Below are 57671 nucleotides of genomic sequence, written 5' to 3'. Positions count from 1 at the left end.
TTGCCTACGCGCGATCGCACGGCGCATCGAAGGTGTACGTGGTGGCGTGGTCGATGGGCGCTGGGATCGCCCTAGAGCTTCTGCGGCATCAGCCGAAAGCCATCGACCGACTCGCGCTCGTGGCCCCCGCGACGAACTGGAGGGGCATCGTCCAGCAGGGCGTCAAGCGGGCAGGGCTGCCGACCTTCTTGGCGAGAGTCGTGATTTGGGTTCTCGAATCTCCCGCCGCCAGCAAGATCGTCGGAATGCCGAGCCCGCTCAAATTCGACCAACTCAACTGGACCCACAATTTCACGTTGAGTGTCCCGACCCTCGTCATACACTCCCCGGGCGACGAGGAGATCCCATTCGAACTGACGCAGGAGTTCGCTCGGACGAACCCGAGCGCCCGCGTCGTTGAGACGGCAAGAGCGCAGCACGGGTGGGAGGCCAACGCGGACCCTGAACACTTTGGACCCGCACTGACGGCGTGGCTCGGCTCGCCCAGTCAGAGTTCGCCGCAGTAACGAGAACACCCGCACAGCCCTATTGGCTCGACTCAAATGTGGCCACCAGTAAGGTGCCCGCGTTCCCGGACTCCAGTCGGGTGACGGCCCTCGAGGACTTCTCTCACGTCGGATGCTGTACCAGCTGTCACGTGAGGGGGAGGCCGCGGAACACTCTCTGGCACAGTACGACGCTGCACTCGGCACACGCGGTGCGCTCCAGTCCGTGGCGCTGGAGGATATCGCCGTACTCCTGGCCAGCCTGCGGCACACCGTGCGCGCCCATGATGTCGGCGGCGCCATAGACGCGGCTCCGACTCATCAGGCGATGCGGAGCCTGCGAGATCGGTTCACCGAGCCGGCGGAGAATGCCGTCGCGTTTATGGGGTCGATCCAGCGCACGTCGAGGCGTTCCTGGCGTACAAGGAGCAGCTCATCGAATACCTCGAGCGGTTCATCAGCGATCTCGTGACGCGGGGCCCTCATCGCGGGGCGCCAGCCGCAGCAGCGTGGCGATCGGCGTGCCGGCGGCATCCCGCAATGGGTCGTCTGCAACGACGTAGTTCGCGCGCCACGCCGATCGATCGGCAACCATGACACGGATGCCTCAGCGGCTGCCCGGGTGAACGGGTTTGGCGCGTTGCAAACGAGATTCGGAGCCCACGGCGACGGCTTTTTCGCCGGGTTGGCCTACTTGAGACTGCCCTTGCCTCAACGAATACTTGACGTGCTCTGGTTTTGGAGACAGACTTCGAATCACACCGTTGATTCGCCAGGGACCCCCTGCACTCCCGTTGCCATCCGGGTTGCCGCGAGCGACTTATCAAGGCGCGACCTGGCCCCTTATTCCATAAGATAGTTTTAGCCGTTAATCATCGCCGCTGCCAAACAATCGCCCTCGCCAGGTTGGCAAGGAGAACTCTGAAGATGCAGGGAAACCGCGAACAGAAGGTTCCAGGCCCGGCCGTTCGGCGCTGTCGGTCCGCGCACCGCGCACTCGAACTGGAAGCGAAGCGCTTCATCGCCCAGCGACTCGTGGACCCGCGTCTTGACCAATTGCAGGTGGCCGCTCATCTCCACATTTCGGTGCGAACCCTGAACCGGGTTTTCGAGGCTTCGGGCGAGTCAACGCAGGCGTGGATCCGTCGTTGCCGCCTGGACGCCGCACGTCTGGACCTCGCCGACCCGGCGTGTGCCGACGACTCGATTGCCGCTATCGGAGCGAGATGGGGTCTGGTGGATCCGGCGTACTTCACGAGGCTCTTCCGTGAGGCGTTCGGTTTGACGCCGACCGCATTCCGCCAGGGGGTTGCGAACCTTCAGGCCGTGGCGAATCTCCAGGGCGCGGGTGCACCGCGGAGGCCAGCCGGAACCGTGAGTGGAAGCTCGCTTGCCCTGGAGAAGTGAGTCGTGCATTTCATAGACGGGCTTCCGAGCCGGCGCATAGGTTCCTCCGGTAGGGCTCCGCGTGGAGCTGGCGCGGCCGACGCAATCAAGAGCTCGACGCGGCTGATCCGCCACCGGAGAAGGATTGAGCGAAAGGACGCCACCCCAGATCAACGACGATCACCGGCTGCAGCACGCAGTCGACCACTGAGCAGCTCTACCCGTCACTTTCCGCCGACGTCATCCCGAGTGCGGACGTCGAGCCCAACATGCGAAGGAACTGACATGCGCAAATCACACCCCAGAGTGAGAGTCGCCGGTGTCGCCATGGCGATCTCGTGCGCCTTGCTCCTCACCGGAGTCGCGATGGGATCCCCGGCCACCGCCGCCCCACCCGACTCGCCCGAGGAACGGGCAGCGGCACTTCTCGCGCAGATGACGCTCGAGGAGAAGGTCGACATGCTGGAAGGAGAGCAGAACAACTTCTACGGCTTCTACAATGCGCCGATCGAGCGTCTTGGGATACCCGCTTTGACGATGGCGGACGGGCCCGCCGGGGTCCGCATCGCGGATCCACGGGCGAACGAAAAGCGCTCAACGGCACTGCCTGCGCCCATCGCGCTCGCGGCAACGTTCGACACGGCGGCAGCGACTCAATTCGGCGACGTCATCGGAGACGAGGCGTTCAAGACCGGTCATAACGTCAGCCTTGGCACGGCGGTCGACATCGCGCGGGTTGGTGTGGCAGGCAGGGCGTTCGAGACGTATGGCGAGGATCCCCTGCTTTCGGGCATCATCGCGGGATCGCAGATCAACGCTATCCAGCAGTATCCGGTCGCGGCGGACATCAAGCACTTCGCCGCGTACAACCAGGAAGACGACCGACTCACCGGCGGCAACGCCGTTGTCGGAGAGCGCGCGCTGCAGGAGATCTACGTGCGGCCATTCGATATCGGCATCGACCTGAGCAATCCCGCGTCGGCGATGTGCGCCTTCAACAAGGTGAACTTCATCTACGCGTGCGAGAACTCGGAATTGTTGACGCAGATCATGCGGGAACAGCTCGACTTCCAGGGCTGGGTGATGAGCGACTATGGCGCGACCCACAGCAGCGTGGAAGCCATGCGGGCGGGCCTCGATCAGGAGCAGCCGAGCTTCGGGTTCTTCAACCAGCTCGTCGGCGCAGTGCAAAGCGGTCAGGTCGCGGAGTCGGAGATCGATGTCCGCGTGCTGCGCGTTCTGACACCGATGTTCCGTCTGGGTCTCTTCGACAACCCGGCTGTCATCCAGGAGTTCGATGAGGCCGGCCATGCCCAGGTCTCGCAGAAGATCGCAGAAGAGGGAATGGTGCTGCTGAAGAACGACGGTATTCTGCCGCTGTCAGCAGACGAGATCGACAGTGTCGCGGTTATCGGGGCGGACGCCGACAACGCCACTGCCGGTGGCGGCAGCTCGCTTGTGCTGCCCACGTCGACTATCAGTCCTCTGCAGGGGATTCGCGATCTGCTTCCAGACGCGACCGTGGAACACGTCAGGGGTTCTGACTTCGTCACCTCGTCCTCGCAGCTGCCGGGAGCCGACGTGATTCCCTCGGATTACCTCACGAATGCGGCTGGAGACCCGGGCGTGGACGTGCAGGTGTTCGATGCGAACGGCGCGCTGCTCGATGCGGAGACGCAGCAGAACATCTCGATCAACGGTGGCTTCTTCTACTTCGAGGGCTTCAACTCGCAGAACCCGTCGATTCCCACCTTCCCCGGGGGCGGAATCGCGAGCGCAACCTTCAGTTCAACGCTGACACCCACCGTCACCGGCACGTACCAGCTGGAGTTGGGAGCATGGGGCGTGGCAACGGTCCAGATCGACGGAACCCCCGTCCTCTCGGTCGAGGAAACTCCCCTCTACTCCACGAACACCGTGGCGTTCGATCTGGTCGCCGGCCAGAGCTACGACGTGCAGGTGGAGTACACCGCATCCAGCGGAGCTCGCTCCGAACTGGGACCGCAGCTTCGACTCGGATGGGTCAAGCCTGAAGGCGCGATCGATCCGCAGGCACAGGCAGCAGCCGAACTGGCTGCCGCGTCTGACCTCGCGGTCGTCGTCGTCCGGGATTACGGTTCCGAGGGAGGCGACAAAGCCGACCTCGGTCTGCCCAACGGGCAGGAAGCGCTCATCGAAGCCGTCAGCGCCGTCAACCCGAACACGGTAGTGGTGCTCACGACCGGTGGCCCAACCACGACGGCCGAATGGGAAGATGGCGTACCCGCTGTTCTGGAGGCCTGGTACGGCGGCCAGAACCAGGGTGCTGCGATCGCGAGCATCCTGTTCGGCGACGTCTCGCCTTCTGGCAAGCTGCCCGTCACGTTCCCTGTGTCGGACGATGCGACACCGATCAACACGCCGGAGCAGTACCCCGGCATCGGAAAGGACTCGTACTACACCGAGGGTGTCTTCGTCGGCTACCGCGGATACGAGCAGTTCGGAATCACCCCGAAGTACCCGTTCGGCCACGGCCTGTCGTACACCACGTTCGACTATTCCGGACTGGCGGTTAAGTCCACCGGCAAAGCCAAGGTGACGGCGACCTTCACGGTCACCAACAGTGGCGACCGTGCCGGGGCGGAGACTCCGCAGGTCTACGTCGGGAAGCTGCCCACCACGGTCGTGGAGACCGCTCCGAAGCAGCTGGCTGGATTCACGAAGGTGTCTTTGGAACCCGGCGAGTCGAAGACCGTCACGGTGGAGCTTGCGCGACAGTCGTTCTCGTATTGGGACTCCTACACCGACCAGTGGGTCACGCCGCGCGGCGATGTCGACGTGCTGGTTGGCGCGTCTTCAGGTGATATCCGGCTCGAGGGCAAGGCCGCTGTCAAGTCCTCCGACAAGGAGAACCAGTCCGGGATCTCGAACAAGCTGGTCTACACCATCGTGAACGAGAACTCCGGCGCCTGCCTCGACGCGAAGGACCACGGGACCACACCCGGCACCGAAGTCCAGCAGTGGGCGTGCCCGGCACCGCAGCCGAACGCGGTCTGGCACCTCGGCTCGCTCAAGGGCGACTGGTTCCGTATCACGGGCGCCGAATCCGGTCTCGCGCTGCAGGTGGCAGGTGCGTCGACGGCCGAGGGAGCTCCGGTGGAGCTTTCCACACCGAAGCCGCGCGCCGACAACCAGCTGTTCAAGCCGGTGCGCGTCGGTGACGGCCAGTACCAGTTCGTCGCCAAGCACAGCGGGCTATGCCTCGCCGTTCAGGGTGGCTCCAGGGACAACGGAGCCCTCGTCGTCCAGCAAGCCTGCGACACTGAAAGCGCCGCCCAGTCGTTCGCGCTGAACGATCAAGGGAGCGCATCCATGGCAGCGCTGGACCTCGTGAAGAGGCTGCTCCTGCGACCCTGATCCGGATCCGAGAGGTGGGACCCGGCTCGGCGATCCGCCGAGCCGGGTCCCGCCTCTCTGCCTGTTCGCCTTACTGACGAAAGAGGACCTCGATGGCCAGACGCCTCCAGCCGCGTCGGCGTTCACGCAGAGCCACTGCCATTGCGGCGGGAGTGGTCGGACTCCTCGCGGTCATCGCGATTCTGCTCGGTGCTCTCGTCATCCCCTCCCGCGAGGTCGGAGGGCTCCCTTCCGCGGGTCCTGGGAAGCCCCGGATACAAGCGGTGCAGACAAGGGCGGACACGCCTCTTCCCATGCAACAGATCGAGGCGCGACTCATCCCCGACCCACGTGACGATCTCGATATCGTCGTCGATCCGGCCTCTGCCGAGCAGGAGATCGTGGGATTCGGAGCGGCGTTGACGCACTCGTCCGCGGAGCTGATCTTCAATCTGCCGGATGACACTCGACGGCAACTCCTCGCAGAACTGTTCTCCCCGGATGGTGATGTCCGGCTCTCGATCATTCGAGTGCCCATCGGTGCATCCGACTTCACCCCGGTCGAGCCGTTCACGCTCGCCGACGTCGGGCCCGGAGAGACAGACCCTCAACTCGAGCGGTTCGATCTCTCGCCGGATCTGCGCGCGCTCATTCCGGTACTGAAGGAGATCGTCGCGCTCGCACCGGATGTGACGTTGGTAGCGAGCCCCTGGAGCCCACCCGCCTGGTTGAAGACCAGCGGGAGTCTAGAGGGCGGGCGCCTGCGCGACGCGGATGATGCGTACCGGATCTATGCTGACTACTTGGTTCGCTTCGTTCAAGAGTACCGAGCGGAGGGAATCGACATCGACTACCTCACTGTCCAGAACGAGCCGCAACTGCGGTATCCTGACGGCTACCCCGGCACCGACGTGCCGTTCTGGCAGGCAGCGGCCCTCATAGAGCGTCTTGGGCCGGCCCTCCGCGAGGCTGGGTTGGCCACCGAAATCCTCGGGTTCGACCACAACTGGGAATTGAGCGCCGGCGATGCGGCAACCACACCAGCGGGAGAGGATCCTGCCTATCAGTACCCCGCGGACTTGCTTCGCACGGACGCGGCCGACTGGATCTCGGGTACGGCCTTTCATTGCTACTCGGGGAACGCGGCGGCCATGGACAGGCTTTGGCAGCAGTTCCCTCAGAAGAGCGTCTGGGTGTCTGAATGTTCCGGGTCGCACGGTGAGGGTGATTCTCGCGCCCAGATCTTCGCGGACACACTTTCGTGGCAGTCTGAGCATCTGCTGCTCGACTCCTTGCGCAACCGTGCGTCCGCGATCCTGACCTGGAACCTCGCATTGGACGAGTCAGGAGGGCCCCATTGGGGTGGATGCACGACATGCACCGGTGTCGTGACGGTGGGTGCGGAGAACACGGTGGAGAGGAATGCGGAGTACGCAGTCCTGGGGCACGCCGCGCGTTTCGTTCCGGCGGGCTCCGTCCGGGTCGGTTCCAGCGAAGCACCGGGCTTGCAGAACGTGGCCTTCCAAACCCCCGCAGGGGGGATGGTCATGGTGATCTGGAACCCAGGAGCCGACACACGCGACGTCAGAATCGGCGACGGCCAAGATGCCGTGCTCACCGAGTTGGCTCCTCGATCGCTCACCACCGTTGCGTGGGGTGACTGACGAGCCCGGTCATCCGCACGTTTGTTGTCCGCCCGGCTCGGCTCCGATCCGGTGGTTGGCGGCGCGTCGCGCGTGCGCTGTCGATCGAACGGGTCCTGAGCCTTGAGATTCAGCGCTCGCACGGCCGGCGTGCCGTCGACTCGCGTTCTTACTTTGATGAACGGCAGAGCAGTTGCCAGAGATCGGTAAGGCGTTGGGTCATATCGATCGACGGGTCATGGAGCCACTCGACCTGCAGGCCGTCGGTTGCGGCAACGATGAGGTCCGCCGCACCGGCGATGTCGAGATCCGGACCCATCAGACCCTGCTCCTGGGCGAGCACGATTGCCTGCGCGACCACTCCGCGGACCCACCGATATCGCTTGACGAAGAAGTCGTGCGCGGGATGGCCCGCGATGCTTGCCTCAGCGGCGAATTCGGCGTACAGCTGTACGAGCCCCGGCACCTGAGCGTTGTGGCGAATGACGGCGAGGAAGCCGTCGAAGCCTGCGTCCGGACCGTTGTACAGGGCGTGGTCGCGTTGGTCGCGGGTGCGGAGCACTTCCTGAAACAACTCCTCGCGTGAGGAGAAGTAATGCATGAGACCTGGCTGCGTCAGACCGACGCGCTTGGCGATCTCGCGGTTAGTTGCCTTGCGGCATCCGTTCTTCGCGACGACGTCGAGGGCAACTGCGAGGATTTCTTCGCGCTTGGCGGCGCCCTTGGCGTATGCGCGGCGAGCAGGCATAGCGCTCAGCATATTCGGGGAACGATATGCCGGCCTCGCGGCCTCTTGGCGGCGTTCCCCTACGCACAAGGGATAGCCGTCTCCTATGTGGGGAGACCGTAACGCGCAGTCACGGCGCGGCCTTCAGTAGGATGCGCTCCCCGGGCGCGGGATGACGGTGAGCACGCGCTGGATGTGCTCGCGGAACTCGAGCAGGTAGCTGCGGAGGAAATCCTCCGTCTTCGAGTCCGAAACAGTCCCGTCCTCGGCGAAGACGTCGGTCGAGAACCGTACGTATGCCTCCGGCGCAGTCATCTGTCGCGCGTTGCAGAAACTGAGAACTCCACGCAGACTCTGCTGAGCGACCGCAGTGCCGATCTGCCCGATGGATGCCCCGATCACGGCGGCGGGAATGTGGTCGAACGAGTTCTCCCCCCAGGGACGCGATGCCCAGTCGATCGCATTCTTCAGGCCGCCCGGGATCGACCGATTGTATTCGGGCGTGACGAAGAGGACGGCGTCCTTGCTCGCGATCGCGTGCTTGAGCGCCCTCGCCTCAGGTGGGAAGTCCGCGTCGTGGTCCTCTCGGATCGGGATTTCAGTGAAGGCAAGATCCTCTGGCGCCAGACGGATCAGCGCTCTCGCCAAGGTCCGATTGATCGATGTAGATGACAGGCTGCCCACGAAGTAGCCGACGTTATAGACCATGGATGCTCCTCACATTGGTCGCCTCTCGGCGATTGCCGTCCACGATGAGCGTGTGTTCGTCACGCCTGCTCATCCGTCATGGAAAAACCTTTGCAGATAAGGTATTCACCCGCAAGAGCTCGGCGCACGGATACAAGGGGGCAGCTGGTGCTTCGGTTGAGAGGATCGTGTTGAGGCGGCGCCCGATCTCTGCTGGTTCGGCGCCGTTGTTCACTGCGTGCGCGAGCACGCAGGAGCGCCGTCCAGCTTCGCGCTCCTCCGGATCGGGGGAGTTGAGCGTGTACGACGGGATGGGATTGCGGCGCCGCTCTCGGCACCGAGGCCGTGGTCCCGCCCACCTCGGTTCCGACCCGAGCTGCGATCGGGCGACTCAGTTGTCCTCTCCACAGGTCTGGTGCCAACCATTGACTAACTCTTTGACTTAGAATAAATTGGAGCATAACGAAGCGGAGGCACACGACGCTCGTTGGCCACTTATCCGATCGAGGAGGATCGTGAAGCTCAAGCACAAGCACAACCGCCGACACACTGCTGCTCTGGGGATCGTTGCACTCGCTGCCAGCCTGTTATCCATCCCCATGCCCGCCACAGCTGCGCCTTTGGGCGCAGCTGATTTCGTCAAGGCGGACGGCACCGTGTTGAGGACCGACGCCGGTGAGGTGCTCAACCTGCGAGGAACGAACGTCGGCGGGTGGCTCACCCAGGAAGACTGGATGTCACCCCTCGGCGAGTTCGCGGCCGATCGGACCGGCTGGTCGGCGAGCGCGACGGGCGGATCCCCCGAGCGGGTTCTTGACGGGTCGCAGACGACGCGGTGGACAGCCGGTGGTGCGCAGCGCGGTGGTGAGAGAATCACGGTCGACCTCGGGGCTGCGACGCTGTTCAACCGTCTGTCGATCGACAACACTGCCGCCCCGGGAGAGTACGCGCGACTGGTCGACATCGAGACGTCGACCGACGGGTCGACGTGGAAGAGCGTTGCGACCCAGGCCGGCGTAGACGGTGTCACGATCGCCCGGTTCACCCCCCAGGTGGCGCGATTCGTTCGTCTCACCCAAAAGGCCTCGGCACCAGTGGGCTGGTCCATCGGCGAGTTGAACCTGTTCAGTGACCCTGTCCTCTTCAATGGGCGTCATTCGGCGTCGGCCACGTCCAGCGCGCCCGGGACGTCGCCCAGCAAAGCCATCGACGGTGATGTCTCCAGCGTGTGGCAGTCCGGAGCGGCGCAGGCCCCCGGACAGGCGGTCACGATCGATCTCGGAAGAAACGTCGACATGGACAAAGTGCTGTTCGACGCCGGCAGGGCCACTTCGAACGACTACCCGAGGATCTGGGACGTCTTCACCTCCTGGGACAACGCCACCTGGACGAAGGTCGCGAGCGGGTACGGAGCAGGGAGGACTGTCCTGGCCGACTTCAACGGCGCAAAGAACGGACGCTATCTCAGGATCGTCTCGAACGGCAACGCGTCCAACTGGTGGTCCGTGGCCGAAGTCGCCATCTACAGCGGCACTTCACTCGACCGCGGCGCATGGACAGCAACGGCATCCATCGGTTCGCCCGCTGGTGAGGTGCTCGACGGCAATGTCGCCACACGGTGGACGACATCGACGCACCAAGCTCCGGGGCAATCCGTGACGATCGACATGGGCGCGCTCGCGACGATGAACAACGTGACGATCGACACGGCGAAGAACGCATCCGATGAACAGGACTGGGCGCGAGGCTACGCCCTGGACCTGTCGCGCGACGGCAGCACATGGACGACCGTCGCGACTGGGGTGGGAACGCGCAAGGCGACGACGATCGGATTCCCCGCTCAGGCTGCCCGCTACCTGCGGCTCACCCAGACAGGCTCATCGCCTGACCGGTGGTGGACGATCGGTGAGCTTACCGCTGGCCTTCACAACGACGACTTTTCACTGAGCACCACGCTGAACGCGCGCTTCGACGCGGCAACCACCCAGTCGATCATCGCGACACACCAAGACACATGGTTCACCGAAAGCGATCTCGACGAGATCGCGGCGATGGGCATGAACCTCATCCGGCTGCCGATCGGATGGTCGCATTTCCTGAATCTCGACGGCTCCTGGAAGTCAGATCCCTGGTCGAAGATCGACTGGGCGGTGAAGGAGGCTGCCGCGCGCGGAATCTACGTGCTGCTGGACCTGCACACCGTGCCGGGCGGGGGGTGTCCGTGGGGAAGCTGCGGCCGCATCGGGCCTAACCCGAATGGCTTCTGGGGGAGCGAGACCTACCACGATTGGGTGGAGTCGATCTGGACGGTCATGGCGGATCGCTATCGTGGCAATCCTGCGGTCGCGGGATACGACCTCATCAACGAACCTCTCATCGACTACGACGAGGACGCGGAGGACGTCGCTCAGAAGAGCGAGTATTACGACCGGCTCTACGACGCCGTGCGTGCCGTCGATCCGGATCACACCATCTTCCTCGGGGCGTTCTTCGGACCGAACTCGCTCGCCGCGCCCTCTGTCCACGGATGGACCAACGTCGTCTACGAGTACCACCCGTACGACATGCCGAACCAGAAGGACTGGAGCGCGCAGAACCAGCTTGTGACGAACGAGCTCAGCGGGCTTCCGGCTCGCCTCTCGGGTCACGGCGTCCCCATCTTGTACGGCGAGTACTCGCTCTACTACAACGACGACGTCTGGTCTCGATTCATGGCGGGACTAAACTCCCTCGACGTCTCGTGGACGAACTGGACCTACAAGGTGCGTGGAGCAGCGGGGGACGGATTCGCGTACTGGGGCTTCTACTACGACAACCCCTCGCCGGTGCCCGTCGTGAACTCGGATGACGCCGCCACTTTCCGCTCGAAGCTCGCCGCGTTCGGCACCGAGAATTTCACGAAGAACGAGCGCTTCGTCGCCACCGTCGCGAAGTACACCGGCGGGCTCGCGGCATTCGCTCCGGCCGAGATCGCCCACTCGGGGTGGACCGCGTCCGCTTCCTCGAGCTCCCCGTGGTCGACGCCGGCGAGCGGCATCGATGGGGCCAACGGATCGTCGTGGCAGAGCGGCAAGGCCATGAGCGGAGACGAGTGGTATCAGATCGACATGGGTGCATCGCATACCGTCTCGATGGTGACCGTACAGACGGCGCCGGATTCCGCATGGGACTATCCGCGCGGATTCACGCTGGAGACATCGATCGACGGCAGAAATTGGACCGCCGCTGCCACGGGTATCGCCTACGGCTGGAAACGCCCCATCTCCATCGAGCCCACCACGGCTCGCTACATCCGCATCTCGCAGACCGGCATCGCACCCCAGTGGTGGACGCTCGACCAGATCGCCGTCTTCTCCTCCTACTAACAAACCCCACCCGAAAGGAAATCACATGCACAAGTCCCGTTGGATCGCGGGGGGCCTCGCCGCAGCAGTCGCGGCATCCCTCACCGCCTGCGCCTCGTCTTCGCCGGAAGGCGCGTCTGACGACAACGCCCTCACCGTATGGGTGATGGGTGACAGCTCGGCGAACTTCGATGAGCTCGTCGCCCCCTTCGAGAAGAAATCCGGCATCGATGTCGAAACGGTCGCCATTCCGTGGGATGCGATCGATCAGAAGTTCACGACGGCTGTCGCGTCGGGCGATGGTCCCGATCTTCTGCAGATCGGGCTGTCGAAGCTGCGCACTTTCGCAGACAGCGGGGCGCTCCTTCCGCTGGACAAGGAGACGGTCGCCGACTATCCCAACCTGGATTCCTCCAACTTCATACCGGGGGTAGCGGGTGAGGCGACAGCCATCGGCGGCGACGTCGTGTCGCTGCCGTGGGTAGCGGACACGCGGGTGCTCTTCACGCGCACCGACATCCTGGCCGAGGCGGGCATCGACGCTCCGCCCGCGACGTGGGATGAGCTTCGCGCGGACGCGCTGACCCTGACCGCGCGCGGTGAGGGGCAGTACGGCTACTACATTCCCCAGTGGGACAGCGCCCTTCCGGTCGTGATGACTTGGGATCAGGGCGGCGACGTCGTCAACAGCGACGGCGAGATCGACTTCGACACCCCCGAGTTCGAGGCTGCTGTCGATCTCTACACCGGCCTGTACGCCGACGGAAGCGTACCGACCAACAGCGACTTCGACCAGACACAGGGCTTCGTGTCGGGCGTAGCGCCGATGCTCGTCAGCGGTCCGTACCTGGCGGCGGCCATTTCGGATGCCGCTCCCGAGCTGGATGGCAAGTGGACGGTCACGACGGTCCCCGATGCCGCTGCGGGCACCTCACTTCTGGCCGGTTCGAACCTCGGCGTGTGGGCCGACACCGACAACGAGGACGGTGCGCTGCAGCTGCTCGACTTCCTGTCCGACCCCGAAACGCAGATCGCCTGGTACGAGCTCGACGGCCAGCTGCCCACGGTCACCGCGGCGCTGGAGGACGAGACCCTCATGGCCGACCCGCTGGTGGCGACGTACTCGGAGCAGCTCGCGGATGCCCGCCTGCTCCCCCTGGTCCCGAACTGGGACGGCGAGACCGGGAAGGCGCTTCTGGACGCCCTGAACGCGATCGTGCTCAACGGTGCGGACCGCGACGCGACGCTGCAGACGCTGTTCGACACCACTACGGGTACACCCGCCAACTGAAAGGCCCGGGGGCGCGGAACCGGTCATGCCTTTCCGCGTCCCCGAACCACTCATCATGAAGACACGACTCGCGCCTTACGCTTTCGTCACCCCGGCGATGCTGCTCCTGATCGCCTTCGGCGTCCTGCCGATCGCAGTAGCGCTGCTGGTGAGCTTCACCGACATGAACCTCGCCGGCCTCGGCAACTGGTCGCGCATCGAGTTCATCGGCCTCGACAATTACGAGCGACTGCTGTCGGACGGACGGTTCTGGCAGGCGATGGTCAACACCGGGATCTTCGTGATCCTCGGGGTCCCCACGGTCGTGATCCTGTCCCTGACCATCGCTCTCGCGCTCAACCGCTCCCAGTCTCGGCTGTTCCGGGCGCTTCGCTCCTTCTACTTCGTCCCCGCCATCACGGCCATCGTTGCGGTCGCGCTGGTGTGGGGCTACATGTTCAACACGCAGTTCGGGCTGTTCAACTACCTTCTCTCCCTCGTCGGAGTCCCGCCGGTGCCGTGGCTGTCAGACCCGATCATCGTGAAGTTGTCGGTGGTCTGGGTCGCAATCTGGCGAGGGCTGGGATTGAACATCATCATCTTCCTCGCGGCCCTGCAGGGCGTGCCCAAGGAGTACCTCGAGGCGGCCGCGCTCGACGGCGCGTCAGAGCTGCGCCGCACCGTGTCCATCGTCATCCCATTGCTCCGGTTCGCGGTCTTCTTCGTCGCGATCACCACGACGATCGCGTGGCTGCAGTTCTTCGATGAGCCGTTCGTGCTCACCAAGGGAGGGCCGCTCGGAGCATCCACCTCCATCTCGCTGTTCCTCTATCAGACCGGCTTCTCGTCAAGCCAGTTCGGCTACGCCAGCGCCGGGTCGGTGGTGCTCTTCGCCGTCATCGCCCTGATCACGATCATCCAACTGCGAACTCGGAGGACTGATGTCGACTACTGACCTCATCGAGAACACCTCGTCCCCACTGGAGGTCACGGTGCCGAAACCGCCGACGGACGCGGTGCCACGAAGGCCGGCACCGGTGCGACCGGGTGCGGTGGTGATCGGCATCCTCCTGGTGATCGGTGCCATTGCGACCGCCTTTCCCTTCGTGTGGATGGTGCTGGCGTCGGTGAAGCCGCGGAGCGAGGCAGTTGCCTACCCCCCGCACCTCATCCCGCAAGAGCCCACCTTCGAGTTCTACGCGCAGCTGTTCACCGAGCTGGACTTCGGCCGCTACCTCGTAAACACGCTGGCCATCGTGGTGATCTGCATGGTGGGGCTGCTGCTGATGGCAGCGGCGGGCTACGGGTTCGCGAAATTCTCCTTCCCTGGGCGGGATGCGCTGTTCTTCCTCGTGCTGGTGACGATGATGATCCCCGGGCAAGTCACGATGATCCCCAGCTTCCTGATCCTCAACGGCATGGGGTTGACCAACACGCTGATCGGCATCGCGCTGCCGATGCTGGTCTCCGGATTCAGCCTGTTCCTGTTTCGGCAGTTCATGACCACCATCCCCACGGAGGTCATCGAAGCGGCCCGGGTCGACGGTGCTGGAGAGCTGCGGATCTTCTTGCGAATCATCCTGCCGATGTCAGGACCCATCCTGTCGGTCCAGGTGGTGCTGACCTTCATCGCCGGCTGGAACGCCTTCCTCTGGCCGCTGATCATGGCCAATGATGAGCGGCTCTACACGTTGTCCGTCGGGCTGTCGCTGCTTAATCAGCAGATCGCGACGAATCCGTCGCTGCAGATGGCAGCCTCCACGCTCATGGTGGTGCCCATCCTCATCGTCTTCGTCATCTTCCAGCGATACATCGTGCAGGGGTTCGCCCTGTCAGGCCTCAAGTAAGGATCCGAATGACCCACCTCTTCCGTCCCGGATTCGTTCGTGCCGAGGGCACGGCGCTCGTCGACGACGCGGGCCCACTTCTGCTCCGTGGCGTCGGACTAGGGAACTGGCTGCTTCCCGAGGGTTACATGTGGGGCTTCGGCGACGACCTCGCCTCACCGCGCCAGATCGAGGCGCATGTCCTTCGCCTGGTCGGCGAGTCCCGCGCCGCCGAGTTCTGGCGCCAATTTCGAGAGACCTTCATCGCCGAGGATGACTTCGCGATGATCGCGCGTGCCGGATTCGACCACGTGCGGCTGCCTATCAACTCCCGCGGCCTCCTGGGCGCCGACGGAGACCTGCGGGAAGACGGCTTCGCACTCATCGAAAGGGCCGTGCAATGGAGCGAAGCGCACGGCCTGCGCATCCTGCTCGATCTGCACGGAGCGCCAGGTGGTCAGACCGGAACCAACATCGATGACTCGCCGCGCGGCATCCCCGAGCTGTTCATGGATGCCTCATACCGCGCGCAGACGATAGAACTCTGGGTCGAACTGGCGCGACGCTACCGCGACCGCGAGGCCGTTCTGGGCTACGACCTTCTCAACGAGCCGCTTCCCAACGAGTGGCAGCACCGCTACAACGACGAACTCGTCGCGCTCTACCGCGACCTCACCCGCGCCGTGCGCGCCGCGGACGACGCCCACTTGATCATGTACGAAGGAAGCCACTGGGCGACGAATTGGACGCCACTCCGCGACCGGTTCGACGACAATCAGGCACTGCAGTTCCACCGCTATTGGTGTCCGCCCGATGAATCCAGCATCGCCGACTTCCTCCAGGTCCGCGACGAACTGGAAACTCCCGTCTACATGGGGGAGGGCGGCGAGAACACCCCCGCATGGATCTACGCGGCCACCCGCCTGTACGAGCGGCACGGGATCGGCTGGAACTTCTGGCCATGGAAGAAGCTCGCAACCCGCACCTCGCCCCTCTCCGCAGAGCGCCCCGATGGCTGGGAATCGATCGCGGACATCGGAGCCGACCCGAAACCGAGCGACGCCTGGGCCATTCTCGAGAACTACCTGCAGGCGATTCGTGCCGACCAGTGCGTCCCACAACCGCAAGTCATAGACGCTCTGTTCGCCCGGCCCACCCTCGAGCTGCCTGGCTGGGCCGGCATGCGCGGACAGTCATCCCCGCTGGACCGCACACGGGTGCCGACGGGCATGTGGCACCATACGGCCGGCGAGCCCTACGATGACGGTGAGCGGGTGACCGTCCGCCTGGACCAGGGCGAGTGGCTCGCCTTCCCGCTCGCGGAGGAGCCCACGTCGTGGAGGCTGGACGCTGACGCTCCGGACGCCGTCGACGTGACGTGGGACGGCCGACACCTCGTCCTGCACGCGACGACCGGGGTGGAGGTGCGCGCACTCGCCGTCGAACGAACCGATAGCGTCGGGACATGACCCCTCGCGAGCTCCGGACACCCGGCCCCGAGTCAGCCACAGTGACATCCCTGCGGCAACGCAATCGTGCGACCGCACTCACATTTATCCTCCGAAGTCGGGAAACCACGCGCGCCGACGTGGCCCGGCAGTGCGGCCTGTCGACCGCGTCCGCCGCGAACATCGTCGCCGACCTGATCGAGGAAGGCCTCGTCGCCGAAATCGGGACCGTAGCCTCTCGCGGCGGGCGTCCGATCGCGATCATCGCGCCACGCGCAGACGGCGCCTACAGCCTCGGCGCGGACGTCGGGGAGCGCGGTGTCGCGGTCGAGCTGTTCGACCTCGGTCTCAACATGGTCGACCGCGAGTTCCGGGGCGGTCGCGTGGAGGAGACCGTGGACGGTATCGAAACCGACATCGTCGAGGCGGTTTCGGCTTTGCGTGAACGGAACGCCGAACGCTGGGGACGGGTGCTCGGGATCGGGCTGGGGCTCCCCGGGGTGGTGGAGACCGAAGGAGACGGCAGCCAGGTGCTGTTCGCCCAGAGCCTCGGCTGGGAGCCGTACCAGATCCCCCCCGTCCTGCCCGATGGGCTCACCGTCTTCGCCGACAACGGCGCGAAGAGCCTCGCGCGCGCGGAACTGTGGTTCGGCAGCGCCCGAGGAGTGGACCGTGCGGCCGTCGCACTGCTCGGCCGCGGCGTCGGCCTCGGAGTCATCGCGGACGGCACCGTCGCCAGGGGCGCGTTCAGCAGCGCCACCGAGTGGGGTCACACGAAGATCCGTTTCGGCGGCCAGCCGTGCCGCTGCGGCAACAGGGGTTGCGTGGAGGCGTACATCGGCGCCGATGCGATCCTCGGCGCATGGCGACGAGCCGGCGGAGTCTTCGAGGGAAGTGGCTGGCAGGCGCTCGGCGCCTTCCTGGAAGACGCCGCTGCCGGCGGAACCGCTCATTCCGTGCTCGACGACACCATCGAGGCGCTAGGCGCCGCGCTGGGAAACATCGTCAATCTCACGAGCCCACAGAGAATTGTCGTCGGCGGATGGGTGGGGATGCGGCTGATGGAGCATCACACGCCGCAGATCCTCGATGCGATTCGTCGCAACAGTCTCGCCCGCGCCGCCGAGCAGTTCGATCTCGTCAGCGCGAGCTTCGGCGGTGACACGATCGCACTCGGTTCAGCCGTCATGCCCATCGAGTCCTGTCTCATCGACGACCGGACCGGCCGAATCTGAGTTGCCTTTCGAGCGAGCAAGTGACCTGCGCCCTGCGCCGTCCGATGAGCCAACGCTCCCGACCGGTCCACCTCTCCGATGTGAATCTCGACAGCGGCGCGCGTGAGCTGCCCGTCGTTGCGCGGAATCAGGCCTGCGCGTGGGCCGCGTCTACCTCACACTCCGGGACGACTTCTACCGTCGATGCGAGTGGACGCAACGGAGGGTCACGTGACCCCTTGGAACCGGGGGATGACGGAATCCTCCGCCTGGACGGCCTGGTCGGCTTCGGTGACGATAGCCTGCATCGCCGCAGCCGCCGACTCTGCCTTGCCTTCGGCGATGGCGAAAGCCACCTCTTGATGCATTCGCAGGGCGGTCGAGTCCGCGACACGCGGCATAAGGTTGTGTTGGGTGCGGCCGCACAGCACTTCAGCGACGACCTCGGCAAGCGCGGCGAGAAACGGGTTGCCGGATGCGTCCAGCACAGCCTGGTGGAAGGCGATGTCATGCTTCAGGTAAGGCGCTTCGTCGGCGTGCCTTGAATGCTCGGCCATGCCAGTCACCGCGCTCATGACGGCCGCACGTTGCTCGCTGGTTGCGACGGTCGCGGCCAGCCGGGCTGCTGTCGGCTCGATGGCAGAGCGCAACTCGCTGAGAGAGTGCAACACCTCGATGCGGTCGGGGCCCGCTAGACGCCAGCGGATCAATCGCGTCTCGTATGGATTCCACCGCTCGGGTGGCAGGATCTCTACGCCCGCACGGCGGCGCACCTCCACAAGGCCCATCGACTCGAGCACTCGCACGACTTCGCGGAGGGCGGAGCGTGAGGCGCCGAAGTTCGCGGCGATATCGGCTGTGAGGATGCGCGTGCCCGGCGCGAGGCGGCCGGCCACGATGTCCGCCCCGAGGTTCTCGAGGAATCGCTCGTGCATGGCTGACGAGCCGCTCATCGAGTCCATCTTTCGATTATGAACGACCGGCTCAAGCGACGAAAGATGTAGGCCGTATTTACGCGTTGGTTGCAATAAGTAGGACATATCCCTATCATCGTTGATGAAGCCGTCAGATCGAAGGAGCTCGGGCCCATGCACCACTTCCTCAGCACAGTGCCGTCGATGATTCATGCCGCCGACCCGGTACCCATCATGACTACTGCCCCCGCGTGGCAACTCATCACCGCTGCTGTCATCGGGATCGCCGTGATCGTCACGCTCATCACGTGGCTGAAGCTGCATCCGTTCATCTCGCTCATGATCGGCGCGCTTGTCACCGGACTGGTCGCCGGCATGAGTGCCGTGCAGACCATCACGAGCTTCTCTAACGGCTTCGGGTCCACAATGGGCGGAGTCGGGGTGCTGATCGCGCTCGGCGCGATCTTCGGCAAGATGCTCGCCGACTCGGGGGGCGCCGACCGCATCGTCGACACTCTTATCGCCCGGGCGTCCAATCGCGCATTGCCGTGGGTCATGGGCGCAGCAGGTGCCCTCATCGGCCTCCCGATGTTCTTCGAGGTCGGGCTCGTCCTGCTCGTGCCGGTGATCATCCTCGTCGCCCGCCGCTCTGGGCTGCCGCTCATGCGCATCGCAATTCCGACGCTGGCCGGGCTGTCGGCGATGCACGGACTTGTTCCCCCCCACCCCGGCCCGCTCGCCGCCATTGATCTCGTTGGAGCCGACCTCGGGCAGACCCTGCTCTTCGGCGTCATCATCGCCATCCCGACCGTGATCATCGCGGGTCCGCTCTTCTCGAATCTGGCGGCCCGATGGGTCAAGGTGCCCGTTCCTGCCTTGTACGTCACACCGGAGGACCGCGGCGAGGACATCGAACACAAGCCACGCCCGTCGTTCGGGGCCGCATTGTTCTGCATCCTGCTGCCCGTCGTTCTGATGCTGCTCTCCTCGCTGGCGAACGTCGTCGCGCCGGGGTCGGTGGACACCTGGAAGCTCGTGGTCGACTTCCTCGGAAAGCCGGCGGTGGCCCTGCTCATCGCCGTACTGGTCGGCATGATCGTGCTCGGACGTGGTGCTCGTATGAACCGCGTCCAGCTCGCCGCTTCTGTCGGCTCGTCGCTGCCTCCGATCGCCGGCATCCTGCTGATCGTCGGCGCCGGCGGGGGCTTCAAGCAGGTACTCGTCGACGCCACGATCGGGCAGGTGATCGCCGACGCGATCTCAGGTTTCGGCGGCTCACTGACGATCGTTCTCGCCCTCGCGTGGCTCGTCTCCGTACTCATCCGGGTCGCCACAGGCTCCGCCACCGTCGCGACGATCACCGCGGCCGGAATCCTGCAGCCACTCGTCGCCGACCTGGGGCTGTCCACGGGCGCCACCTCGTTGCTGGTTCTCGCGATCGGTGCTGGATCCGTGTTCCTCTCACACGTCAACGACGCGGGCTTCTGGCTGATCAAGGAGTACTTCGGCTTGAGCATCGGCCAGACGCTCAAGTCGTGGACGGTGATGGAGTGCATCATCTCGATCGTCGGCTTGGCGGGCGTCCTCCTCATCAGCCCGTTCGTGGGATAGCCGCCACGACCGCGCACGCGACCCACAGTCGCTCAAAGTTCTATCGACTCACACGGACGTCAGTTGGAGGAATCATGCAGCCCACCCCACACAGCGCCGCCGAGACATTCGCCGCGTTCGGCGGCACGCCCATCCTCGTTGTCATGGGCGTCTCAGGCAGCGGAAAATCGACGGTTGCCGCGCTGCTTGCAGAGCAGCTCGGCTGGGATAGGCAGGAGGGTGACGAGCTGCATCCGGCAGCGAATGTCGCCAAAATGGCGAGTGGACAGCCACTCACCGACGACGACCGCTGGCCGTGGCTCGACCGGATTGCCGCCTGGATCGACGCGCATCAAGTCGCTGGGCGCCCCGGTGTCGTCACCTGCTCTGCGCTCAAGCGCGAATATCGGACTCGACTCGCTCGACGCGGCGTGATGTTCGTGCACCTCGCCGGAGGGCGTGACACCATCGCCCACCGCCTCGCGGAGCGCAAAGGCCACTACATGCCACCGTCGCTACTCGGGTCGCAGTTCCAGACTCTCGAACCACTCGACTCCGATGAGGCCGGAATAGTGGTCGACGCCCGACAGTCGCCTGGGGCCGAGGTCGCCGAGATTCTCGAGCGGTTCGAACTCACGAGGTCGACTCAGTGACACCGATCCCTGTTCGCGGGCTCGCAAATGAGCTGCGCCGTAACGAGCGATGCGCCGGGCGGGCAGGCGCGATATCGAATATCTGAACGATTCAGCGACACATTAGAGGAGAACGCGAAATGTCCGATACTTCACACCCGGCCGTCCAGACGAAGGTCTCCACCGACCAGCAGCAGGCCCCCGACGAGGCGGCCACCGCCCACGAGGGCGCGCCTCCCATCGAGACTGTCGAGCGTCCGGCGCCGACCCCGACCGGACCCGAGGGCGTCGCGCAGGCGACTGCCAACATCGGCGTCGTGGGCCTCGCGGTGATGGGCTCGAACCTGGCCCGCAACCTCGCCTCGCGCGAGGGCAACACCGTCGCGGTCTACAACCGCAGCCGCTCCAAGACCGACGAGCTGGTCACCGAGCACCCCGAGGCCGAGTTCGTCCCGTCGTTCTCGTACGAGGAGTTCGCAGCCTCGCTCACGAAGCCCCGCACCGCGGTCATCATGGTCAAGGCCGGTCGCCCGACGGATGCTGTCATCGACTCGCTCCTGGAGGTCTTCGAGCCGGGCGACATCATCGTCGACGGCGGCAACGCCCTGTTCACCGACACGATCCGCCGCGAGAAGGCCGTCCGCGAGACGGGCGTCAACTTCGTCGGCATGGGCGTCTCGGGCGGCGAGGAGGGCGCGCTCAACGGCCCGTCGCTCATGCCGGGCGGTCCCGACGAGTCGTGGGTGACCCTCGGTCCGATCCTCAAGGGGATCGCCGCGGTCGCCGAGGGCGAGCCGTGCGTCACGCACGTCGGCCACGACGGCGCGGGCCACTTCGTCAAGATGGTGCACAACGGCATCGAGTACGCCGACATGCAGCTCATCGCCGAGGCCTACGACCTCATCCGCCGCGGCACGGGCAAGACCCCCGCCGAGATCGCGGAGGTCTTCGCCGAGTGGAACACCGGCGAGCTGGAGTCCTACCTCATCGAGATCACCGCCGAGGTGCTCCGCCAGAACGACGCCGAGACCGGCAAGCCGCTCGTCGACGTCATCCTCGACCAGGCCGGCGCCAAGGGCACCGGCGCATGGACCGTGCAGACGGCCCTCGACCTGGGCGTCCCCGTCTCGGGCATCGCCGAGGCCACCTTCGCGCGCTCGCTGTCGAGCCACCCCGAGCAGCGCTCCATCTCGACGAGCCTGCCGGGGCCCGCCGAGGCCCTGAGCGTCCAGGACGCCGACGCGTTCATCGAGGACGTGCGCCTCGCCCTGTTCGCCTCGAAGATCGTGGCGTACTCGCAGGGCTTCGACGAGATCCGCGCGGGCGCCGCCCAGTACGACTGGCAGATCGACCTGGGCGCCGTCTCGAAGATCTGGCGCGCCGGCTGCATCATCCGAGCCCAGTTCCTCAACCGCATCGCCGACGCGTACAACGCCCAGCCCGACCTCGCGGTCCTGCTCACGGCGCCGTACTTCGTCGAGGCCCTCGAGCGCGCGCAGGGCGCGTGGCGCCGGATCGTCCAGGCGGCCGCGGGCGCCGGCATCCCCGCCCCCGCCTTCTCGTCGTCGCTGGCGTACTACGACGGGCTGCGCGCCGAGCGCCTGCCCGCCGCCCTCATCCAGGGCCAGCGCGACTTCTTCGGGGCGCACACCTACAAGCGCATCGACAAGGAAGGCACCTTCCACACGCTGTGGTCGGGCGACCGCACCGAGATCGAAGCCGAAGACACGCACTGAGCACGACGTCCCAGCTCCGCTCGCGGTGCCCCACGGACCGGTCGCCGAACGTGCCCCGCCGATCGGGATCCACGAGCTCGGTCTCGCAGAAGACCCGACCGTCGTCCACACCCGCATCACCACCGACGCGCGCCTCAGGCGGATTGAGTCCGGCTGTAGCCCGCCAACCCACTCCTCGGCTTCGCTGAGGGGTCCAGCGCTCGGTACGCGCTGGGCGTATAGCCCGTTTCTGATCGGAATTGCCGGTTGAAGTTGGCCAGATTGCGGTAGCCCACAGCTGCGCTGATGTCGGCGATGGACGAGTCGGATTGGTCGAGGAGCCGACAGGCGTTGGCGATTCGGAGACGGCGGACCAGGTCGGAGAATGTCATCCCGCTCGCCTTCTTGAAGTATTTGGAGAAGGACGGCTCAGACATGTACGCGAGTCGGGCTGCTTCTGACAGACGGATGTGTCCGCTCAGGTTCTCGACGACGTAGGCGAGTCCCGCGTCTACGGCAGCTTTGCCCTCTCGCCCGACATTGGGTGAATACAGTTCGTGCGCGACGTAGTGTCGCTCGTGCTCGGGTGCGTTCACCAGAATGTCCAGCAGGCCGAAGAAGTGGGCCATGCGTCGGGCGCCACTGAACTCACCGACCTTCTCGATCTCGATGGCGGCAGTCGTGGCGGTGCTTCCCGAGAAGACGATTCCGCGCCGTGACTGCTCCAACAGCCTAAGCGAGGGCGCTAATTCTGGGATGGCGTCGATGCTGCTCTGCAGCCAATCCGGCGTGAACTGGATGACGGCATCTCGCTTCTCAATGACTTCACCCTCTGTCAGATCGCTCATCCAGTCGTGGGGAACTTCGGCTCCGACGATCGCGACATGACCCGGTTCGAAGGCCCCGACCTCATCGCCGATGATGAAGTTGCCGCTGCTGCGGCGGATGAGGTGGATCTCCACTTCGGGGTGATAGTTCCATCGCGCGATGTCGCACGGATAGTCGTGTTCGATCCAGCGGAACGACTCCCCATCGGGGTGCGGAATGAGCTCTCTCGCTGCGGGACTGGCCATGATCGCCCTGGCGAAGGTGTCCGGTGATGCCATCAGTCCTCCAGCGGCCTTGCTGATCAGTCGGGTGACGAGAACTGGAATGAAAGTACCACTTCCTGATCGCTAGGGGTGGGACGACAGGAGCGGGCGTCGCCCATAGTCGGAGAAGACAGTCGGCCCGTGCGGCAGCCATACGCATCGCAAAGCCAGCTGGCCCCCGACACAGCAGACAAACAAAGGAGTTCCTATGCGTACCAGACGACGCGTTCTCGCCGTCAGTTCGGCGCTGACAGTCACCGCTATCGCCTTGGCCGGATGCGCCGGCGCTGGCGGTAGCAGTCAGCAAGAGGGCGATGTCACCCTCACTCTCGCCACCGTGAGCAATCCGCAGATGAAAGACATGGAGGAGCTCAAGGGAACCTTCGAGAAGGAAAACCCTGGAATCAAGGTCAACTTCGTCCAGATGGAGGAAGGCGACCTCCGGGCCGCGGTCACTGCGGACGTCGCATCCAAGGCGGGCCAGTATGACATCGTCACGGTCGGCGCCTACGAAGTACCCCAATGGGGAGCGCTGGGGTGGCTCAAGGATCTGACACCTGCCCTCGAAGCAGACGCGGACTACGACGTCGACGATCTTCTGGAGCCCGTCCGCAAAGCCATCTCTGTCGACGGAAAGCAGTACGCGGTCCCGTTCTACGGCGAATCGTCGATCCTGATGTACAACAAGGCGATGTTCGAGGCGGCCGGTCTGACGATGCCGAACAACCCGACGTGGCAGCAGGTCGCCGAGTTCGCCAAGACGCTCAACACTCCAGATGTGGCCGGGATCTGCCTCCGTGGCAAGCCCGGGTGGGGCGACCTGTTCGCGCCCTTGACCACCGTGGTGCAGACCTTCGGCGGCAACTGGTACGACATGGACTGGAATGCCCAGGTCGACTCTCCGGAATTCACTGAAGCGGTCAACTTCTACGTTGATCTGCTGGCGGAAGCGGGTGAATCCGACCCGGTCTCGTACAGCTTCACGGAGTGCTTGAACCTGCTCAGCGGGGGCAAGGCGGCGATGTGGTACGACGCATCCGTCGCGGCATCCATTCTCGAGGACCCCGAGACATCGGAGGTCGCCGGTCAGATGGGGTACGCGCACGCACCGACCTACAAGACCGACGAGTCGGGCTGGCTGTGGTCGTGGAACCTCGCCGTCCCGGAGACGACGAAGAACGCCGATGCGGCGACCACGTTCGTCAAGTGGGCGACAAGCAAGGAGTACCAGCAGCTGGTCGGAGAGACTCTCGGCTGGACACGGGTACCCCCGGGGGCGCGCAACTCGACCTATGAGATCCCGGAGTACAAGGAGGCTGCGGCCGCCTTCGCCCCGATCACTCTCGAGGTGATGAACGCGGTGAACCCGGAGCAGCCGGGCGTAGACCCGCAGCCGTGGGTCGGAATCCAGTACGTGACCATCCCCGAGTTCCAGGACGTGGGCAACCAGGTTGCGCAACTCGTGGCGGACGCCATCGCCGGCCGCACGACCGTCGAAGCGGCACTCGCCGAGGGGCAGCAGATCGCCCAGGTCGCTGGAGACAAGCAGAAGTAACACCAGCTTCGCCCTCGTGGATCGGGGGAGCGGCGCGCGGCCCGAACGCTGCCCCCCCCGACCCACGCCCGACGCAAGGAAGCGAACATGACAACCACCACCACCATTACCACGCCGGACACCTCCGATTCCGGAGTCCTGCCCCCGGCGATCGCCCCGACGAGCAAGCGCAAAGCGCGCGTGGCGCGCGGGCTGGTCTTCCCCGCGCTGTTCATCTCGATCGCCCTGACGCAGATCCCGTTCCTCGTCACCATCGTCGTGTCGTTCCTCAACTGGAACCAGCTTCGGCCAGGCGACATCTCGTTCGCCGGGTTGAGCAACTACATTGCGGTGTTCACCACTGGGGACTTCCTCGAAGCCCTGATAGCCACCGTGATCATCACCGGGACGTCGGTCGTCCTCGCCCTGCTGCTCGGACTCGCCTTCGCACTGCTTCTGGACAGGAAGTTTCTGGGGCAGGGAGTCGTGCGAACACTGATGATCACGCCGTTCCTGGTCATGCCCGCTGCGGCCGCATTGATCTGGAAGTACTCGATGCTCGACGTGAACGTCGGCATGGTGAACGTCGGCCTGAACGCGATCGGTCTTCCGTCCGTCGCGTTCAACACCGACCTGCCCGTCGTGACGATCATCATGCTGATGACCTGGCAGTTCACCCCGTTCTTCATGCTCATCCTCCTCGCAGGACTGCAGAGCCAGAGCAAGGAGGTCCTCGAGGCCGCGTCCGTGGATGGGGCCGGCCCGATCCGCACCTTCCGCCATATGACCCTGCCGCACCTGCGGCAGTACATCGAGATCGCGATTCTGCTGGGCGGCATCATGATGCTGCAGATGTTCGACCCGATCGCGATCATGACCAAAGGCACCGGTGGCACGAAAACCCTGCCGTATCTCCTCTACGAGCGGGCCTTCATCGGCCTCGATATCGGTCAGGCGGCGGCGTTCGGCGTCATCACCGTCGTCATCACCATCGGCGCGGCCAGTCTCGCGCTCCGCAGCCTGTTCAAGGTGTTCGTCGAAGGAGAGGTGCGCTGATGCGTTCATTCCGTGCAGGCCTGCTGACAACGGCAACCTGGATCATCGCCCTGCTGTTCTTCTTCCCCATCGCATGGATGGTGTTCACCAGCTTCAAGACGGAATCCGATGCGGCGTCCATCCCGCCGACCCTGTTCACGAACCTGAGCCTGGACAGCTACGCGGCTGTCCTGGAACGCGGCGGGAGCGCGTATCTCATCAACTCCTTCACCTCCAGCATCTCGTCGACACTCATCGTGCTGCTGCTCGCCATCCCCTGCGCGTACGGGCTCAGCATCCGTCCGATCAAGAAGGTGAAGGACGTGCTGTTCTTCTTCATCTCCACGAGGTTCCTCCCCGTGGCCGCATCGATCATCCCGGTCTACTTCATCCTGCTGTGGCTCGGGCTGCTCGATAACATCTCGGCGCTCAGCTGGCTGTACGTCGCGATCAACCTGCCGATCGCGATCTGGATGATGCGGTCCTTCTTCAACGAGGTGCCGCTGGAGATCATCGAAGCCGCCCAGATCGATGGCGCGAATCTTCGGACTGAACTGGTGCGGGTCGTCCTGCCGATCGTTCTCCCGGGAGTCGCGGCGGTCGCGCTGATCTGCTTCATCTTCTCCTGGAACGAGTACTTCCTCGCCACGATCCTGACCACGGACACAGCGCGAACGGTACCGCCGTTCCTCGCCAGCTTCGTCGATGGGCGTGGTCAGTTCCTCGCCGTACTCTCGGCCGCGGCCACCCTCGCCGTGCTGCCCGTGGTCGCAGCCGGCTGGCTGGCGCAGAAGCAGCTCGTTCGCGGTCTCGCCATGGGTGCCGTGAAGTGACCGAATCGGACCACGCCGACCCCGGTGAGCGCGCGCCGGTGCCGCAACTGACGAACGCGACGATCGATCGTGCGGGTGCCGCCGTCCGGCGGCCCCTGTATGACCGGTCGGGGCTGTCGGTCGGAATCGTGCACATCGGGGTTGGCGGGTTCCATCGGGCGCACATGGCGATGTGCCTGGACTCGCTGATGTCGCAAGGGCTCGCGCAGGACTGGGCGATCTGCGGAGTCGGCCTCCTCGCAGGCGATCGGCGGATGAAGGCCATCTTCGACGCTCAGGACTGCCTCTACACGCTCACGGTCAAGCACTCCGATGGCCGGGAGGAGTCCTCGATCATCGGAAGCATCGTCGAGTATCTCTTCGCGCCCGACGAGACCGAGGCGGTCATCGAGCGGATGGCCGACCCGAGCACGCGGATCGTCTCACTGACGATCACCGAGGGAGGCTACAACTTCGACCGCGTCACCGGCCAGTTCGACGCCACGAACCCCGCGGTCGCCGCCGACCTCGCCGAAGGCGCCTCGCCCACGACCGTGTTCGGGTACGTCACCGAGGCGCTCCGCCGCCGGCGTGATCGCGGCATCCCGGCTTTTACGGTGCTGTCCTGCGACAACATCCAGGGCAACGGGCACGTGGCATCCCGCATGTTCACGGCGTTCGCCGAGCTCAAGGACCCCCCGCTCGGCGCGTGGGTGCGAGAGAACGTGGCATTCCCGAACTCGATGGTCGACCGCATCACCCCCGTCACTTCCGAGGCCGATGTCGTCGCGGCGGAGCAGCGGTCGGGACTCCGGGATGAGTGGCCGGTGGTCTGCGAGCCGTTCTTCCAGTGGGTGATCGAGGACGACTTCCCTCTCGGACGGCCTCCGTTCGAGGCTGCCGATGCGCAGCTGGTGGCGGATGTCGAGCCCTACGAGCTCATGAAGCTCCGCCTTCTCAATGCCAGCCATCAGGGTCTGTGCTACTTCGGGTACCTCAGCGGCTACCGGCTGGTCCACGACGCGTTGGCCGATCCGCTGATAGAGTCCTTCCTTCTCGCCTACATGGATCGCGAAGCGACACCGACCCTCAGGCCCGTTCCCGGGGTGGATCTCGATCGCTACAAGCGCACCCTGATCGAACGATTCTCGAACCCGCACGTGCGGGACACCATCGCGCGGCTGTGCGCCGAGTCATCTGATCGCATCCCGAAGTGGCTGGTCCCGGTCATCCGCGAGCAGCTCGAAACCGGCGGTGAGGTGACTTTGTCCGCCGCGATCGTGGCGAGCTGGGCGAGATACGCCGAAGCGGTCGACGAGCAGGGCCAGCCGATCGAGGTGGTCGACTCCCTGCGGGACGACCTCGTCGCGATCGCCCAGACCCAGTACGAGCATCCGCTGGCGTTCATCCAGAACCGCGCTCTGTTCGGCGACCTCGGTGACGACAGACGGTTCACTGATGCGTACGCGGCCACATTGGCGGGTCTCCACACAGTCGGTGCACAAGCGACTCTGCGGGTGCTGGTAGGCGCTCCACTTGCTGCATCGCACCCGAACGAAGGCCATTCAAACGAAGGTGAAGAGCAATGACCCTCATGGAAGCGGCAGTCCTGACCGCGCCACACTCGATCTCTATCGCGCCAATGAAAGTACCGACTTTGGAGCGCGACCAGGTCCTCGTGCGGGTCGCCGCCGTGGGCGTGTGCGGTAGCGACGTGCACTATTACGAACACGGCCGGATCGGCCCATACGTCGTTGAGCGACCGCTTGTGCTCGGCCATGAGCTGTCCGGGCGCATCGAAGCCGTCGGGGTCGACGTCGACCCGAATCGCGTTGGCCGGCGAGTCGCAATCGAGCCGCAGCGCTCGTGTCGCGTGTGTGCGCAGTGCAAGGCGGGCCGCTACAACTTGTGCCCTGAGATGGAGTTCTTCGCCACTCCGCCGATCGACGGTGCATTCTCCGAGTTCGTCGCCATCCAGAGCGACTTCGCGTTCGACATCCCCGACAATGTCTCCGATGAGGCGGGCGCGCTGATGGAGCCGCTGTCGGTGGCAATCTGGGCCTGTCAGCGCGCGGAGATCGGCCCCGGAGCACGCGTCCTGGTCACGGGGGCGGGCCCGATCGGTGTCATCGTCGCGCAGACCGCTCGCGCATTCGGGGCCTCTGAAGTGATCGTCACCGACATCGACAACGGGCGCCTTGATTTCGCCCTGTCTTCGGGCGCCACTCGCGTGATCGACCCTCGTGAGGAGTCCGTCGAGGGGCTGGAGGTCGACGCGTTCATCGATGCCACCGGAGCCGCCACGGCGGTGCGCTCAGGTATCCGAGCCGTGCGCCCAGCGGGACGCGTGATTCTCGTGGGCCTCGGCAACGACGACCTGGAGCTCCCTGTCTCGTTCCTTCAGAACCGTGAGATCTGGCTGAGCGGTGTATTCCGCTACGCAAACACCTGGCCCCTGGCGATCGACTTGGTCAGCAGCGGACGCGTCGACCTCGACCGACTGGTAACCGCGCGATTCGGACTCGCCGAGGCCGAGCGCGCCCTGACGATAGGTCGCGAACCGGGTCAGCTCAAAGCCGTCGTGTACCCGGGGAAGTGAGCGGTGAGCCAGCATGAAGAATCGACCGCCGCTCACGTAGACGCGCTGGTCGTGGGGGAGGCGCTGGTCGACGAGATCGTGACCAACGCACAGATGGTCTCGCATCCCGGTGGCAGTCCGTACAACGTGGCGGTCGGGCTGGCTCGGCTTGGCCGGCAGACACTCCTCCACACCACCATCGGCGACGATGACCGGGGTGCACTCCTGCGCGAGCGCGCCAGCGCCAGCGGCGTGGCTCTCTCGGTCGAGTCCTTGACGGCCGAGCCTACGTCGTTCGCCCGCGCGACGATCGATGGCACAGGAGCAGCTCTGTACGACTTCACCGTCACATGGCGGCCCACACCGTTCCATTCTGTTGCGAGCCCACGCATCGTGCACGTGGGATCGATCGGCGCGGCGATGGCCCCCGGACGCGACCTCGTCGCGGGCGTGGTCTCAGCACTCGCGCCGACTTCGATCATCTCTCTGGATCCGAATGTCCGCCCGCAGCTCACGGCGGACCGAGATGAGACTCGCTGGCGCCTGGAAGAACTCGTCACCCTGTCCGATGTGGTCAAGGTCAGCGACGAGGATCTGCAATGGCTGCACCCCGGGCGAGAGACCTCGCAGATCGCAGCCGATTGGCTCGCGCGCGGCCCAGATCTCGTGGTTGTCACGCGCGGACGCCTGGGGGCGATCGGTTACAGCCAGTGGGGTGTCCACCACAGCGCTCCCACAATCACCCGAGTCGCCGACACGATCGGTGCAGGGGACTCCTTCACGGCCGGTCTTCTATCGGCACTGTTGAGCGCCGGGGTGACTGCTCCTGGGGAGCGACTCGCACGCCTCGACGGTGCCCAGATCTCTCGTTCGATTGACTTCGCCACCATGTGCGCTGCGATCACCGTCAGCCGCAGCGGCGCCCAGCCCCCGTGGGAGCACGAGGTGGCCTGAGAATCTCACCGAAAGGAGACATCGCCCATGCTCGACGCAATTGCGCTGGTCATCACGACCGCTTTGATCCTCGGGAACACCTTTGCCCTGGCCGAGGTCCTAGACAACCAAACTTTGTCGGCGCCCGATCGCAGACGCTGGGTGGTCGGAATCGTCCTTTTACCAGGCATTTCTGCGGCCCTCTGGTTGTCCCGGCGGTCGCGGTACAGCAGTCGACAGGGCACTGCTCCGCTGCTGCACTCTTCTCCAGCGGCTCTCAGTCCCCAGGACCTAGAGAAGTTCCATGAGGAGATCGATCGCTTCCGGTCTAGGGGCGGTTGATCGCGCGGCGGAACTGCTTGGCGTCGGCGTCTGTGCTTTCCCGCCACACGATCTCACCGATCGGGCTGGAATAGGTAGGCGCGATCTCATCGTGGATCGTGGCGAGGAGCTGCGTCATTGCCCGGCGGCCAAGCTCTTCGTAATCGACCTTGACCGACGTCAGGGGCGGGGTCGTCCACTCACCGACCCCATTGTTGTCCCATCCCGCGATGCACACATCCTCCGGGACGCGCCAACCGCGCTCGAGGGCGGCGTGCATCGCGGCTGCGGCAAGGTCGTCGTTCGCGGCGATGATCGCGGTGATCTGGGGCTTGTCAGGGAGCTCAAGAACCGCCTGATGTGCCGTCCGCCCCAGCCAATCTCCACCGATCACACCCGCCGACTCGAGGCCGAGCCGCGCAATCGTCGCCGAGTAGACCTCCGCTCGGCTACGGGCGGTGGTGTGTGCGGGATCGCCTGCCACGTGGACGAATCGCCGGTGTCCGCGGTCGGCGAGCCGTTCGATGATCTCTGCGACCGGCGACGCGTCGGCGAGGTCGCCGATACCGCGCATCTCGTCGTCGTACTCGGCCCCGACGACCACGGGCACCCGAGAAGCGATCTGCTCCTGCCGGTCCGAAGCCAGGTATGTGAGGGCCAGGAGTCCTTCGAACAGCCCAGCCTCGGCGAGCTCGAGCATGCGAGTGGATCGTTCCGCGGTGGAGCCATCGAGGATCATGGCATCAATCTGGTAACCGGCCCGTCGGGCTTCCTCGGTGGCTCCAGCGAGCATGTGCACGGAGCTGGCTGCGGTACCGAACGGGAGCAGGATCGCAAGCCGGCCGGTCCGCGTCGTCCGCATCGCGCGAGCCGCGAGGTTCGGGCGATAGTCCAGGGTCTCGATCGCCGCCTTGATGCGGGCCCGCGTGGGTTCGCGGGTCCGCTCTCCGTCGAATCGCAGGTAGCGCGAGACGGTCATGTGCGAAACGCCTGCGGTGTCCGCGATGTCGTAGATCGTCGGACGGCGAGCCGTGTCAGTCATGTCCGTGGCCCTCCTCGCACCCGACGCGCAGTCCTCATGAGGGGCCCGCAGGGTTTTGAAACTGCTACTTGACCAAACTCTTATCGATAACTACTCTAGGGGCAACGCAGAAACGTTATCGATACGACTTTACGATTCTGTGAGATGGCAGGCCCGAGGCGAATCGAGCCAGATACCCGACCAGTCGGCAACAACGTTGTCGCCTCGCGTCATCGAAGGAGATGAGTGTCCTGAGTACCGTTACACGTCGAATGCGCACCATGAGTGCGGCGACGGGCGAAATGGTGGCCGAGACGGCGCCGACGATGAACACGCAGCGGTCATGACCGTCCTCGTCAATTCGCCTGCTGCCGCGATGGAGGCCGAGCCGCGGCTTCCGAGGAGACGGCGCAAGCGCCCAGTATCTGCTGGCGTGCGGCCACCGGCATGGTTCGTCCTGCCCGCGATCCTGCTATACGCGCTTGTGGTCCTGTGGCCGAACGCGCAAGGCATCTTCTACTCGTTCACGGACTGGAACGGCCGCCGGCTGGACTGGGCGTTCGAGGGTTTCGCCAACTACGCAGAGGTCTTGTCCGACCCGAAATCACTTCTGGCGATCACTAACACGTTCGTGCTCACGATCATCGTGTCGCTGGGCCAGAACATCGTGGGCCTCCTGCTGGCACTCGGCCTCAACACCAAAGTGAAGAGCCGGTACGTCCTGCGGCTGGTGTTCTTCTTGCCTGTTGTCCTGACGCCGATCGTCGCTGGGTATCTGTGGAAGTACCTGATGACGCCGACCGGGACCATCAACAACCTGCTTGACGCCATCGGGTTGGGCGCACTGCAGCAGAACTGGCTCGGGAATCCGAACATCGTCCTCTACTCCATCTGTGCGGTGATCATCTGGCAGGGCGCCGGCTACTCGATGGTGATCTATCTCGCGGGCCTTCAGGCTGTACCGTCCGAGGCGCTGGAAGCAGCGGCTATCGACGGCGCAGGTCCAATCAGGCGCACGTGGTCGATCACGCTGCCCCTCATCAACGGGGCGATCGTGGTGAACCTTCTGATCTCCGTCATCGGCAACTTGAAGCAGTTCGACACGGTGTTCTCGATGACCGGCGGCGGCCCCTCCGGCGCCAGCGAAACGATGGCCACGATCATTTACAAGACCGCCTTCGTCTACCTGCAATTCCCGCATGCACTGGCGCAGGGCGTCATGCTGACCGTCCTGGTCGGCGTCATCGCCTTCGCTCAGTTCCGGCTGACCCAGCGGAAGGCACTCGCATGAACCGTTACACCTGGCGCACCCTCAGCCTGGAAAGCGTACTGATCGCCTTTGCCGTCATCTTCATGGTGCCGATGCTGGTCCTCATCGCGGTGGCGCTGCGCGACCCCAATGGTGTCCCCGGCTTCCTCGGCTTCACGTGGCCGCTCAACTTCGGGAACCTCGTCACGGCGTGGAACGAATCGCGAATGGGCGCGAGCATCATCAACAGCATCTGGATCACGGCCACTTGCGTTGTCTTGATCATCGGTATCGCTTCGACTGCCGCCTATACGATCACCCGGCGTACTCAGCGCTGGTCGAGGTGGGTGTTCACCCTCTTCCTCTTGGGTTTCCTCTTCCCCGGACAGCTCGCGCTGCTTCCGCTGTATCTGACCTTCTCGAAGCTGGGGTTGGTCGGAAACCCGATCGCCGTGATCATCATCGATGTCGCTGGGTTCCTTCCCTTCGCGATCTTCCTTTACGCGCAGTTCCTCCGGGATCTGCCGCGCGACTACGAGGAAGCTGCACTCATCGACGGCGCGAGACCGTTCAGAGCGTTCTGGTCGATCGTCCTTCCGCTTCTCCGGCCGGTGAACGGGACCGTGGGCATCCTCAGTGCGTTGGCGATCTGGAACGACTTTCTCCACCCCCTCCTCTACCTCTCCGGAGGAAGCAGCCGGACGGCGCCCCTGTCTGTCTACGCCTTCGTCGGTGAGTACAGCGCGAACTGGCCGCTCGTGTTCTCGGCCCTGCTCACCTCCATCTTCCCCATCCTCATCGCGTACTTCCTGATGCAGCGCTTCATCATGCAGGGCTTCGCAACAGGGCTCAAAGGCTGAGCGATCGCTCGGCACCCGCACCACCAATCACTCAGAAAGGCAAGACAATATGTCACTGAAGACACAGCGAGGTCTCTTCGCGGGAGTTGCGGCCACCGCACTCCTGGGGATGACCCTGACCGCTTGCTCGACATCCGACACGCCACCCGACGCATCTGACGGGGGCGACGGCGTCGTCGTGACGATCGCCGCCAGCTCCACTACCGCGATGGATGCTGTCATCGAGGAGTTCAACAAGACGGATGCCGGATTCACTGTCGAGCGTGTGGACACCCCGACCGACTCCGGTGCGTACCGGGAGCTCATCGGTACACAGCTGGTCGGCGGAACTGCTGCCGATGTCCTCCAGATCCCGCCGGGCGGCGGCAACAACATCAGCGCACGCGTCGCCGGTGCCGATGGCTATTACCTCGATCTGAAAGACGAGGCGTGGGCGTCCGACGTCCCCCAGGCAGCAAGCGAGCAGCTGTCGACCGAGGACGGACTCCTGGTGGCGGTTCCCATGGTGTTCGCCTCGATCGGCGGCATCTACAACCAGACGGCCATCGACGAAGCGGGTCTCGAGGTCCCGGAGACGTGGACGGACGTGCTGGCCTTCTGCGCCGACGCAAAAGCCGCCGGCAAGATCGCCTATGGCCTCGGGCTCTCCGACGCCTGGACCACGCAGCTCATCCCGTACGCGCTGACCTCCACCCTCGTCTACGGCGCCGACCCCGACTTCGTCGCCGACCAGGCGGCAGGAAAGGCCACCTTCTCCGACTCCGAATGGAGTGAGGCGATGGACATGTACACCGAGATGCAGACCGCCGGCTGCTTCAACGAGGCCCCCGTCGGCACGCCCTACGCGGAAGTGCAGGATGCGGTCCGCGCCGGAACCACACTCGGCACGGTGAGTGTCTCGTCCGAGGCCACGGCGATCAAGACCGGTGCCGCGGAGGACGTCGAGATCACCTACGCGCCGCTCCCCGCCACCGATGAGACCGATGACACGAACCTGGCGACCTCGGTGGGCCCGGCATACGGCGTGAACGCGGCGTCGAAGCACATCGACCAAGCCAAGGAGTTCATCGCCTACCTCGCCACCCCGGAAGCGCAGCTGCTCTTCGCGGACACCTTCGGCGACACCGCCGCGATGGCCGGGGACCTCACGCAGGACAGCCAGGTCGTCGAGGTAGCCTCCGGCTTCGTTGCAGACGGCAAGATCACCACCTTCCCGGACCGCCTCTGGCCGAACCCGACAGTGCAGCCCGCCCTGTTCGACGGCGTGCAGGCGATGTTCAACGGTCAGGCGACCGGGGCCGACGTCCTCACCAACATGGACAACGCCTTCAACGCAGGCTGACCCGTCGTGGCCCCGCCGAGGATCGGCGGGGCCACGACCCCACACCAGAGAGGACGCCGGTGCATCCCGCAAACCAGGCAGCAGAAGCTACTGCTGAGAAGCTCCCCGCCGACACCGACTGGCGTCGCTACGTCCTCGGCCCCGCCGACCCGGAAGTGCACCCAGTTGCGGCGCGCAGCACCGCGGGGGACGTCGCAGGAGTCGAGGACTTCCTGGCAGGGACCGGCTCGCTGACGCTGAGCTTCCCCGCCGGCGGGAGCGCGCCATCCATCGTCCTCGACTACGGCAAAGAAGTCGCGGGCGTGCCGTGGCTGGACGTCGCCGCCTCCATGGGGGATCCCGTGGTCCGGCTGTCCTACAGCGAGAGCGCCGCCTGGACCGGACCCGACGGAGACGACCACGGCAGCCACAACGACAGCGCCAGCCGGACGCGCGTCGAACGGTTGACCGCTCGCGGCTCCGGTCGGCTCAGCTCCGAACTCATTCAGGGAGGTCAGCGCTACCAGCGTGTTGCATTGGACACTCCCGGCACCGTCACGATCGCCGCCGCCGGCATGCGATTCGTCGCCTACCGGGCGACGCCGACGGAGTACGCGGGCTGGTTCCTCTCCAGCTCCGAACAGCTCAACCGGGTCTGGTATGAAAGCGCCTACACCGTTCAGATCAATCAGCTTCCCGCTGACACCGTTCCCCGGGCGTGGCAGATCGAGGATGGCGCGCTGAACGCGAAAGGCGGCACCCTCGCCGTCCTCAAGACCGGCGCGCACTGGACGGACATCACCGTCACCTTCGAGACGGCGATCGTCGAACGCGCCGTCGGGTGGGTCGTCCGCGCACAGGACCGCGGCGCCCGGGGTTATCTCTGTACGATCCGGGCGGGGGAAGGCCCTGACAATGCCACCCTCGAGCTGTCCTACTTCGACGACGGCTACGAGGACCGTCCTCAGGACACGGTTCGCCGGTACACCGTTCTCGCGGCACAGGAGCTTGCGGCGCCGGCGATCCCGGGAGTCTGGCATTGCATCCGGACCGACCTCGTGGGCGGAGTCCTGACTGTCACGCTCGATGGCGAGGCGGTCGGAAGCTTCGAAACCACCGAACTCCCCGCGCGGGATGGTGCGCTCGCGACCGGCACCGTCGGGTTCCACCACATGTGGGGAACCAGCCGGATCCACGTCGAGCACGCGCGTTTCCGGAACCTCCGCATCACCGACTCCGATGGCTCCGTCCTCTACGCCGACGCCCTCGCCGACCCCGCAGCGCTCGAGGCTTTCGTGGGCGACGGGGTCGACTCACCGGACCCACTGCCGGTGATCCTCGACGGCGGAAAACGCGACCGGACGGTGTGGAGCGGGGACCTGCTGGTGCAGATCCCGAACGTGTTCTACACCACCAACGCCGAGGACTATGTCCGTGGGTCGATCGAGCTCCTGAACGCCTATCAGGAGCCCACCGGCCAATCCGCCGCCCGCGTCCCCCCGCTGATGCCCGTCACGATCGCCCCGCAGCACGGGCAGACATACTCCGCGGCGTATTCCATGCACCAGGTCATCAACGTGGGCCTTCACCACCTTCACACCGGCGATGCCGACTTCGTCCGTGCGCAGTGGCCCGCCATCGAGCGGCAACTCGAGTTCGACCGGTCCCTCATCGACGACCGAGGGCTCGTCATCACGGACGAGAGCAACGGCCTGGACTGGGACTGGTACGACGGCCCCAAGACGGGGGCCGTCAGCGCGTACAACATCACCTGCTTCCAGACGCTGCTGCACGCCGCGGCCCTCGCGTCGGCGATAGGTGACACCGACGCTGCTGAACGCCTCCGAACTCGCGCGGCCACGCTTCGCGATGCCGTCAACATGCACCTCTATGATTTCGAGCGCCACCTGTACGTGCTGTCCGAGCACCACCGTGACGCGTTCGCGCAGGATGCCAACGCCCTCGCTGTCGTCTCCGGCATCACCCCCGATGGCCACGCGGTCGACGTCTTGGAGGCTCTGGAAACCGTCCTGCCGCGCACTCCGTTCGGATTCTCCCCGTTCAGCGACAGCGCCGGATTCCGAACCGACATCAGCCCCTACGTGTCGGGCGCCCACCTCACCGCATTGTTCGAGGCAGGCCTCACCGACAGGGCGCTTGCGCTGGTGGACGCGCTCTGGGGGCACATGTCCACCGCCGAGGTCCACGCCGTCGGCACGGCATGGGAACTCGTCGCCACGGATGGTTCGCCCGGGTTCGGGGCGACGACGAGCCTCGCTCACGGATGGGCCAGCGGTGCGGGCGTGGCACTGTCCTCTTACGTCCTCGGCGTGCGACCGACGGCGCCGGGGTTCCGGGAATGGGTGGTCGCCCCGCAGCCGGGCCCCTTGACCTGGGCGCGGGGACAGGTCCCGACGCCGTTCGGACCCATCGTCACGTCCTGGATGCGGGACGACGACCGGCTGGAATTGAACGCCGAGATTCCGCAGGGCACCAGCGGGACGATCACCGTGCCGCTCCCGCCGGAGGGCCGAGCCACACTCTCACGGTCCACCGCCGCGGGAGCGTCCACCGTGTCCGAACCGAAGTCCCGCGGGGGCGACCGGGCGACCTTCCGCATCGTCACCGGCGGTCACTACACCGTCGTCGTGAGCTGACCGAGCGCGGCACGCCGCCGACTCGGAGCAGCCGGCCATAACCCGGCCTGCGACGTGCACCCAACCGTCCCGCACCATCCGTCCCACAGTTTCACCACTGCAACAACCGACAGGAAGAGAAGCAAAGATGACAGCTCACCTCGCGACTCATCGCCGAAGCATCGCCGCTGCGGCGATGGCGATGCTCATCGCCCTCGCATTGCTCGTCCAAGGGACGGTGACAGCGCAACCGGCCGCTGCAGCGACGGTCACGACGACGATCAATCACTCCGACACGACCACCGTTCAGGGGACGGTCAACAAGACCTTCTACACCGGCGAGTGGGGATTCACCTCCCGCAGCCACTACGCCACGACCGGAGCCTCCTTCGAGGTCGCGTTCACCGGCAGCAAGTTCGAGCTGTGGGGCCTGACCAATACGGGTCATGGAAAAGGCCGCGTGTTCGTCGATGGATCCGAGATCGCGCTCGTCGATTACCGCGGTCCCCGAATCACGACGGCAAAACTGATGTACACGAAGGACGCCCTCACTGAGGGAAGCCACACTCTTCGCGTCGTGGTGGACGGCGGCTACATCGACCACAGCAAGGTGGTCGTGACAGCCGACGACGGCATCTCGATCCCCGTCGATGACCTGCGCAACGCCTACCGCGCCGCGCAGATTCAACAGGAGGTCGACTACACTGCCGCGTCCTGGCCGGCGTTCGCCGCTGCACGATCGGCGGCCGGCGCCCTGGGCGATGGGGGCACCACGCAGGAACGCGCCGCCGCTATCAGCGCCCTCCGCGCTGCGACCGACGCACTCGTCGAGATCGGGGGACTTCACAGTCTCCTGGAGGACTATCAGCAGCGCGTTCCCGCCGACTTCACGCCCGCGTCCTGGGAGCCGTTCGCCGCGCAGATCACCGCCGCGCAGTCGGTGCTCGCTGACCCCGGCGCCAGCCGGACGGCGGTCGTCGCCGCCAAAAATGGCCTGCAGGCCGCCGCCGCAGGCCTCGTAACCGTCTCCGAGGGCACCTTCCAGCCCATCACCAACAACACGTTCTGGCGCGACACCGACGGGAACCCGATCTACTCGCAGGGAGGGGGCATCTTCCAATACGGCGACACCTACTACTGGTACGGCGTCCGCTACAAGGAGGCAGCCGCGTACCACGCAAGCCCGAGCCGGATCTACAGCACCTCCACCTTCGAGTCGATCCCGGTCTACTCGTCGAAGGACCTGGTGAACTGGAAGTTCGAGAACAACGTCGCCACGCAGGACACCCTGATCACCGTGCCCGAGTCGAAGGGCCACTACTTCGCTCAGATGCAGACGCTCGCGGACGCGATCTGGGTCGGGCGGCTCGGAGTCTCGTACAACGAGAACACCGGCAACTACGTGCTCATGGTGCAGAGCGGTCAGGGCTTCGACCCGTCCGGTGCCCAGCGCGGCATGGTGCTCTTCCTCCAAGGAGACTCGCCCACCGACGACTTCGAGTACGGGAACATCCAGCCGCAGATCGTGGGATCCCCGACAAAGTCGACGGGAGACCAGACGGTCTTCACCGATGACGACGGCACCGACTACTTGATCTTCTCGAACAGCGGTGGCCGCGCCAACGCCTACGTGTCGAAGATCGCCGAGGCCGACTCGCTGACCATCGATCCCGCCGTCGCCGTCGGTTACGTGCCGGCCGGTCGCGAGGGCAACGCGATGTTCAAGCTCGACGGCAAGTACTACATGCTCACCAGCGACCTGCACGGCTGGAACGCGTCGGCCAACCATGTGATCGAATCGCTCAGCAGCGACATCCAGGGCCGCTACAGCCCTGAATACACGCTGCCCGGCAGCGAAAAGGACTACAGCCTGGTCAGCCAGACCGGATTCTTCGTGACCGTCCACGGCACGAAGCAGGACACCGTGCTGTACGCCGGAGATCGGTGGGCGGACTTCGCCTGGAACGGACTCGGCTACAACCAGTGGGTGCCGCTGACGAAGTCCGAAGACGGGATCGCATTCAACTCCCTGACGAACTGGGAGTTCAACGCGGTCACCGGTGAATGGCGTGCGGGAGCAGGCAACAACTACATCCTGAACCCCGACTTCGCAGCCGACCGGGTCCCGGTCACGCAGCTGACGGGTTGGACGACGACCGTCGACACCGACTACTCGCCCGCGTCGTTCGTCAGCAACTCGAGCCCTGGCGCAGACTCTTCGCGCTTCGCGTTGCGGCTGGGCAACGCCGATCGATTCTCGGGTTCCGTTGATCAGCAGGACGCTCTCCCCTCCGGCCTCTACAAGTTCACCGCACAGGTGAACACCGCCGGAGGCTTGGAGCACGCTCGGATCGTCGTGCGGGGCGCCGCGGACGAGAGCTACACGGTCGATATCAACAGCGCCACCACGGGCTGGCAGTCGGTCTCCCTCGGTGAGCTCAGGCTCACCGGCGGAACCGTCACGGTGTCGATCGAGGCGCGCAGCGCGGGTGGAAACCAGTCGGTGCGGGTCGATGCGCTCAGCCTCGTCAAGCAGCCGACGGATGCCGCGGCGCTCCGTGCCGTCTACGACGCGAACAGCGGCCGCGACGCCACGGCGTACACCGCCACGTCATGGAAGCCGTTCACGGATGCCCTGACGGCCGCGGAAGCGACCCTCGCCGACCCTGCCGCAACGCAGGCGGCGATCGACTCGGCTGCTTCAGCCCTCACCGCCACCAGTGGCGAGCTGGCACCGGCGGTGGCCTCCATCACCGCCGCCGTGTCGAAAGTGAACTACGCGGTCGGTGCGAGCTTCGACCCGACCACCCTGACGGTCACGGCAAAACTGGCCGACGGATCGACTTCGACACTGCCCGCAGGCGGATACACCGTCAGCGGATTCAGGTCCGACGTCGCCGGCCCGGTGACGCTGACGGTGACCGTCGACCCGGGCCTCGTCGCGACCGGGGGCGCCGGCGTGACGGCGACCGTAGCCCTTGCGGTCTATCCCGCATGGTCAGTGGGCATCACATACCCGACAGGCCAGAAGGTGCTCTACAACAACGCCGTCTGGCTCGCTGCGTGGAAGTCGAAGGCGCAGACACCCGGCGATCCGTACGGGCCGTGGCAGGAGATCCGCGAAGAGAACGGCGTCGCCGTATGGACGGCATCCCGCGTCTTCGTCGCCGGCAACACGGTCATCCACGAGGGACGCAGGTATACCGCGAAGTGGTGGACGCGCAACCAGGCCCCCGGGGACCCGTACGGGCCGTGGCAGCCGACGGGCTGACCGCCGAAGCGAAGTAACGAGCGTGCCCCGGTGTGGCCGCAAGCGTGGTCACACCGGGGCGGCTCACCCCCACACGACTGCGATACCGGACAGGAACTTCTCGTGCAGGACAGCGCACTCACTCCGCAGCCCGAAATCACGCTCGGGCCCCAGGCGACCCGTGAACACGCCGGCGACTGGATCCCTGGTCGACGGGTGATCCGGTTCGGCGGGGACTACAACCCCGAGCAGTGGCCGCGCGAGGTGTGGGACGAAGACATCCGCCTCATGAAGGAGGCGGGGGTGAATCTCGTCAGCATCGGGATCTTCTCGTGGGTCCTGCTCGAGCCAGAGGAAGGCGTCTACGACTTCACCTTCCTCGACGAGATCATCGAACTGCTCCATGCCGCCGGAATCGACGTCGACCTCGCCACACCGACCGCCGCGCCGCCGGCGTGGTTCTACCGCACCTACCCGCACGCCCGCGCCGTGACCAGGGAGGGGGTGCCTCTCGGGTTCGGCTCGCGCGGGATCGTCAGCCCCAGCTCTCCGGAATACCGGCGGGCGGCCCGGGAGATCGCGTCGCGGCTCGCGCAACGGTATGGCGCCCACCCGGCTGTTGTCCTGTGGCACGTGCACAACGAGTACGGCACCCCAGTGACCGAGAGCTACGACGACGCCTCGGTGGCCGCGTTCCGGACGTGGTTGGCGCGCCGCTACGACACACTGGACGGCCTCAACGAGGCGTGGGGAACCAACTTCTGGGGTCAGCGTTACGGGCAGTGGGAGGAGATCGACGCTCCCCGCCAATCCGGGACAGCCACCAACCCGGCCCAGCGGCTCGACTTCGCCCGCTTCAGTTCCGAAGCGCTCCTCGAGTGTTACCGGCTGGAACGCGATGCGGTCCGTGAGCACGCACGTCAGCCCATCACAACGAACTTCATGGCCATCACCTGCCCCAGCGTCGACCTCTGGCAGTGGGCCGACGAGGTCGACATCGTCGCCAACGACCACTACCTCGTGGCCGAGAAGGACAAGAACCACATCCATCTCTCCCGCTCGGCAGACATGACCCGTTCGCTCGCGCGCGGCAAGCCCTGGATCCTGATGGAGCACTCGACGTCTGCGGTCAACTGGCAGCCTCGCAACATCGCCAAGCAGCCGGGCGAGATGCGCCGCAACAGCCTGACACATGCAGCGCGCGGCGCCGATGCGGTGCTCTTCTTCCAGATCCGCGCAGGCCGCAAGGGCGCCGAGAAGTTCCACTCAGCACTCATCCCGCAAGCCGGCGAGACCTCGCGCAAATGGGCCGAGGCCGTCGCGCTGGGCAAGGACATCGCAGCCCTCGACGAGCTGGTCGGGACTCGCGTGGGCGCGCGGGTGGCCATCGCCTGGGATTGGGTGTCGTTCTGGGCGCAAGATCTCGATTGGCGACCGTCGGTGGACCTCGATCACAGGGAGCGGATCGAGGCGTTCTACGCCGCGCTGTGGCACCACGGCGTCACCGCTGACTTCGTTCACCCCGCTGCCGACCTCAGCGGTTACGACGTCCTATTCGCCCCTGCCCTCTACCTCATCGACGATCCGTCGGCTGAGAACATCCGCCGCTTCGTGAGCGACGGCGGCACACTGGCGGTGTCGTACTTCTCCGGGATCGTCTCTGCAAACGACGACGCCCCCGTGGGCGCTTACCCCGGTCAGCTCCGCGACGTGCTGGGGCTCGTCATCGAAGAGTTCCTACCGCTCCGCGCTGACGAGACCGTGACGCTGAGCAGTGGTGCACGCGGGCGAGTGTGGAGTGATGACATCACGCTCACGCAAGCGGAAGCCGTGACGACCTACACCGATGGGGTCGCGGCGGGTCGAGCCGCGGTGACCAGAAACTCCTTCGGCCGTGGCACCGCCTGGTATGTGTCGACCTGCTTGGACGGCGCGGACTTGGATGACTTCGTGACCGGCGTCCTCGATTCGGCGGGCGTGTCCTACGCCCCCAGTGGCGATGTCGAGACGGTGGTCCGCGACGGCGGAGACCGGCGATTCGTGATTCAGATCAACCACGGCGACCAACCAGGCGGAGTGGGCGTCGAAGGGCGCGACCTCCTCAGCGGGACACGAGTCGACGCGCGCGACCCTCTCGCCGGGGGAGACGTCCGTGTCGTGGCGATCGCCACACAGTCGAGCGGGTCGTGATGGGCCCAACGACTCAGATCGCCGGGCCCGTGCTCGGCGTCGCTTCCACGTCCTACATCGTCGACGACCCGGCAGCGGGCGCCACGATCGCCACCCGCGGTGGCCGAGTCGCCGTGAGCGTGGCGCCGAGCGAAGACGCCGCCGTCCACCGCGCCGTCGACGACCTGATCCGGGATGTGGAACGAGTCTGCGGTGCGACCGGCACGATAGCGGCAGATTCCGGTTCTGCGGGGATCGTCGTCGGAACCATCGGAAAGTCGCCCGAGATCGACGCCGCGATCGCCGCCGGCACTCTGGATATCTCCGGCCTCATGGACGAGGACGGATCTATCCGCTGGGAGGGGTTCATCGTCGCAGCTGTGGGAGGGGTGCTCTACCTCGTCGGGGCAGACCGCCGCGGCACGATCTACGCGATCTACGACTTCACCGAGGCGATCGGCGTGTCCCCGTGGTACTGGTGGGGCGACGTACCGATCCGCACGCGCGAACACATCACTGTCACCTCGGGCACCGCACGGGCCGACTGGCCCTCCGTGCGCTACCGCGGCGTCTTCCTGAACGACGAGGAAGAGCTGTACCACTGGGCGCGCACTCACACCCCCGACAGCACCATCGGTCCTGCAACGTATGTCCGCATCTTCGAACTGCTCCTGCGCCTCAAAGGCAACTATCTGTGGGCAGCGATGCACGTCGACGCATTCAACGACGACCCCGAGAACGGGCGGCTCGCCGACGAGATGGGCGTCGTCATCGGCACCCAGCACTGCGACATGCTGCTCCGCAGCAACGAGCACGAGTTCCGTCCATGGGCGGAACGTCGCGGCGAGCACGTCGAATACGACTACTCGATGCCAGGGCGAAACCGCGAGCTGCTGAAAGAGTACTGGCGCGGCAGTGTCCAGCAGAACCGGTCCTACGAGGTCACCTGGACCGTTGGCATGCGCGGTGTCCACGATTCCGGCTTCGTCACCACCGCGATCGACGACAATCCTGACCTGAACGACGCCGAGAAGCTGACGGCCCGGGTGCAACTGCTGGAGAAGGTCATCCACGACCAGCGTGATCTTCTTGCAGATGAGCTCGGGATGGAGCCGTCCCAGATTCCGCAGCTCTTCATCCCCTACAAGGAGGTTTTGCCGCTGTACGACGCCGGCCTGCAGGTACCGGACGACGTCACCGTGGTGTGGGCGAATGACAGCTTCGGCTATATCCGTCGCCTACCCGATGAGGCCGAACGGACGCGCCGCGGCGGCCACGGGCTGTATTACCACTCCTCGTACTGGTCCAACTTCACCACCAGTTACCTGGCAACCTCATCCACGCCGCTCACGCTGATGAAGTCGGAATTGCGTCGCGCCTGGGATGGCGGCATCCGTCAGCTGTGGGTCGACAACATCGGGGGCCTCAAGCCGCTCGAAATCGAGATGGAGTTCTTCCTTCGCAGCGCATGGGAGGCGGGAAAGGAATCCACGACGGCCGACATTCCCTCCTTCACCGCCCAATGGATCGACGCCAAATTCACCGGCGGAATCGGCGACCGTGCAGGGGAGATCTACGCCGCTTACTACCAGCTCAACAATCAGCGGAAGATCGAACATCTCGCGTCCGACGTCTTCCCCCAGGTCGGGTACGGAGACGAAGCGGGTCGACGGCTGTCGGCGCTGCGCCTCCTACACGACCAGACGAACGCGCTCCTCGCCTCCCTTCCCGCCGACGAGCGCGACGCATTCTTCGAACTCTTCGCCGTGAAGATCCAGCTCGCCTATCTCACCAACGCCGAGTTCTACTACGCCGACCGCAGCACCCTTTGCCATCGGCAGGGCAAGGCCGCCGCAGCCGATCGCTACGTTGCACTGTCACGCGCGTTCGGCCGCAGCATCCGTGCGCTCATCCACCACTACAACCAGCATGTGGCGGGCGGGCGATGGGACGGAATGTTCACACCCCAGGAATTCCCGCCTCCCGTGATGCCGATGCACCCCGCGGCGACCCCCGCGCTCACCATCGGCGATGCCGGGTTGGGCGTCGTCGTGTGGGGAGTGGAGGCGCCCCACGAGGCCCAGGAGATCACGTTCTGGCCGTCGGGTATCTCCACCAAGTGGATCGAAGTCTTCAACACCGGCTCCGGCACGCTGCGATTCCACATTGATGCCGACCCCTGGATCCGAATCGACCCTCACCCAACGACAGTGGACACCGAGACGCGGATCGCCGTTCGCATCGATCCTGGCGGCGAATCGAACCGCAGCGGTACCATCCGAGTCACCGCACCCGACACCGGGCAGACGGTCGAGATCGGCGTCCGCATCGCCCAGGGTAGGGGGGATGCAGTCAGTCGCCGCGAACTCGTCGAAGCGGACGGCTACGTGAGCATCGACCCCGCGGCGGACGGCCGCTCCGCTGCAGGGGCGAACGCTCGGTGGGTGCAGGTGCCGCATCTGGGACGCTACGCGAACTCGGCGATGCGGGTACAGCGCGGGGCGGACCTGGACGGCGGGTCGTCAGCGAACGCGCTCATCGAGTTCGACGTCCACCTCGTGACACCCGGAGTCCACACCCTCGAGGTGCATCGGCTTCCCACGCTGGATTCAACGGGTCGCCTCAGAATGGAGGTGAGCATCGATGATCATCCCCCGACGCTGGTGGAGAGTCCCACAACCGACGAGCATCGGGGGTCATGGAGCGCGAACATCCAAGACAACATCGAGAGGCTTCGCGTCGAGCTGCCGGCGCTCGAAGCCGGGACGCACCGACTGCGTCTGCATGCCGTCGACTCCCACTTCACCATCTCAAAGGTTGTCGTCTACACGGCGGACATCCCTCCCAGCAATCTCGGCCCGTCATTCAGCAGGCGAGCCGCAGCTGCTTCGACGGCGGACACCGACATCAACCTGGCCGCACTGGATCCTGACGACATCGATCGTGCGGCACGTGATCTCTACAGGATCGATCCGCGGGAACTGCCCGCCCCGCACCAGGCCTACGCGGACCACACGTTCTGGGACGGACCGACCACGTTCCGCATCCCGAAGACGCAGTCGCAGTCTGATCCGGCGCATTCGATCGACGAGGCCCGACCGCGCGGCCGGAAGGACGTCGTGTCTGCGCTCGGGACGGGGGTCATCCGTGAACAGGGCGGCGTGTTGGCATTCGAAGCCGAGTACGCGCTGGCTGAGGATTCGCACGCCTGGCTGAACATGAGCGTGGACGAGCGTGCCGCGCAATGGTCGCACACGCACGCCGACACCGCCGCGGGAACCGGCCTTGCAATGCACGTTCGCCCCCGCGGGATGCGGTGGGAGGACCCCGCCACCGCGCCAGGCATGCACTTCGCGCTGCACATCACACGGGGAGGAACCTACCGAGCTTGGCTGCTGGTGAAGTTCGACGACAACCACGACGACTCCTGCGTGATCGCCGTCGACGGCATCCCGCAGCCGGTCTCCGCTCAGCACTCACGCGGCGAACTCTGCGCATACGGGCTGCGACAGCGCTGGATCTGGGTCCACCTCTCCGATGTGGACCTCACCACCGGCGCGCACGAGTTCTCCGTCCTGGCGCGGAAATCGGGGCTCCGTGTCGACCGCCTCTATCTGACTCTGGGCGATGAGCTTCCCCCGGTCGATGCGGAGTGGACGCCGAGTCCCCGTGGACACCTCGGGGCCACGCGGGAGGAACGTCCGTGATGGCGCATCACGCACCCGCTCCGCTCTCGAACACCGCCGCCGGAACCCACCGCGACCCGGATCGCCTGCTGCCTGCCGAACCGGGCGTCCGGGCAATCGCGCGGGACCTTTACGCCCGCACCGCTGACGCACCGATCGTGTCCCCCCACGGTCACGTCCCCGTGGACTGGCTCGCAGACGACACGCCGTTCCCGAACCCGGCAGCACTGCTCATCACACACGACCACTACGTCACGCGACTGCTGCACGCGTCCGGTGTCAGCCTCGCCGATCTGGGCCTCGGTGATGGCGAAGGGACGTATCCTCGCGACATCTGGCGCGCGTTCGCGTCAAGGTGGCACCTCTTCGCGGGGACAGCATCCGGATACTGGCTCGAGGAAGAACTCGCCGGCGTCCTCGGCGTGACCGAGCGTCTCACCGCGAGCAGCGCCGACCGCGTGTACGACCGGATACAGGAGCAGCTCGACAAACCCGAACTCCGACCCCGGGCCCTCTTCGAACGGTTCGGAATCGAAGTGCTGGCCACAACCGACGACCCACTGGACGACCTCGCAGGGCACGCACAGCTCGCGCGCAGCGGACTCAAGGGGCGAGTCCTGCCGACGTTCCGCCCCGACCGCTACCTCGACCCGCACGCGGCGGGGTTCATCGACAACCTCCAGAAGCTGCTCGCCACGACCACCTCGCCGACCACATTCTCCGGCTATCTGGATGCCCTCCGCGGTCGCCGTGAGCACTTCCTGCGGCACGGCGCAACGTCGACCGATCACGGCGTCGAAGATCCGTACACTGTCGACCTATCCCCGGGTGAGGCCGAGACGCTGTTCCAGACGGTCATGGCCGGAACGGCGTCAGACGCGCAGATCCGCGACTTCCGCGGTCACATGCTGGTGCGGATGGCTGAGATGAGCGTCGAGGATGGTCTGGTCATGACCGTGCACGCGGGCGTCCTCAGGAACCACAGTTCAGAGACTCTCACACAGTACGGGTCCGACACCGGGCACGACATCCCCGTCCGGACGGACTTCACGCGAGGACTCCGACCGCTGCTGGAACGGTACGGACTCGCGCGCGACTTCCATCTCGTCCTCTTCGCCGTCGATGAGTCGGTGTACTCCCGCGAGATCGCTCCGCTCGCCGGGTTCTATCCCAGCGTCTACATCGGAGCCCCGTGGTGGTTCCTCGACGCGCCGGACGCGATCGGAAGGTTTCGCTCGGCAGTCACCGAAACCGCCGGCTTCTCCCGAGGATCCGGATTCATCGACGACACCCGCGCGTTCCTCTCTATTCCCGCGCGGCACGACACCGCACGCCGAGCGGACGCCGCGTTCCTGGGCCGCCTTGTCGCAGAAAGCCGCATCGCGATGAGCGACGCAGAACGCATCGCCGACGACCTCGTCGGCCCCCTGCCGAGAAGAGTGTTCAAACTGTGAGCGAGATCGCTCCCGCCGTCGAGCCGGCCCCGCGGATCCACCGAACCGATGCGGCGCCGGTACGAATCGTGCACATCGGGCTCGGCGCATTCCATCGCTCCCACCAGGCGTGGTACACGGCGCGCGCTTCGGATGCCGACGAATGGGGTATCGCCGCGTTCACCGGTCGCAGCAACGCGGCCTCCGATCTTCTGGAAGCGCAGGACTGCGTCTACACGGTGATCGAACGGTCGGCAGACGGAGACCGGTTTCGGACGGTCGAGACGATCGTCGAGGCACACCCGGGCGATGACATCGGCAGCTTTCTCGAGCTGCTCCGACGCCCGGAGATCGCCATCGTGACGGTGACGGTTACCGAAGCAGGGTACTTGCTCGGGGCGGACGGGATGCTTGCGATCGACAATCCGGTGGTAGCTGCCGACATCAGCGCCATCCGAGCCGGAAGTGCGAACCCACCCGTGCGGAGTCTTGTCGCGAAGCTCACGCTGGGTCTCCTCGCGAGATACGCCACTGGAGCTCCTGCACTCGCGGTGATCTCGTGCGACAACCTGCCGGACAACGGACGCGCGCTGGCGAGGGCGTGCGAGGCGTTCGCGGAGCTGATCGAACCCGGCACCGCGACGCATGTGCGCCGGGCGGCATCCTTCGTGTGCACGTCGGTCGACCGGATCACACCCCGCACGACCCCGGCGGACGTGGACGCGGTCCTGACCGGTGCCGGATACATCGATCTCGCACCTGTCGTGACGGAGCCTTTTGCGGACTGGGTCCTCGAAGGGCGCTTTCCGGCGGGCCACCCGGACTGGCAGAGCGCGGGCGCACGTTTCGTCGCAGACATCGCCCCGTGGGAGCTTCGCAAGCTCTGGCTGCTCAACGGAGCCCACACACTCATGGCGGCGCTGGGGACTCTGTTGGATTTGGAGACTGTCGACCAAGTCATCCGCGATCCGAGCTGTCGGGAAGCTGTCGGTCGATGGTGGGACGAAGCGTGCCGGCATCTCCCGGATGGACTGGACCTCGACACTTATCGCAGCAACCTGCTCGCACGCTTCGAGAACCCGCGCATTGCTCACAGACTCGACCAGATCGCGCAGGATGCCCGAGCCAAGCTGCGGATCCGCACCGTTCCCGTCGCGCTCCGCGAGGTCCAAGCCGGGCGCCGCCCGGGCGGCGCGCTCACCGCCATCGCGGCGGTGCTTCGCGCCGACGATGTGGCGCCGGCGGTCGCAGACATCGCCGAGGCGCTGGATCCCATCGAACCGCGCCTTGCCCGCAACTCAGCGGTCGTGGCCGAGATCGCCAGAATTGCGCAGAAACTGCCCGGCCCGTCCGAGGAGCCCCCGCGCCTGTTTCCCTCGGCGCCTGACGACGGACGCCGTGGGACCCCTACTCACCTCTCCCCGACGATTCGGAGTCACACATGATCATCGAGAAAGCTGAAGTCATCGTCACGAGTCCGGACCGGAACTTCGTGACGCTGAAGCTGACCACCGCCGACGGGCTGACCGGCCTGGGCGATGCGACCCTCAACGGCCGGGAGCTCGCGGTCGTCGCGTACCTGACGGAGCATGTCGTGCCGCTGCTGATCGGGGCGGATGCGGCGAAGATCGAGGACACGTGGCAGTTCCTGTACCGCTCGGCGTACTGGCGGCGCGGTCCGGTGACGATGGCGGCGATCGCGTCGGTGGACATGGCGCTGTGGGACATCAAGGGCAAGGCGGCGGGGATGCCGGTCTATCAGCTGCTCGGAGGCGCGTCGCGCAATGGGCTGATGGCGTACGGGCACGCGTCGGGCAAGGAGCTGCCCGAGCTGTTCGACTCGATCCGCGCGCACCAGGAGCAGGGGTACAAGGCGATCCGGGTGCAGACCGGGGTGCCGACGCTGAAGGCGATCTACGGCATTGCGGCGCAGGGCGCCGATGTCGGTGACGCGAGCGTCCGCTACGACCACGAGCCGGCGCGGCGCGGCGCGAAGCCGGTGGAGGAGGACTGGGACACCCGCGCCTACCTGAACCACCTGCCGGGCGTGTTCGAGGCGGTCCGCAACGAGTTCGGCCCCGATATCCCGCTGCTGCACGACGGCCATCACCGGATGACCCCGATCCAGGCGGCGCGGCTCGGGAAGGACCTCGAGCCGTACGACCTGTTCTGGCTCGAGGACTGCACCCCCGCGGAGAACCAGGAAGCGCTGCGCCTGGTGCGCCAGCACACGACGACGCCGCTCGCGATCGGCGAGATCTTCAACACGGTGTGGGATTTCAAGGACATTATCCGCGACCAGCTGATCGACTACGTCCGCGGCGCCGTGACGCACATGGGCGGCATCAGCCCGCTGAAGAAGACGCTCGACTACGCGGCGATGTACCAGATCAAGTCGGGCATGCACGGGCCCACCGATATCTCGCCGGTCGGCATGGCGGCCGCGATGCACCTGGGCCTTTCGATCCACAACTTCGGCATCCAGGAGTACATGAAGCACGGCGCGAAGACCGACCAGGTCTTCCAGCAGTCCTTCACGTGGACCGACGGCTACCTGCACCCCGGCGACAAGCCCGGACTGGGTGTCGAGCTCGACGTCGATGAGGCCGGCAAGTACCCGTACGAGCGGGCGTACCTGCCCTACAACCGCCTGCTCGACGGCACCGTCCACGACTGGTGACCGACATGAAACGCGCGCACTCACCAATCGATATCTCCGCTTCGATCTCGGAGAAAGTCGATGCGGCTTTTGCGTGGGTTGACGGCCAATCCGCGGCGACATCTCATGGAAGGTCACGCGAGCCGAACGGCGGGTCGAAGGCCACCATCCGCGACGTTGCGACAGCAGCAGGCGTCTCCCGCGGGACCGTGTCCAGATACTTCAATCACCCACACCTTGTCTCGAAGGATGCCTTCGACCTGATTGAGCGCGCGATCGAGGATCTCGGGTTCGTGCGGAACGCAGAGGCGCAGCGGCTGGGCCTGAAGAGAGGTCGCCGAGACACGGATCAGGCCGGACTCGAGCTGTCCAGTGGCTGACGAAACGGGAGGTGTGCCTGCCAAGAGGCCGACGACGCTGGGGCCCGCGCGGCGGCCGACGATCTATGACATCGCTGCCCGGCTCGAGATCAGCCCCTCCACCGTGTCCCGAGCGCTGAACAAGCCGGGCAGGATAAACGCGGTCACCGAGGCGAGAGTGCGCGCGGTCGCCGACGAACTCGGGTTCACGCCCAACCCGATGGCCCGCGCCCTGCCGACGGGCAGAACAGGGACATATGGTCTCGTCCTGCCCGACATCACCAATCCCGTGCACTTCGAGCTCATCCGCGGTGTCGAAGAGGTGGTGCGAGAGCACGGTGACACGCTCGTGATCGCCGAAACTCAAACATCAGGGCAAATTGAAGCGGCCGTGGTCGCGCGCCTCCAGTCCTCGGTGGATGGGATCGTCATAGTGGCCTCGCGACTGGGGGACGGCCAGTTAGCCGCTATCGCCGCGGCCACACCGATTGTGGGCGCCAACCTGATGTCAGCGGCGATCCCGACGATCGTCCCGGACATCTCCCTCGGGCTGCTCACTGCGCTGTCGCATCTCGAGTCATTGGGCCACCGAAGGGTGGGATACGTCGGCGGTCCGGAAGGCCGCATCAACACGGCCCGGTGGACGTTCCTCTTCGATCAAGCGGTCGCCCGCGAAATGTCTATCATCGAGTTCTCCGCCGCCGGGTCATCGGTCGATGCGGGTGCCGCCGTCCTGCCACGCGTGCTCGCGAGCGGCGTCACGGCGGTGATGACCTACAACGATCTCGTCGCCCACGGCATATTGCGGGCCTGTCACGCTCAGGGAGTTCACGTACCGGCTCGCCTCAGCGTGATCGGGTTCGATGACATATTCAGTGCCGAGCTCTCTAATCCACCCCTCAGCTCCGTCCGCGCGCCACTTGCGGACATCGGGCGATCCGCGATGCAGCTTCTGTACGGTCGGCCGCCAGACGGTCACGAGCTTGTGACCGAGCTCATCATCCGAGAATCGACAGGTCCGGCGCCCGCATAACCCGGTCAAGTCCCATCTCGTGGTGTCACTCGGGTCAGGCAGTGAGGAAGAGCTCGGGGTGGCCCGCTTCGGTGTTTTCGCTGAGGATGTGGACGAGCTTGCGCATTGAGGTGTCGGAGAAGTATCGGCGTTCGCCGTATTGCCATTCCTCGTGTTGCTCTTGGAGCACGGCGCCGATCAGGCGGGTCACGGAGTCGCGGTCGGGAAGGTCTGGACGACGTCGGCGCGGCGTTTGATTTCGCGGTTGAGGCGTTCGATCGGGTTGTTGGACCAGACCTCCTCCCGGTCGCATTGCGAATGAACCGTCAGCGACGCGTTCCGCAGGGGGTCACGTCGTGTCGCGCGCCATCACGGTGGCTGCGATGCCGTCGCTGTCCTCGGGTGCGTAGCCGAGCAAGGTCCGCGCCGTTCGTCGCCCGAACATGCCGCCGTCGATCCGGACGCTCGTGAGCGCGGGCCGCCAGGCCGCGGCGAAGCGGCTGTCGTCGAACCCGATCACGGCGAGGTCGTGCGGCGCGGAGAGTCCGAGATCGGCGAGCGCGGCGAGAGTGCGGAAGGCCACCTCGTCGTCGAAAGCGGCGATTGCGGTGACCTGCGTCTCGCGGCGCAGCAGCGCGAGAGCGTCCCAAGCCTCTTCCGGATCGGCTGAGAGACGGATCGTGCTCATTCCGTCGACCCCGAGGCGGCGGCCGGACTCCTCGGCAAACCGCTGGCGCAGTGCTGCAAGACCGTCCAGGTCGGGCTCGGCGGGGAGGGCGAACGCGATCGTGCGGTGCCCGCGCTCTGCGAGGTGCCCGATCTGGGTTAGTGTGTGCGCCGCGACGCCGTCGACCCAGCCTCCGTCGTCGATGTCGCCGCCAGTCGTGTAGATGCGTGCGAGGTCGATGACCGCGTGCGGGCGCAGGTCGCGCACCAGATCGGCGTGACCGGGGTCGCTCGCGGCGCCGGGATAGACCAAGAGCCCGTAGCCGTGCGCGTGCAGCTCGCCGCTGATGCCCTGGATGAAGCCCTCGAGGCTGCGCCCGCCTCGCAGGCCTCCGATGGCCAGCAGGACGATCCGGCTCTTGCCCTCGCGAAGCGCCCGCGCGAGACCGTGAGGCTGGTAGCCGAGGGCGGCGGCGGCGGCGCGCACACGCTCTTGGGTCGCCGGGGGCAGGGTCTGACCGGGAGTCTCGTTCAGCACGAAGCTGACTGTCGCGGTCGAGACGCCGCTGGCACGGGCGACGTCCTTCAGTGTCGCGCGACGTTCCGGCATGCTCTTCCCTTCTCCCAGGAATCTACGGTAGCGTCAACTAATTCGATTTAGTGATTTCGGATGCCGGCCCCGCCCGGCGTCCGCTGGGACATCCACCACGAGGAGCATCGCCATGAAGTCGGTCTACGTCACCGGTCCTGACACCGAAGCCTGGGTCGACATCGAGACCCCCACGATCGGCGCGGCCGACGTGCTGCTGAAGATCAAGGCGTGCGGCATCTGCGGCTCGGACGCGATGTATTCGCACAACGGCGGCATCCCGCCCCGCATCGGCGCAACGCCGCTCGGTCACGAGCCGGCAGCCGAGGTGGTCGAGGTCGGTGCAGACGTCGCGGGCGTCGTGGTCGGCGACCACGTAGTGATCGACACGATGGCGTTCACCGACGGGCTGCTCGGCTCGGGCGGCGCACAGGGCGCGTTCTCCGAGTACGTGGTGGTTCGGGATGCCGCTCCCGGACGTCAGCTGCGGGTCATCCCCGATCACATCCCGTGGCACGTCGCGGCTCTCAACGAGCCGATGGCCGTCGCGTACCACGCCGTGAACCGCACCGCCCCGAAGCCGGGTGACAAGGTCGTCGTGTTCGGTGCCGGCCCGATCGGCCTCGGCGCTGTGCTGGGCTACCGCCGCCGCGGCGTCTCGCACATCGTGGTCGTCGACATCGTCCCGGGTCGCCTGCAGACCGCGCTCGAGATCGGCGCGGACGCCGTCATCAACTCTGCTGAGGAAGATGTCGCGGCCCGCCTGGTCACACTGCACGGCGACGGCGCGACCCCGCTGAATCGCGGCATCCGTCCCGGCACAGACATCTATCTCGACGCGGCCGGCGCGCCCGTCGTCCCGAAGCTCATCACCGGCATGGCCAAGCACGGCGCGACGTTCGGTGTCGTCGCGGTGCACAAGAAGCCGGTCGAGCTCGACTTCGGTTCGATCCTCACGAGTGAGCTGAACCTCGTCTGGTCGATGGGCTACCCGTCCGAGATCTTCGAGGTCACCGACGACATCATCCAGAACTGGGAGAAGTACGCGCTCATCGTGAGCCACACGCTCCCGTTCGAGGATTCCCTCGAGGCGCTGCAGCTCGCCAAGACCCCGGGCGCGGCCGACAAGATCGTCGTCACCTTCGACTGACCCAGACCCAAGGAGCGCACGATGGCTGTGACCGCACCCCTCGCCAATACCGCGCTGGTCGTCGTCGACCTCCAGCGGGGGACCTCCGGGAACCCCTTCTTCACCCCGTTCGACGCCGTCGCCGAGCGTGCCGCCGAACTCGCGGAGGCCTTCCGCCGTCACGGAGCCCCTGTCGCGATCGCGGCGTTCGCCCTCACCCGTCCCGCCACGGATGGGCAAACCGAGCGCCCGGAGCCGGAAGGGTTCCGCGAGCCGCTAGCCCTGCTGGATATGCACCCGGACGACATCGTGGTGACGAGGCCGGCCTGGAGCGCGTTCTCAGGCACGGGGCTCGACCGTATGCTGTGCGACCACGGCATCACGCGCCTGGTTCTGACCGGTGTCGCCACGAGCATCGGCGTCGAGTCGACCGCTCGCGAGGCGCGCGATCTCGGGTACGAGCTCGTGATCGCATCGGATGCCGTCACCGACCTCCGGGCCGAGACGCACGAGAACAGCATCCAGCGAATCTTCCCGATGATGGCGCAGGTCGCGACCACGGACGAGATCCTGGCCGCCCTCGGCGACTGAAGGCGGCCTGCCGGAGAGCCGAAGGGCGGTCGCGCCAGAATGCCTGGCGCGACCGCCCTTGGGGTCGGATCAGTTGAGGGGAAAGTGACACGCCGCGAACTGGCCAGGGCGAACCTCGCGCATCACCGGCTCTTCACTCGCGCAACGGTCCTGAGCGATCGGGCAGCGTGCGCGGAAGCGGCAGCCCGATGGCGGGTTGAGCGGCGAGGGGAGATCGCCCGACAGCGCCGGGCCGGCGAACCCGCCAGGCTCGTCCGGCGCGGGCACCGAATCGAGGAGCCCGCGCGTGTAGGGATGTGCTGGGCGGTCGTATACCTCGACCGCATCTCCGAACTCGCAGGTCTTGCCGAGGTACATCACGAGGACGTTGTCGCTGATGCTCCGCACGACCCCGAGGTCGTGCGCGATGAAGACGATCGTGAGGTCGTACTTCTCCTTCAGGTCCTCGAGCAGATTCATGATCTGCGCCTGAACCGAGACGTCCAGTGCGGAGACGGGCTCGTCGCAGATGAGAAGTCCGGGACGCACAGCAAGGGCGCGGCCGATGGCTACGCGCTGGGCCTGTCCTCCGGAGAGCTTGCGGGGCAGCATCTCGGCGAAGCGCTCGCTCGGAAGCCCGACCTGCTCGAGGAGCTCGGGGGCGTGCTTCGCCCGTTCCTTGGCGGAGACGCCTCCGATCGCGAGGCCCTCGGTGACCAGTTCTTTCACGGACCGTCGAGGATTGAGCGAGCTGACCGGATCCTGGAAGATCATCTGCATCTCGCGTCGCAGCTCCCGCATCCGCGACGACGAGGCGCTCTCGATCAGGTCGTCGCCGTAGCGCACGTGCCCACCGGCGATGGGGTCCAGGCGCAGCACGGCGCGACCCGTCGTCGACTTTCCGCAGCCCGATTCGCCGACGATGCCGAGCGTCTCGCCTCGAAGCAGATCGAAGCTGACGCCGGCGACGGCCTGGAACGTGCCGCGAGAGGTGTGGTACTCGACCTCGAGTCCATCCACCGAGAGGATGGCATCGTCTCCGCGCAGGTGCGCGCTGCCGCTACCGGCCAACGAGCTCACCTTCCTTCTGCTTGGTCATCACCGGGTGCGCGCAGGCGACGCGGTGGTCTTCGTCGATCGTCACCATGGCCGGCTGGCTCGTCAGGCATGAATCGCTCGTGGCGGTGCAGCGCGGAGCAAACCGGCAGCCTGCGGGGGGATCGGTGGGGGAGGGGAGCGAGCCAGGGATGACACGGAGGCGCGCGTGGCGCTCGTGCTCGATCGTCGGCGTGGCCGCGAGGAGCGCCGAGGTGTAGCGGTGACGAGGATCGTCGAACACGGTCCGGCTCGCGCCCGTCTCGGCGAGTCGTCCCGCGTACATGACCGCGACGCGATCGGTGCGGCCCGCGACCACGTGCAGGTCGTGCGAGATGAGCATGAGCGACATGCTGCGCTCGGCCTGGATCCGCCGGAGGAGGTCGAGCACCTGCCGTTGGATGGTCACGTCGAGCGCCGTGGTCGGCTCGTCCGCGATGAGGAGCTCTGGCTCGCACGCGAGCGCGACCGCGATCATGACGCGCTGTCGCATCCCGCCGGAGAGCTCGTGGGGATATGCGCGCAGCCGCCGCTCCGGGTCGGGGACGCCGACCTCGGTGAGCAGTCCGAGCGCCCGGGTGAGCGCCTCCGACTTCGAGATGCCGAGGTGTTGGCGCATCCCTTCGGTCAGCTGCCGGTCGACGCGCACGACGGGGTTGAGAGATCTGCCCGGGTCCTGGAAGACCATGGCGATCTGCTTCCCCCAGATGGCGCGCAGCTCCTTCTTGGTGAGCGTCAGGAGGTTTCTGCCGTGGAACAGCACCTCCCCAGTGCAATCGGACCGGGGCGGCATCAGGCCCATCACCGCTCGCGCCATGACGGACTTTCCGGAGCCGGATTCTCCGACGATGCCGAGCGCCGCGCCGTGCCGAAGGTCGAATGAGACGCCGTCGACGGCCTTGACCACGCCTCGCGGGGAACCGATGTGCGCGTGGAGATCGTTGACCTCCAGGAGCGTTGCGTCGTTCATCGCTGCTGCTTCTTTCGTGGTGGTGGGTGCGAGAGGGGATGCCGCGGGGCTCGCGCCCCGCGGCATCCCGCCGGTCACTGCTGGAGCCAGAGGTTGGCCGCGGCAGGGGTGGTGTAGCCGTACATGACGATCCCGTTCACCTTGTCGGTGCTCAGCGTGCCGTTGAAGAACTGCTGGTAGAGGATGTACGGGTCGAGTTCGGCCAGCAGTTCCTGCACGGTCGCCCAGTGCTTCTTCTGCTCCTCGACGTCGGTGGCGGCCACCGCGGCATCGAGTGCTTCGTTGAGCTCGGGGTCATCGATCCTGGAGTAGTTCGTCCGCTCGGCATCGCCGTGGAGCGTTGCCCACAGGCGGGAGGCCGGATCGCTGAACGCGAGCGACGAGGTGAGCGCCTGGTAGTCGCCCGTGGTGCCGACCACGCCCTGCTCGGAGGTGTC

At 65.8% G+C, this 57671-nt stretch carries 44 protein-coding genes and 1 pseudogene (2 of these 45 only partly in view); 34 read left to right on the top strand and 11 right to left on the bottom strand.

The window, feature by feature from the left end; genetic code table 11:
• A protein-coding gene (locus tag MJ607_RS14905) for a S9 family peptidase (protein WP_243076393.1) crosses the window boundary here: on the top strand, positions 1 to 506 show its final stretch. 622 nt of this gene lie to the left of the window's left edge; only the last 506 of its 1128 coding nucleotides appear in the window; its start codon lies off the left edge, out of view; it ends in the stop codon at positions 504 to 506.
• Positions 507 to 618: 112 nt separating this feature from the next.
• Positions 619 to 957, top strand: a complete 339-nt coding sequence (locus tag MJ607_RS20335; protein WP_374238064.1) for a DUF2397 family protein — start codon at positions 619 to 621, stop codon at positions 955 to 957.
• On the opposite strand, the gene MJ607_RS14900 is transcribed toward MJ607_RS20335, so the two are convergent.
• Positions 943 to 1080: a hypothetical protein gene (locus MJ607_RS14900; RefSeq protein WP_243076392.1), complete on the bottom strand. Its 138-nt coding sequence runs from the start codon at positions 1078 to 1080 to the stop codon at positions 943 to 945. The two genes, MJ607_RS20335 and MJ607_RS14900, sit on opposite strands and share 15 nt — an antisense overlap.
• 332 nt (positions 1081 to 1412) lie before the next feature.
• Between MJ607_RS14900 and MJ607_RS14895 the strand changes: the two genes are divergently transcribed.
• The 3 genes from MJ607_RS14895 to MJ607_RS14885 all read left to right on the top strand — a co-directional run bounded on the left by MJ607_RS14895 (position 1413) and on the right by MJ607_RS14885 (position 6910).
• Positions 1413 to 1892 carry a helix-turn-helix transcriptional regulator gene (locus MJ607_RS14895; protein ID WP_243076391.1) on the top strand — a complete coding sequence of 160 codons (480 nt, stop codon included), beginning with the start codon at positions 1413 to 1415 and terminating at the stop codon, positions 1890 to 1892.
• Between the two features lie 264 nt (positions 1893 to 2156).
• Positions 2157 to 5267: a glycoside hydrolase family 3 C-terminal domain-containing protein gene (locus MJ607_RS14890; protein ID WP_243076390.1), complete on the top strand. Its 3111-nt coding sequence runs from the start codon at positions 2157 to 2159 to the stop codon at positions 5265 to 5267.
• A gap of 293 nt (positions 5268 to 5560) precedes the next feature.
• Positions 5561 to 6910, top strand: a complete 1350-nt coding sequence (locus tag MJ607_RS14885) for a glycoside hydrolase family 30 beta sandwich domain-containing protein (protein ID WP_243076389.1) — start codon at positions 5561 to 5563, stop codon at positions 6908 to 6910.
• Between the two features lie 148 nt (positions 6911 to 7058).
• Here MJ607_RS14885 and MJ607_RS14880 read toward each other — a convergent pair whose 3' ends face one another.
• Together MJ607_RS14880 and MJ607_RS14875 are read right to left on the bottom strand one after the other, a co-directional pair.
• Positions 7059 to 7637, bottom strand: coding sequence for a TetR/AcrR family transcriptional regulator (locus MJ607_RS14880; protein WP_243076388.1), 579 nt, complete (start codon positions 7635 to 7637; stop codon positions 7059 to 7061).
• 123 nt (positions 7638 to 7760) lie between these two features.
• On the bottom strand, positions 7761 to 8324 hold the full coding sequence (locus MJ607_RS14875) for an NADPH-dependent FMN reductase (RefSeq protein ID WP_243076387.1): 564 nt from the start codon (positions 8322 to 8324) through the stop codon (positions 7761 to 7763).
• 635 nt (positions 8325 to 8959) lie between these two features.
• On the opposite strand from MJ607_RS14875, the gene MJ607_RS14870 reads away from it, so the two are divergent.
• Genes MJ607_RS14870 through MJ607_RS14845 form a run of 6 tightly spaced genes read left to right on the top strand, consistent with a single transcriptional unit; the run spans position 8960 to position 17426 of the window.
• Positions 8960 to 11668, top strand: a complete 2709-nt coding sequence (locus MJ607_RS14870; protein WP_243076386.1) for a discoidin domain-containing protein — start codon at positions 8960 to 8962, stop codon at positions 11666 to 11668.
• Between the two features lie 25 nt (positions 11669 to 11693).
• On the top strand, positions 11694 to 12938 hold the full coding sequence (locus MJ607_RS14865; protein ID WP_243076385.1) for an extracellular solute-binding protein: 1245 nt from the start codon (positions 11694 to 11696) through the stop codon (positions 12936 to 12938).
• A gap of 55 nt (positions 12939 to 12993) precedes the next feature.
• Complete coding sequence (locus tag MJ607_RS14860) at positions 12994 to 13872, top strand: carbohydrate ABC transporter permease (RefSeq protein ID WP_243076384.1); 879 nt, start codon at positions 12994 to 12996, stop codon at positions 13870 to 13872.
• Complete coding sequence (locus MJ607_RS14855; protein ID WP_243076383.1) at positions 13859 to 14764, top strand: carbohydrate ABC transporter permease; 906 nt, start codon at positions 13859 to 13861, stop codon at positions 14762 to 14764. Before MJ607_RS14860 ends, MJ607_RS14855 begins: the two co-directional genes overlap by 14 nt.
• Positions 14765 to 14772: 8 nt before the next feature.
• The gene (locus MJ607_RS14850) at positions 14773 to 16212 is read left to right on the top strand and encodes a glycoside hydrolase family 5 protein (protein ID WP_243076382.1); all 1440 of its coding nucleotides are present in this window, start codon (positions 14773 to 14775) and stop codon (positions 16210 to 16212) included.
• Positions 16209 to 17426 (top strand): ROK family transcriptional regulator, encoded by a 1218-nt coding sequence (locus MJ607_RS14845; RefSeq protein WP_243076381.1) that lies wholly within the window; start codon positions 16209 to 16211, stop codon positions 17424 to 17426. Before MJ607_RS14850 ends, MJ607_RS14845 begins: the two co-directional genes overlap by 4 nt.
• A gap of 206 nt (positions 17427 to 17632) precedes the next feature.
• On the opposite strand, the gene MJ607_RS14840 is transcribed toward MJ607_RS14845, so the two are convergent.
• Positions 17633 to 18367 (bottom strand): FadR/GntR family transcriptional regulator, encoded by a 735-nt coding sequence (locus MJ607_RS14840; RefSeq protein WP_243076380.1) that lies wholly within the window; start codon positions 18365 to 18367, stop codon positions 17633 to 17635.
• A gap of 186 nt (positions 18368 to 18553) precedes the next feature.
• On the opposite strand from MJ607_RS14840, the gene MJ607_RS14835 reads away from it, so the two are divergent.
• The 3 genes from MJ607_RS14835 (at position 18554) to gndA (ending at position 22277) form a co-directional block, all read left to right on the top strand.
• A complete protein-coding gene (locus tag MJ607_RS14835) occupies positions 18554 to 19930 on the top strand; it encodes a GntP family permease (RefSeq protein ID WP_243076379.1) in 1377 nt (458 codons plus the stop codon).
• A gap of 74 nt (positions 19931 to 20004) precedes the next feature.
• On the top strand, positions 20005 to 20562 hold the full coding sequence (locus MJ607_RS14830) for a gluconokinase (protein ID WP_243076378.1): 558 nt from the start codon (positions 20005 to 20007) through the stop codon (positions 20560 to 20562).
• A gap of 119 nt (positions 20563 to 20681) precedes the next feature.
• The gene (gene gndA / locus MJ607_RS14825) at positions 20682 to 22277 is read left to right on the top strand and encodes an NADP-dependent phosphogluconate dehydrogenase (RefSeq protein ID WP_279234727.1); all 1596 of its coding nucleotides are present in this window, start codon (positions 20682 to 20684) and stop codon (positions 22275 to 22277) included.
• Between the two features lie 134 nt (positions 22278 to 22411).
• Here the strand turns inward: gndA and MJ607_RS14820 are convergent, their stop codons facing one another.
• Positions 22412 to 23362, bottom strand: coding sequence for an AraC family transcriptional regulator (locus MJ607_RS14820; protein WP_243076377.1), 951 nt, complete (start codon positions 23360 to 23362; stop codon positions 22412 to 22414).
• Positions 23363 to 23684: 322 nt separating this feature from the next.
• On the opposite strand from MJ607_RS14820, the gene MJ607_RS14815 reads away from it, so the two are divergent.
• The 6 genes from MJ607_RS14815 to MJ607_RS14790 all read left to right on the top strand — a co-directional run bounded on the left by MJ607_RS14815 (position 23685) and on the right by MJ607_RS14790 (position 30260).
• Positions 23685 to 24902 (top strand): sugar ABC transporter substrate-binding protein, encoded by a 1218-nt coding sequence (locus tag MJ607_RS14815; protein ID WP_243076376.1) that lies wholly within the window; start codon positions 23685 to 23687, stop codon positions 24900 to 24902.
• Positions 24903 to 24989: 87 nt separating this feature from the next.
• Positions 24990 to 25937: a carbohydrate ABC transporter permease gene (locus MJ607_RS14810; protein WP_243076375.1), complete on the top strand. Its 948-nt coding sequence runs from the start codon at positions 24990 to 24992 to the stop codon at positions 25935 to 25937.
• On the top strand, positions 25937 to 26749 hold the full coding sequence (locus MJ607_RS14805) for a carbohydrate ABC transporter permease (protein ID WP_243076374.1): 813 nt from the start codon (positions 25937 to 25939) through the stop codon (positions 26747 to 26749). Before MJ607_RS14810 ends, MJ607_RS14805 begins: the two co-directional genes overlap by 1 nt.
• A gap of 38 nt (positions 26750 to 26787) precedes the next feature.
• Positions 26788 to 28317, top strand: coding sequence for a mannitol dehydrogenase family protein (locus MJ607_RS14800; RefSeq protein ID WP_243076702.1), 1530 nt, complete (start codon positions 26788 to 26790; stop codon positions 28315 to 28317).
• Between the two features lie 5 nt (positions 28318 to 28322).
• Positions 28323 to 29327, top strand: a complete 1005-nt coding sequence (locus tag MJ607_RS14795; protein WP_243076701.1) for an NAD(P)-dependent alcohol dehydrogenase — start codon at positions 28323 to 28325, stop codon at positions 29325 to 29327.
• Positions 29328 to 29330: 3 nt separating this feature from the next.
• On the top strand, positions 29331 to 30260 hold the full coding sequence (locus MJ607_RS14790; RefSeq protein WP_243076373.1) for a carbohydrate kinase: 930 nt from the start codon (positions 29331 to 29333) through the stop codon (positions 30258 to 30260).
• Between the two features lie 307 nt (positions 30261 to 30567).
• On the opposite strand, the gene MJ607_RS14785 is transcribed toward MJ607_RS14790, so the two are convergent.
• A complete protein-coding gene (locus tag MJ607_RS14785; RefSeq protein ID WP_279234725.1) occupies positions 30568 to 31602 on the bottom strand; it encodes a LacI family DNA-binding transcriptional regulator in 1035 nt (344 codons plus the stop codon).
• A 322-nt stretch (positions 31603 to 31924) separates the two neighbouring features.
• On the opposite strand from MJ607_RS14785, the gene MJ607_RS14780 reads away from it, so the two are divergent.
• From MJ607_RS14780 to MJ607_RS14725, 12 genes are all read left to right on the top strand, one after another.
• Positions 31925 to 32872, top strand: a complete 948-nt coding sequence (locus tag MJ607_RS14780) for a carbohydrate ABC transporter permease (protein ID WP_243076371.1) — start codon at positions 31925 to 31927, stop codon at positions 32870 to 32872.
• Positions 32869 to 33690 (top strand): carbohydrate ABC transporter permease, encoded by an 822-nt coding sequence (locus MJ607_RS14775; protein WP_243076370.1) that lies wholly within the window; start codon positions 32869 to 32871, stop codon positions 33688 to 33690. Before MJ607_RS14780 ends, MJ607_RS14775 begins: the two co-directional genes overlap by 4 nt.
• Positions 33691 to 33739: 49 nt before the next feature.
• Positions 33740 to 35032, top strand: a complete 1293-nt coding sequence (locus MJ607_RS14770) for an extracellular solute-binding protein (RefSeq protein ID WP_308193844.1) — start codon at positions 33740 to 33742, stop codon at positions 35030 to 35032.
• A 59-nt stretch (positions 35033 to 35091) separates the two neighbouring features.
• Complete coding sequence (locus tag MJ607_RS20260) at positions 35092 to 37668, top strand: alpha-L-rhamnosidase C-terminal domain-containing protein (RefSeq protein WP_243076368.1); 2577 nt, start codon at positions 35092 to 35094, stop codon at positions 37666 to 37668.
• Positions 37669 to 37795: 127 nt separating this feature from the next.
• Complete coding sequence (locus MJ607_RS14760) at positions 37796 to 40918, top strand: family 43 glycosylhydrolase (protein WP_243076367.1); 3123 nt, start codon at positions 37796 to 37798, stop codon at positions 40916 to 40918.
• Positions 40919 to 41020: 102 nt separating this feature from the next.
• Positions 41021 to 43087 (top strand): beta-galactosidase, encoded by a 2067-nt coding sequence (locus tag MJ607_RS14755; RefSeq protein ID WP_374238063.1) that lies wholly within the window; start codon positions 41021 to 41023, stop codon positions 43085 to 43087.
• On the top strand, positions 43087 to 46773 hold the full coding sequence (locus MJ607_RS14750) for a glycosyl hydrolase 115 family protein (RefSeq protein ID WP_243076366.1): 3687 nt from the start codon (positions 43087 to 43089) through the stop codon (positions 46771 to 46773). Before MJ607_RS14755 ends, MJ607_RS14750 begins: the two co-directional genes overlap by 1 nt.
• On the top strand, positions 46773 to 48206 hold the full coding sequence (gene uxaC / locus MJ607_RS14745; RefSeq protein ID WP_243076365.1) for a glucuronate isomerase: 1434 nt from the start codon (positions 46773 to 46775) through the stop codon (positions 48204 to 48206). The genes MJ607_RS14750 and uxaC overlap by 1 nt, the downstream gene beginning before the upstream one ends.
• Positions 48203 to 49630, top strand: a complete 1428-nt coding sequence (locus MJ607_RS20255; protein WP_243076364.1) for a mannitol dehydrogenase family protein — start codon at positions 48203 to 48205, stop codon at positions 49628 to 49630. The genes uxaC and MJ607_RS20255 overlap by 4 nt, the downstream gene beginning before the upstream one ends.
• Positions 49627 to 50865, top strand: a complete 1239-nt coding sequence (gene manD, locus MJ607_RS14735) for a D-mannonate dehydratase ManD (protein WP_243076363.1) — start codon at positions 49627 to 49629, stop codon at positions 50863 to 50865. Before MJ607_RS20255 ends, manD begins: the two co-directional genes overlap by 4 nt.
• 5 nt (positions 50866 to 50870) lie before the next feature.
• Positions 50871 to 51224 carry a LacI family DNA-binding transcriptional regulator gene (locus MJ607_RS14730; RefSeq protein ID WP_243076699.1) on the top strand — a complete coding sequence of 118 codons (354 nt, stop codon included), beginning with the start codon at positions 50871 to 50873 and terminating at the stop codon, positions 51222 to 51224.
• Positions 51217 to 52236, top strand: a complete 1020-nt coding sequence (locus tag MJ607_RS14725) for a LacI family DNA-binding transcriptional regulator (RefSeq protein WP_243076362.1) — start codon at positions 51217 to 51219, stop codon at positions 52234 to 52236. The genes MJ607_RS14730 and MJ607_RS14725 overlap by 8 nt, the downstream gene beginning before the upstream one ends.
• A 34-nt stretch (positions 52237 to 52270) precedes the next feature.
• Here MJ607_RS14725 and MJ607_RS14720 read toward each other — a convergent pair.
• A pseudogene (locus MJ607_RS14720) lies at positions 52271 to 52518 on the bottom strand (transposase); the annotation flags it as partial.
• A 46-nt stretch (positions 52519 to 52564) separates the two neighbouring features.
• Positions 52565 to 53491, bottom strand: coding sequence for a LacI family DNA-binding transcriptional regulator (locus MJ607_RS14715; protein WP_243076361.1), 927 nt, complete (start codon positions 53489 to 53491; stop codon positions 52565 to 52567).
• Positions 53492 to 53603: 112 nt separating this feature from the next.
• Between MJ607_RS14715 and MJ607_RS14710 the strand changes: the two genes are divergently transcribed.
• Positions 53604 to 54620 (top strand): zinc-binding dehydrogenase, encoded by a 1017-nt coding sequence (locus MJ607_RS14710; RefSeq protein WP_243076360.1) that lies wholly within the window; start codon positions 53604 to 53606, stop codon positions 54618 to 54620.
• Positions 54621 to 54641: 21 nt separating this feature from the next.
• The gene (locus MJ607_RS14705) at positions 54642 to 55190 is read left to right on the top strand and encodes an isochorismatase family protein (protein WP_243076359.1); all 549 of its coding nucleotides are present in this window, start codon (positions 54642 to 54644) and stop codon (positions 55188 to 55190) included.
• A 69-nt stretch (positions 55191 to 55259) separates the two neighbouring features.
• On the opposite strand, the gene MJ607_RS14700 is transcribed toward MJ607_RS14705, so the two are convergent.
• The 3 genes from MJ607_RS14700 to MJ607_RS14690 form a co-directional block, all read right to left on the bottom strand.
• Positions 55260 to 56249 carry an ABC transporter ATP-binding protein gene (locus MJ607_RS14700; protein ID WP_243076358.1) on the bottom strand — a complete coding sequence of 330 codons (990 nt, stop codon included), beginning with the start codon at positions 56247 to 56249 and terminating at the stop codon, positions 55260 to 55262.
• Positions 56230 to 57234: an ABC transporter ATP-binding protein gene (locus MJ607_RS14695; protein WP_243076357.1), complete on the bottom strand. Its 1005-nt coding sequence runs from the start codon at positions 57232 to 57234 to the stop codon at positions 56230 to 56232. Before MJ607_RS14695 ends, MJ607_RS14700 begins: the two co-directional genes overlap by 20 nt.
• 74 nt (positions 57235 to 57308) lie before the next feature.
• Positions 57309 to 57671 carry the 3' end of an ABC transporter substrate-binding protein gene (locus MJ607_RS14690; protein ID WP_243076356.1) on the bottom strand. The gene runs 1062 nt beyond the window's last position, so only the last 363 of its 1425 coding nucleotides appear in the window; the start codon falls outside the window, past its right edge; it ends in the stop codon at positions 57309 to 57311.

It is taken from the genome of Microbacterium sp. SS28 (assembly GCF_022761035.1).
Classification (GTDB): Bacteria; Actinomycetota; Actinomycetes; order Actinomycetales; family Microbacteriaceae; genus Microbacterium.
This window is presented reverse-complemented; position numbering and strand designations above follow the sequence as displayed.

Bases quoted from the DNA above. Each gene is read 5' to 3' on its own strand.
- MJ607_RS14895 (WP_243076391.1), top strand. From the start codon at position 1,413: ATGCAGGGAAACCGCGAACAGAAGGTTCCAGGCCCGGCCGTTCGGCGC.
- MJ607_RS14705 (WP_243076359.1), top strand. From the start codon at position 54,642: ATGGCTGTGACCGCACCCCTCGCCAATACCGCGCTGGTCGTCGTCGAC.
- MJ607_RS14785 (WP_279234725.1), bottom strand. From the start codon at position 31,602: ATGACTGACACGGCTCGCCGTCCGACGATCTACGACATCGCGGACACC.
- MJ607_RS14880 (WP_243076388.1), bottom strand. From the start codon at position 7,637: ATGCCTGCTCGCCGCGCATACGCCAAGGGCGCCGCCAAGCGCGAAGAA.
- MJ607_RS14715 (WP_243076361.1), bottom strand. From the start codon at position 53,491: ATGCCGGAACGTCGCGCGACACTGAAGGACGTCGCCCGTGCCAGCGGC.
- MJ607_RS14820 (WP_243076377.1), bottom strand. From the start codon at position 23,362: ATGGCATCACCGGACACCTTCGCCAGGGCGATCATGGCCAGTCCCGCA.
- MJ607_RS14795 (WP_243076701.1), top strand. From the start codon at position 28,323: ATGGAAGCGGCAGTCCTGACCGCGCCACACTCGATCTCTATCGCGCCA.
- MJ607_RS14760 (WP_243076367.1), top strand. From the start codon at position 37,796: ATGACAGCTCACCTCGCGACTCATCGCCGAAGCATCGCCGCTGCGGCG.
- MJ607_RS14775 (WP_243076370.1), top strand. From the start codon at position 32,869: ATGAACCGTTACACCTGGCGCACCCTCAGCCTGGAAAGCGTACTGATC.
- gndA (WP_279234727.1), top strand. From the start codon at position 20,682: ATGTCCGATACTTCACACCCGGCCGTCCAGACGAAGGTCTCCACCGAC.
- MJ607_RS14830 (WP_243076378.1), top strand. From the start codon at position 20,005: ATGCAGCCCACCCCACACAGCGCCGCCGAGACATTCGCCGCGTTCGGC.
- MJ607_RS14780 (WP_243076371.1), top strand. From the start codon at position 31,925: ATGACCGTCCTCGTCAATTCGCCTGCTGCCGCGATGGAGGCCGAGCCG.
- MJ607_RS14810 (WP_243076375.1), top strand. From the start codon at position 24,990: ATGACAACCACCACCACCATTACCACGCCGGACACCTCCGATTCCGGA.
- manD (WP_243076363.1), top strand. From the start codon at position 49,627: ATGATCATCGAGAAAGCTGAAGTCATCGTCACGAGTCCGGACCGGAAC.
- MJ607_RS14840 (WP_243076380.1), bottom strand. From the start codon at position 18,367: ATGGACTCGATGAGCGGCTCGTCAGCCATGCACGAGCGATTCCTCGAG.
- MJ607_RS14710 (WP_243076360.1), top strand. From the start codon at position 53,604: ATGAAGTCGGTCTACGTCACCGGTCCTGACACCGAAGCCTGGGTCGAC.
- MJ607_RS14890 (WP_243076390.1), top strand. From the start codon at position 2,157: ATGCGCAAATCACACCCCAGAGTGAGAGTCGCCGGTGTCGCCATGGCG.
- MJ607_RS14695 (WP_243076357.1), bottom strand. From the start codon at position 57,234: ATGAACGACGCAACGCTCCTGGAGGTCAACGATCTCCACGCGCACATC.
- MJ607_RS20335 (WP_374238064.1), top strand. From the start codon at position 619: ATGCTGTACCAGCTGTCACGTGAGGGGGAGGCCGCGGAACACTCTCTG.
- MJ607_RS14835 (WP_243076379.1), top strand. From the start codon at position 18,554: ATGACTACTGCCCCCGCGTGGCAACTCATCACCGCTGCTGTCATCGGG.
- MJ607_RS14805 (WP_243076374.1), top strand. From the start codon at position 25,937: ATGCGTTCATTCCGTGCAGGCCTGCTGACAACGGCAACCTGGATCATC.
- MJ607_RS14750 (WP_243076366.1), top strand. From the start codon at position 43,087: ATGGGCCCAACGACTCAGATCGCCGGGCCCGTGCTCGGCGTCGCTTCC.
- MJ607_RS14770 (WP_308193844.1), top strand. From the start codon at position 33,740: ATGTCACTGAAGACACAGCGAGGTCTCTTCGCGGGAGTTGCGGCCACC.
- MJ607_RS14865 (WP_243076385.1), top strand. From the start codon at position 11,694: ATGCACAAGTCCCGTTGGATCGCGGGGGGCCTCGCCGCAGCAGTCGCG.
- MJ607_RS14875 (WP_243076387.1), bottom strand. From the start codon at position 8,324: ATGGTCTATAACGTCGGCTACTTCGTGGGCAGCCTGTCATCTACATCG.
- MJ607_RS14850 (WP_243076382.1), top strand. From the start codon at position 14,773: ATGACCCACCTCTTCCGTCCCGGATTCGTTCGTGCCGAGGGCACGGCG.
- MJ607_RS14730 (WP_243076699.1), top strand. From the start codon at position 50,871: ATGAAACGCGCGCACTCACCAATCGATATCTCCGCTTCGATCTCGGAG.
- MJ607_RS14885 (WP_243076389.1), top strand. From the start codon at position 5,561: ATGCAACAGATCGAGGCGCGACTCATCCCCGACCCACGTGACGATCTC.
- MJ607_RS14900 (WP_243076392.1), bottom strand. From the start codon at position 1,080: ATGGTTGCCGATCGATCGGCGTGGCGCGCGAACTACGTCGTTGCAGAC.
- MJ607_RS14860 (WP_243076384.1), top strand. From the start codon at position 12,994: ATGAAGACACGACTCGCGCCTTACGCTTTCGTCACCCCGGCGATGCTG.
- MJ607_RS14855 (WP_243076383.1), top strand. From the start codon at position 13,859: ATGTCGACTACTGACCTCATCGAGAACACCTCGTCCCCACTGGAGGTC.
- MJ607_RS14845 (WP_243076381.1), top strand. From the start codon at position 16,209: ATGACCCCTCGCGAGCTCCGGACACCCGGCCCCGAGTCAGCCACAGTG.
- uxaC (WP_243076365.1), top strand. From the start codon at position 46,773: ATGGCGCATCACGCACCCGCTCCGCTCTCGAACACCGCCGCCGGAACC.